Origin of the sequence: Paenibacillus sp. FSL W8-0186 (assembly GCF_037969765.1) — a bacterium.
GTDB lineage: Bacteria > Bacillota > Bacilli > Paenibacillales > Paenibacillaceae > Fontibacillus > Fontibacillus woosongensis.
The window spans coordinates 2,769,728-2,827,398 of the sequence record NZ_CP150207.1 but is presented as its reverse complement, the minus strand read 5'-3'; the positions used below and the strand labels follow the sequence as shown (position 1 = coordinate 2,827,398).

53 protein-coding genes and 2 pseudogenes (2 of these 55 running past the window's edge) are annotated in these 57,671 nt (G+C 45.3%); 14 read left to right on the top strand and 41 right to left on the bottom strand.

Annotation, left to right across the window (positions count from 1 at the left end; translation table 11 throughout):
* The 4 genes from MKX50_RS12700 to MKX50_RS12685 all read right to left on the bottom strand — a co-directional run.
* Positions 1-223, bottom strand: the 5' portion of a protein-coding gene (locus tag MKX50_RS12700; protein WP_339159938.1) for a type III polyketide synthase. Its footprint begins 932 nt before the window's first position; only the first 223 of its 1,155 coding nucleotides appear in the window; it begins with the start codon at positions 221-223; its stop codon lies beyond the left edge, outside the window.
* A 185-nt stretch (positions 224-408) separates the two neighbouring features.
* Entirely contained in the window at positions 409-1,044 is a 636-nt protein-coding gene (locus MKX50_RS12695; protein WP_339159935.1) for a TVP38/TMEM64 family protein, read from the bottom strand.
* Positions 1,045-1,173: 129 nt separating this feature from the next.
* Positions 1,174-2,361: a phospholipase D family protein gene (locus MKX50_RS12690; protein ID WP_339159934.1), complete on the bottom strand. Its 1,188-nt coding sequence runs from the start codon at positions 2,359-2,361 to the stop codon at positions 1,174-1,176.
* A gap of 28 nt (positions 2,362-2,389) precedes the next feature.
* Entirely contained in the window at positions 2,390-2,533 is a 144-nt protein-coding gene (locus tag MKX50_RS12685; protein WP_339159932.1) for a hypothetical protein, read from the bottom strand.
* 232 nt (positions 2,534-2,765) lie between these two features.
* On the opposite strand from MKX50_RS12685, the gene MKX50_RS12680 reads away from it, so the two are divergent.
* Complete coding sequence (locus tag MKX50_RS12680; protein ID WP_339160111.1) at positions 2,766-3,509, top strand: EcsC family protein; 744 nt, start codon at positions 2,766-2,768, stop codon at positions 3,507-3,509.
* Between the two features lie 41 nt (positions 3,510-3,550).
* Here MKX50_RS12680 and MKX50_RS12675 read toward each other — a convergent pair whose 3' ends face one another.
* From MKX50_RS12675 to MKX50_RS12650, 6 genes are all read right to left on the bottom strand, one after another.
* Complete coding sequence (locus MKX50_RS12675) at positions 3,551-4,969, bottom strand: HAMP domain-containing sensor histidine kinase (protein ID WP_339159929.1); 1,419 nt, start codon at positions 4,967-4,969, stop codon at positions 3,551-3,553.
* Positions 4,966-5,679 carry a response regulator transcription factor gene (locus MKX50_RS12670; protein WP_339159927.1) on the bottom strand — a complete coding sequence of 238 codons (714 nt, stop codon included), beginning with the start codon at positions 5,677-5,679 and terminating at the stop codon, positions 4,966-4,968. The genes MKX50_RS12675 and MKX50_RS12670 overlap by 4 nt, the downstream gene beginning before the upstream one ends.
* Before the next feature lie 143 nt (positions 5,680-5,822).
* A complete protein-coding gene (locus tag MKX50_RS12665) occupies positions 5,823-8,021 on the bottom strand; it encodes a M1 family metallopeptidase (RefSeq protein ID WP_339159925.1) in 2,199 nt (732 codons plus the stop codon).
* Between the two features lie 61 nt (positions 8,022-8,082).
* Positions 8,083-8,451, bottom strand: coding sequence for a YxeA family protein (locus tag MKX50_RS12660; RefSeq protein WP_339159923.1), 369 nt, complete (start codon positions 8,449-8,451; stop codon positions 8,083-8,085).
* A 13-nt stretch (positions 8,452-8,464) separates the two neighbouring features.
* Entirely contained in the window at positions 8,465-10,396 is a 1,932-nt protein-coding gene (locus MKX50_RS12655; RefSeq protein ID WP_339159920.1) for an ABC transporter permease, read from the bottom strand.
* The gene (locus MKX50_RS12650) at positions 10,383-11,150 is read right to left on the bottom strand and encodes an ABC transporter ATP-binding protein (protein WP_339159917.1); all 768 of its coding nucleotides are present in this window, start codon (positions 11,148-11,150) and stop codon (positions 10,383-10,385) included. The genes MKX50_RS12655 and MKX50_RS12650 overlap by 14 nt, the downstream gene beginning before the upstream one ends.
* 411 nt (positions 11,151-11,561) lie before the next feature.
* On the opposite strand from MKX50_RS12650, the gene MKX50_RS12645 reads away from it, so the two are divergent.
* From MKX50_RS12645 to MKX50_RS12635, 3 genes are all read left to right on the top strand, one after another.
* Positions 11,562-12,368: a class I SAM-dependent methyltransferase gene (locus MKX50_RS12645; protein WP_339159915.1), complete on the top strand. Its 807-nt coding sequence runs from the start codon at positions 11,562-11,564 to the stop codon at positions 12,366-12,368.
* 212 nt (positions 12,369-12,580) lie between these two features.
* Complete coding sequence (locus MKX50_RS12640) at positions 12,581-13,114, top strand: CueP family metal-binding protein (protein ID WP_339159912.1); 534 nt, start codon at positions 12,581-12,583, stop codon at positions 13,112-13,114.
* 586 nt (positions 13,115-13,700) lie between these two features.
* Entirely contained in the window at positions 13,701-13,979 is a 279-nt protein-coding gene (locus MKX50_RS12635) for a hypothetical protein (protein ID WP_339159910.1), read from the top strand.
* 109 nt (positions 13,980-14,088) lie between these two features.
* On the opposite strand, the gene MKX50_RS12630 is transcribed toward MKX50_RS12635, so the two are convergent.
* The 4 genes and pseudogenes from MKX50_RS12630 to MKX50_RS12615 form a co-directional block, all read right to left on the bottom strand.
* Entirely contained in the window at positions 14,089-14,439 is a 351-nt protein-coding gene (locus MKX50_RS12630) for a DUF2200 domain-containing protein (RefSeq protein WP_155611266.1), read from the bottom strand.
* A gap of 82 nt (positions 14,440-14,521) precedes the next feature.
* Positions 14,522-15,411: pseudogene (locus tag MKX50_RS12625) on the bottom strand (Virginiamycin B lyase).
* Between the two features lie 26 nt (positions 15,412-15,437).
* Positions 15,438-16,073 carry a streptogramin A O-acetyltransferase Vat(I) gene (gene vat(I), locus MKX50_RS12620; RefSeq protein ID WP_339159908.1) on the bottom strand — a complete coding sequence of 212 codons (636 nt, stop codon included), beginning with the start codon at positions 16,071-16,073 and terminating at the stop codon, positions 15,438-15,440.
* Between the two features lie 26 nt (positions 16,074-16,099).
* Entirely contained in the window at positions 16,100-16,588 is a 489-nt protein-coding gene (locus MKX50_RS12615; RefSeq protein WP_213588350.1) for a DUF6022 family protein, read from the bottom strand.
* 156 nt (positions 16,589-16,744) lie between these two features.
* Here MKX50_RS12615 and MKX50_RS12610 point away from each other — a divergent pair, with 156 nt between their 5' ends.
* The 3 genes from MKX50_RS12610 to MKX50_RS12600 all read left to right on the top strand — a co-directional run bounded on the left by MKX50_RS12610 (position 16,745) and on the right by MKX50_RS12600 (position 20,093).
* Entirely contained in the window at positions 16,745-17,452 is a 708-nt protein-coding gene (locus MKX50_RS12610; RefSeq protein WP_155611262.1) for a MerR family transcriptional regulator, read from the top strand.
* A gap of 980 nt (positions 17,453-18,432) precedes the next feature.
* On the top strand, positions 18,433-19,275 hold the full coding sequence (locus MKX50_RS12605) for an aldo/keto reductase (RefSeq protein WP_213589354.1): 843 nt from the start codon (positions 18,433-18,435) through the stop codon (positions 19,273-19,275).
* A gap of 23 nt (positions 19,276-19,298) precedes the next feature.
* Complete coding sequence (locus MKX50_RS12600; RefSeq protein ID WP_339159906.1) at positions 19,299-20,093, top strand: SDR family oxidoreductase; 795 nt, start codon at positions 19,299-19,301, stop codon at positions 20,091-20,093.
* Between the two features lie 75 nt (positions 20,094-20,168).
* Here MKX50_RS12600 and MKX50_RS12595 read toward each other — a convergent pair whose 3' ends face one another.
* From MKX50_RS12595 to MKX50_RS12550, 10 genes are all read right to left on the bottom strand, one after another.
* Positions 20,169-20,549, bottom strand: a complete 381-nt coding sequence (locus MKX50_RS12595) for a hypothetical protein (RefSeq protein ID WP_339159903.1) — start codon at positions 20,547-20,549, stop codon at positions 20,169-20,171.
* Between the two features lie 115 nt (positions 20,550-20,664).
* Positions 20,665-23,280 carry a phosphoenolpyruvate synthase gene (gene ppsA, locus MKX50_RS12590; RefSeq protein ID WP_339159902.1) on the bottom strand — a complete coding sequence of 872 codons (2,616 nt, stop codon included), beginning with the start codon at positions 23,278-23,280 and terminating at the stop codon, positions 20,665-20,667.
* Between the two features lie 446 nt (positions 23,281-23,726).
* Complete coding sequence (locus tag MKX50_RS12585; protein WP_213588354.1) at positions 23,727-24,425, bottom strand: SAM-dependent methyltransferase; 699 nt, start codon at positions 24,423-24,425, stop codon at positions 23,727-23,729.
* A gap of 309 nt (positions 24,426-24,734) precedes the next feature.
* A complete protein-coding gene (locus MKX50_RS12580) occupies positions 24,735-25,199 on the bottom strand; it encodes a phage tail protein (RefSeq protein WP_213588355.1) in 465 nt (154 codons plus the stop codon).
* A gap of 297 nt (positions 25,200-25,496) precedes the next feature.
* Positions 25,497-26,147: a glycosyltransferase gene (locus MKX50_RS12575; protein ID WP_213588356.1), complete on the bottom strand. Its 651-nt coding sequence runs from the start codon at positions 26,145-26,147 to the stop codon at positions 25,497-25,499.
* Between the two features lie 338 nt (positions 26,148-26,485).
* Positions 26,486-26,884 (bottom strand): SRPBCC domain-containing protein, encoded by a 399-nt coding sequence (locus MKX50_RS12570; RefSeq protein ID WP_213588357.1) that lies wholly within the window; start codon positions 26,882-26,884, stop codon positions 26,486-26,488.
* Positions 26,881-27,210 carry a metalloregulator ArsR/SmtB family transcription factor gene (locus MKX50_RS12565; RefSeq protein WP_213588358.1) on the bottom strand — a complete coding sequence of 110 codons (330 nt, stop codon included), beginning with the start codon at positions 27,208-27,210 and terminating at the stop codon, positions 26,881-26,883. Before MKX50_RS12565 ends, MKX50_RS12570 begins: the two co-directional genes overlap by 4 nt.
* Before the next feature lie 185 nt (positions 27,211-27,395).
* Positions 27,396-28,598, bottom strand: a complete 1,203-nt coding sequence (locus MKX50_RS12560) for a macrolide family glycosyltransferase (RefSeq protein WP_339159899.1) — start codon at positions 28,596-28,598, stop codon at positions 27,396-27,398.
* Between the two features lie 95 nt (positions 28,599-28,693).
* The gene (locus MKX50_RS12555; protein WP_230873791.1) at positions 28,694-28,798 is read right to left on the bottom strand and encodes a DUF6254 family protein; all 105 of its coding nucleotides are present in this window, start codon (positions 28,796-28,798) and stop codon (positions 28,694-28,696) included.
* A 116-nt stretch (positions 28,799-28,914) separates the two neighbouring features.
* A complete protein-coding gene (locus tag MKX50_RS12550; RefSeq protein ID WP_339160110.1) occupies positions 28,915-32,031 on the bottom strand; it encodes an ATP-binding protein in 3,117 nt (1,038 codons plus the stop codon).
* A 210-nt stretch (positions 32,032-32,241) separates the two neighbouring features.
* On the opposite strand from MKX50_RS12550, the gene MKX50_RS12545 reads away from it, so the two are divergent.
* Positions 32,242-33,723 carry an amidase gene (locus tag MKX50_RS12545; protein ID WP_213588360.1) on the top strand — a complete coding sequence of 494 codons (1,482 nt, stop codon included), beginning with the start codon at positions 32,242-32,244 and terminating at the stop codon, positions 33,721-33,723.
* A gap of 541 nt (positions 33,724-34,264) precedes the next feature.
* Here the strand turns inward: MKX50_RS12545 and MKX50_RS12540 are convergent.
* On the bottom strand, positions 34,265-34,780 hold the full coding sequence (locus tag MKX50_RS12540; protein WP_339159897.1) for a transcriptional regulator: 516 nt from the start codon (positions 34,778-34,780) through the stop codon (positions 34,265-34,267).
* A gap of 211 nt (positions 34,781-34,991) precedes the next feature.
* On the opposite strand from MKX50_RS12540, the gene MKX50_RS12535 reads away from it, so the two are divergent.
* Positions 34,992-35,114, top strand: coding sequence for a hypothetical protein (locus MKX50_RS12535; protein WP_339159895.1), 123 nt, complete (start codon positions 34,992-34,994; stop codon positions 35,112-35,114).
* Positions 35,115-35,601: 487 nt separating this feature from the next.
* Here MKX50_RS12535 and MKX50_RS12530 read toward each other — a convergent pair whose 3' ends face one another.
* Together MKX50_RS12530 and MKX50_RS12525 are read right to left on the bottom strand one after the other, a co-directional pair.
* Positions 35,602-37,917 carry a glycoside hydrolase family 16 protein gene (locus tag MKX50_RS12530; protein WP_244996336.1) on the bottom strand — a complete coding sequence of 772 codons (2,316 nt, stop codon included), beginning with the start codon at positions 37,915-37,917 and terminating at the stop codon, positions 35,602-35,604.
* A 273-nt stretch (positions 37,918-38,190) separates the two neighbouring features.
* Positions 38,191-39,471 carry an MFS transporter gene (locus MKX50_RS12525; RefSeq protein WP_213588362.1) on the bottom strand — a complete coding sequence of 427 codons (1,281 nt, stop codon included), beginning with the start codon at positions 39,469-39,471 and terminating at the stop codon, positions 38,191-38,193.
* Positions 39,472-39,915: 444 nt separating this feature from the next.
* On the opposite strand from MKX50_RS12525, the gene erm reads away from it, so the two are divergent.
* The gene (gene erm, locus MKX50_RS12520; RefSeq protein WP_213588363.1) at positions 39,916-40,779 is read left to right on the top strand and encodes a 23S ribosomal RNA methyltransferase Erm; all 864 of its coding nucleotides are present in this window, start codon (positions 39,916-39,918) and stop codon (positions 40,777-40,779) included.
* A 38-nt stretch (positions 40,780-40,817) separates the two neighbouring features.
* Here the strand turns inward: erm and MKX50_RS12515 are convergent, their stop codons facing one another.
* Positions 40,818-41,339, bottom strand: a complete 522-nt coding sequence (locus tag MKX50_RS12515; RefSeq protein ID WP_213588364.1) for a GNAT family N-acetyltransferase — start codon at positions 41,337-41,339, stop codon at positions 40,818-40,820.
* A gap of 150 nt (positions 41,340-41,489) precedes the next feature.
* Here MKX50_RS12515 and MKX50_RS12510 point away from each other — a divergent pair, with 150 nt between their 5' ends.
* Complete coding sequence (locus MKX50_RS12510; protein ID WP_213588365.1) at positions 41,490-42,164, top strand: SOS response-associated peptidase; 675 nt, start codon at positions 41,490-41,492, stop codon at positions 42,162-42,164.
* Between the two features lie 28 nt (positions 42,165-42,192).
* Here MKX50_RS12510 and MKX50_RS12505 read toward each other — a convergent pair.
* The 5 genes and pseudogenes from MKX50_RS12505 to MKX50_RS12485 all read right to left on the bottom strand — a co-directional run bounded on the left by MKX50_RS12505 (position 42,193) and on the right by MKX50_RS12485 (position 47,478).
* Positions 42,193-43,090: pseudogene (locus MKX50_RS12505) on the bottom strand (hypothetical protein).
* Between the two features lie 51 nt (positions 43,091-43,141).
* The gene (locus tag MKX50_RS12500) at positions 43,142-43,936 is read right to left on the bottom strand and encodes an SDR family NAD(P)-dependent oxidoreductase (protein ID WP_213588366.1); all 795 of its coding nucleotides are present in this window, start codon (positions 43,934-43,936) and stop codon (positions 43,142-43,144) included.
* A gap of 112 nt (positions 43,937-44,048) precedes the next feature.
* Positions 44,049-45,059: an AraC family transcriptional regulator gene (locus tag MKX50_RS12495; protein ID WP_213588367.1), complete on the bottom strand. Its 1,011-nt coding sequence runs from the start codon at positions 45,057-45,059 to the stop codon at positions 44,049-44,051.
* Between the two features lie 131 nt (positions 45,060-45,190).
* Positions 45,191-46,390 (bottom strand): MFS transporter, encoded by a 1,200-nt coding sequence (locus tag MKX50_RS12490; RefSeq protein WP_339160106.1) that lies wholly within the window; start codon positions 46,388-46,390, stop codon positions 45,191-45,193.
* A gap of 59 nt (positions 46,391-46,449) precedes the next feature.
* A complete protein-coding gene (locus MKX50_RS12485; protein ID WP_339159893.1) occupies positions 46,450-47,478 on the bottom strand; it encodes an ROK family protein in 1,029 nt (342 codons plus the stop codon).
* 486 nt (positions 47,479-47,964) lie between these two features.
* Here MKX50_RS12485 and MKX50_RS12480 point away from each other — a divergent pair, with 486 nt between their 5' ends.
* On the top strand, positions 47,965-49,614 hold the full coding sequence (locus tag MKX50_RS12480; RefSeq protein WP_213588369.1) for a catalase: 1,650 nt from the start codon (positions 47,965-47,967) through the stop codon (positions 49,612-49,614).
* 141 nt (positions 49,615-49,755) lie between these two features.
* Here MKX50_RS12480 and MKX50_RS12475 read toward each other — a convergent pair whose 3' ends face one another.
* From MKX50_RS12475 to MKX50_RS12460, 4 genes are all read right to left on the bottom strand, one after another.
* Positions 49,756-49,980 carry a hypothetical protein gene (locus tag MKX50_RS12475; RefSeq protein ID WP_339159890.1) on the bottom strand — a complete coding sequence of 75 codons (225 nt, stop codon included), beginning with the start codon at positions 49,978-49,980 and terminating at the stop codon, positions 49,756-49,758.
* Complete coding sequence (locus tag MKX50_RS12470; RefSeq protein WP_213588371.1) at positions 49,973-50,383, bottom strand: MerR family transcriptional regulator; 411 nt, start codon at positions 50,381-50,383, stop codon at positions 49,973-49,975. Before MKX50_RS12470 ends, MKX50_RS12475 begins: the two co-directional genes overlap by 8 nt.
* 119 nt (positions 50,384-50,502) lie before the next feature.
* The gene (locus MKX50_RS12465) at positions 50,503-51,318 is read right to left on the bottom strand and encodes an undecaprenyl-diphosphate phosphatase (protein WP_339159886.1); all 816 of its coding nucleotides are present in this window, start codon (positions 51,316-51,318) and stop codon (positions 50,503-50,505) included.
* 180 nt (positions 51,319-51,498) lie between these two features.
* Positions 51,499-53,028, bottom strand: a complete 1,530-nt coding sequence (locus MKX50_RS12460) for a hypothetical protein (RefSeq protein ID WP_339159883.1) — start codon at positions 53,026-53,028, stop codon at positions 51,499-51,501.
* Between the two features lie 189 nt (positions 53,029-53,217).
* Between MKX50_RS12460 and MKX50_RS12455 the strand changes: the two genes are divergently transcribed.
* Positions 53,218-53,388, top strand: coding sequence for a hypothetical protein (locus tag MKX50_RS12455; protein ID WP_339159880.1), 171 nt, complete (start codon positions 53,218-53,220; stop codon positions 53,386-53,388).
* 24 nt (positions 53,389-53,412) lie between these two features.
* Complete coding sequence (locus tag MKX50_RS12450; protein ID WP_339159878.1) at positions 53,413-54,804, top strand: aldehyde dehydrogenase; 1,392 nt, start codon at positions 53,413-53,415, stop codon at positions 54,802-54,804.
* A gap of 24 nt (positions 54,805-54,828) precedes the next feature.
* Here MKX50_RS12450 and MKX50_RS12445 read toward each other — a convergent pair whose 3' ends face one another.
* The 4 genes from MKX50_RS12445 to MKX50_RS12430 all read right to left on the bottom strand — a co-directional run.
* A complete protein-coding gene (locus tag MKX50_RS12445; protein ID WP_339159876.1) occupies positions 54,829-55,719 on the bottom strand; it encodes a hypothetical protein in 891 nt (296 codons plus the stop codon).
* 152 nt (positions 55,720-55,871) lie between these two features.
* The gene (locus MKX50_RS12440; RefSeq protein ID WP_213588376.1) at positions 55,872-56,372 is read right to left on the bottom strand and encodes a GNAT family N-acetyltransferase; all 501 of its coding nucleotides are present in this window, start codon (positions 56,370-56,372) and stop codon (positions 55,872-55,874) included.
* A gap of 63 nt (positions 56,373-56,435) precedes the next feature.
* Complete coding sequence (locus tag MKX50_RS12435; protein WP_213588377.1) at positions 56,436-56,738, bottom strand: Dabb family protein; 303 nt, start codon at positions 56,736-56,738, stop codon at positions 56,436-56,438.
* Between the two features lie 98 nt (positions 56,739-56,836).
* A protein-coding gene (locus MKX50_RS12430) for an NADH:flavin oxidoreductase/NADH oxidase (RefSeq protein WP_339159873.1) crosses the window boundary here: on the bottom strand, positions 56,837-57,671 show its 3' portion. The gene runs 188 nt beyond the window's last position; the window shows 835 of its 1,023 coding nt (coding positions 189-1,023); its start codon lies beyond the right edge, outside the window; it ends in the stop codon at positions 56,837-56,839.

Below are 57,671 nucleotides of genomic sequence, written 5' to 3'. Positions count from 1 at the left end.
GCATGTAACGGCATGCCGAAGCTTCTTGCAGCAGTTCCGGCTCGCATGTATACCGGCTCTCGACACCGCATTGCTTAAATATTCTTCTGGCCCAACGGGCTGAGTCCGGGTTACTGCTCAGCGCGTCAACAATCCGTCGTGCCGTGTCAGCCTGGTCCATGCGATAAGGCGGCAACGCGGTACCGATACCTGTGATAGCAATCATTGGTCTTACAGCTGCCATTGCATCATTGCCTCCTTAATATATGTTTACGGCTCCAACTCTACAGTGCTTGAAGTTCTTTCCAAAGCCGTTCTCATCAGCTTACCCATCTTATGAACGTGACAAAACCCAGCCCGGTTCGGACTGGGTTTTGTCTAAAGTAGATGCTAGGGGTTTCCCAGGTGGATTAGACTTCTCTCCCCGCCTTATTTCATATTGTCCGCGGACTCTGGTGCCACAGCCGCCAAAGACGTGAAATAAGCCTGAAACTTCCGGTTCAACCATAGGGAAGCTGCAATAAACAACGCCACGCCAATAAACTCGACAGGCTGGTGGATAAAATCGGACAGATGCGTTCCGATATAGGAAATGCAGAATACCATAACTCCTTTGCCTAGAATGATGGCTGCCGCAAAAGGAACCGTCCGCATTCGCGTTAATCCCGCTGCCATGTTAATGACGACGAACGGTCCTATCGGGAGCAGGCTTAAGAGAAAAACGAAGCTAAATCCGTTCCTCTGCGCCCACAGCATTGCCTTCTGTACTTTCGGTTTGGCCGCCCAGCGCCGAATAAAGGGGGTATCCGACGCTTTGCGAATCAGCCAAAACGTAAGCAAGCTGCCTGTTACGAGGCCGATCCACGAGTATAAAAAACCCAGCCACAACCCATAGATGGCTGCATTAGCGCCAACGATCACGATGGTAGGCAGTGGCGGAACGAAAGATTTCAGAAAAGTTAACAGTATACCGGGCAGGGGTCCCAGCGAGCGGAAGCGTTCCAAAAAGAGTTCGATGTTTTGCTCCGTAAAATATTCCATTATGCTGATATCCGCGCCAAACATTAAATGTGATCCCTCCTATAACTCCACGTGATTTACATTATACTATAGGATCACTTTTTTTCCGGGCGTATATATTCGTTAATTCAAAAGGACAGGTTTGAGAATGCTTATATCTTAGTATCAGTCCTTTTATTCGCTGAATACTCCATCGTCACAGTGTTTTTTGAATACCTTTTCTAGGTTGCTCAAAATGATGTCTTTCCCCCTCTCCGATAATCTCAGGTGAGATTGTCTTTGGTGAGTCGAATATGCAGCCTTAAATGACTTTTTAGGTGTCGGATATAAGTCAGCATAATAATTGCGACAAAGCTCCTTTAAGGAAACACCGTGTTTGATTGGAGCCATTACGAAGCAGGTTTCTTGGAGCTTTATGTAGTATGGGTACTTTCCTTTGGTTCGAATGTAAAAAGGGTCATCCGGGCCAATAGTATGAATTTTTCCTTCTGCTCTTCCATATCCCACGATAATCGGTGTTTCTTCTTTTCCGTTATCGCTGTGAACGGCAATAAAAACAAGGTCGCCTTTCTTTATACCCTTCGGTTTATTTCCGAAAAAGGTAACGTCTTTGTCTGGGTATAGCTTGTTTTTTCTTACTAAGTAGACATCGCTAGATGAAACTCTTTCATTCCCATTACCTTCAAACTTGATCCAAATACCGGTCTGATTCATGTTAGAACCGTTTTCATTAAACCACTCTTCCACGAAATCTATTTTTTCTTGGCCAAATGGTGGTTTGGCGGGAGCTTCCTGGTCTATTTCTGCCCCCCACTTATAGTCGTTAAACGTTTCTTTCTTTTGTACTGTCTTTTTGGATTGTTTTATGGCCTGAATTTCATTCTCCAGCTGAGTTAAAGTGATTAACCAATCGCCACTTCCTGAATTTTTCATACTGGATAACAAACCATCAAAGTAACTCTTACATTCTTGTGTGAAGTCTGGTTCGTCCTCCATGAAAATACCAAATTCGTGATTCTTGTAAAAACCATTAAAGGTAAAGTTAAAAGATCCTGTAATCACAGAATGAGTATCAAAAACGTACAATTTAGAGTGCAAATCCTGGAGTGCATATATCTCTGCGCCTGCAGTAATTAATCTTTTTAGGCCTGAAATGCTGCTAGCTCCCCTTATAAAGTCCTCGCGATAAAATCGTGTGATAACAGTGCATTTAAGTCCTTTAGTGGTTTCAATATGCTGAGCAAGAGCTATTGCAACCTTATTTCCAATGTACGGGGAAACAATAAGGAGTTGCTCAGATGATCGTTTGAGAAGAGTACGAAATTTATTTCCGAAGCCATTGTCTGCTATTTTTACGCTCATATATGATCTTACTCCCAAATAATTATATTTAAAATAAATTATACCATGGGGTAAAATCCATCAGTTTTTCCTCACGATCCACGAACGTAACCGCCCCTTGTACGAACTCGATTAGCGCTTGAAGCCCGGCATGGCTACCTCCGATGACGATACATCTCAAGTCGTTCATCATTCATCAGCTCCTTTACATTTTGCACATAAAACAATGTAAAGGCTTGATTTGTCACATCGGAATCCTTCATAATAGTTTTTTTGTATCCTCTGGTATCCTCATCGTATCAAATCCTTTCAACACCCATGAGATACTGGACTTTAGTCGAGGTCAACTACCTCCCAGGGTCTATTCCGAATCACTGATATTTTCATTAAAATATAGTCAAGTTTTCTTAGAGGAGCGATGGATGATGAATTACGAACATAAAATAAGGAGGGAACTGGCCGACTGGGAACAAAAAATGTTCAAAGCGCCGGGATGGCTGGAAAAAACATCAAAAACTATCGGAAATCGAATAAATCACTTCATTCCACCGAAAGTGCATGACATCATTACGACGACCATCCGGTCGATTGTACGCACAGCCCTATTCGGCGCGGAATATACGCCTAGCCGTTCGGTAAAATACTCTCCTGACCTCGAGTCTGCCGATCAAGAAGCAAAGGAGTTGTTTGCGCTGTACCAAAAAATCGCAGTTGCCGAAGGTGCCGGCACTGGAGCAGGCGGCATTGTGCTTAGTATGGTAGACTTTCCGGCATTAATAGCGATCAAGATGAAATTTTTATTCGAGCTAGCGCATGTTTATGGCTATGACACCAAACACTTTTCCGAGCGGGTGTTCATTCTTAAGGTATTTCAAATGACGTTTTCAGGGCCTGAAAATCGTGCCAGGCTGCTCTCTTCCATCAAGAATTGGCATGTTGAAAAAGAACAATGGCTCTCCGACGCCGATTACTCCCGCAATATGGACTGGGAGACATTTCAGATTGAATATCGCGACGCGATGGACTTCCGGAAAATGCTGCAGATGCTGCCCGGGATCGGCGCTTTCGCGGGAGCATGGGCAAATTACACCATTCTCGAGGAGCTGCGCGAATTCGCCATGAACGCGTACCGGCTTCGCAGGTTGCATGATGATTTCGCGGTTTTGTGATGATAAGCTCCCTCCTCTCTACCGCGAAGGATTTCCGGTTCTTAAGTATGAAGCAAAATTTCGATTCTTGTTCCGCTACGCAGCTCGCTTTCTACATGGATTTCCCCTCCATGCGCTTTCACGATATCGTGCGCGATGGCCATGCCGAGGCCGGATCCTTTATGCAGCTCTCCCGTGTTCGTTCCACGATAATAACGGTCGAAAATCCGTTCCAGCTCTTCTTTCTTGATTCCTTTGCCGTGGTCCTCGACAATGATGCGAACGAAATCCCTTTCCTTCTCGACACTGACTTCAACGGCCACATTCTCATCGTTATGAACGACTGCATTGTAGATCAAATTGGCGACCACACGGCGAATCAGAATTTCATCGGCCTCGACGAGGATCACTTCGTCGCTGTACTGGAAATTGATATTCCGGTTGCCATACCGGGCATCGTTTAACGTATCGATGACGGCATTCCGGACGAGGCTGACAATGTTTACGCTTTTCGAATTGAGCGTCAGTTCCTTGTTTCTCAGACGGGTGGAAAGGTTCAGATCCTCGATCACATCTTTCAAATAAAGCGACTTCCGTTCAATGATTTCTGCGTAATCCCGCATTTCCTCGACCGTAAAATCATAATCCTTGTCCCGCATCATTTCGGCGTACCCCTGAATCGAAGCAAGCGGCGTTTTGATATCATGCGAAATGTTCGCGATCCACTCCTCTTTCATCCGGTCCAGCTTTTTCCGTTCCAATTCGCTTGCCCGCAGTTCCTCGGTCAGCACGTTGACATTGTAAAACACGTCCTTGTAGACACCTTTCGTTTCGTAGTGCACTCGGTAGTTTTTATGGGCCAGCTGTTTAATCCCGTCAATGAGTGAGGAAAGCGGCTTGGTTAACCTTTTACTGAACAGATAAGCGATGCAGAGCGCGATGAAGCCGTCGACGCAAAGCAGAGTGAGGATTCCAATTTGAAGCAAGCGTCCGACCTTCCGGATATCATAGGTGAGAATATTCCGCTCCAGATAAGGGTCCTGAAAGCCGATCAAATAGCTGTAGCGTACCCCGCGTTCCTGCTTTTCCCCGATAAAAACGGTCGACATCAGTTCTTTCTCCATATACTTATAGGTCTGGACGATATCCAGCGGCGTATATTTGGTTTTGGCTTCAGTCGGCACACGATATCCATAGACTTGATTGCCATTTCCGTCCAGAATTTGAACCCAGGCGTGATTGCGCTCCAGCGTTTCTTGCCCTTGCACGGTAATGGCCATCCCCGATTCTGACATAACGATTTCTTTACTGAATGAACGGGTGATTGATTCGGCTGAGGCCTCATCTTGATAAAACGGGTGCTGGGGAGATACTTGCTGGTATATAAAAAGCCCGGTTACCACTATAATGTTAATGAAAATGACGACGACAACAATCAGGACGACGGATGCCAGATATCTGCCGGTCAGCCGCCATTTCATTGCGCCGATTCCTTCAATGCAAGCTTATATCCCAGTCCCTTTATGGTCACCAAATATTGCGGGTTTGAAGGATCCTCCTCGATCTTTTCCCTCAGCCGCCGAATATGAACCATGACGGTATTGTCATAACCGAAGGATTCCTCTCCCCACACCTGATCGTACAGGCTTTCCTTGCTTATAATCCGGTTCGGGTGCTTCAGCAAATAGCTAATGAGACCAAGCTCTTTCGGTTTGAGCTCGATGACTTCGCCGTTTTTCTTCAGTTCGAATTTGTGTTCGTCAAGCTCAAATGGTCCGGCTTTCAAGGTGTGCTCGTTCAATCCCTCTTCCGGGATGCTCTCGGCTCTTCGGAAACGTGCTTTGATTCGAAAAGCCACTTCCTTCGGACTAAACGGTTTGGTGATATAATCGTCGCCACCGATAGCAAATCCGAGTATTCTATCGATTTCCTCGTTTTTGGCCGACAAAAAGAAAATTGGCACGTTCGAAACGCTGCGGATTTGTTTGCATACGTCATACCCCTCGCCATCCGGAAGCATAATGTCCAATATGACGAGGTCAGGCTGCTTGTCCTGAAACTGAAGCCAGCCTTCGTTCGCCGTAGCGGCGGTATATACGTGCTCGAACCCTTCCTTGATCAGCACCGTTTTAAGGAGCTTCAAAATATCTTCTTCATCGTCCACGATCAATATTTTCTGACTTAGCGGCAATTGGTTCGAACTCCTTTCTACAAGCAGGGAAAAAGACCGGCAGCTAAAACCTGCCGAGTCTTCAGTAATCATCTTCCCCGCCCTGCCATTACTATAACCATATATTGAAATGGGTGTTTTGACCAGCGGCTTTCTTTTTATTATTATTCGCCGAAAAATTTCGCTATCGGGTTAGCGATCTTTTTATCTGTTGCGACTTGGCCTGTTTTGTTCAAAACGTAATATTGATAAAAGTCGCCGCTAAAACCGAGCGATTCTAGCATCTGCTCCGCAAACGGCTCAACCGCGTTGTCGCTCAAGGCGTCACCGTTCCAGAATAAATGCAGCAGCAGGCGGTTTTGATTGTAAGGATGCTTAATGATATATGCGCCCGAAGATGCTTTCTGGTTCATCTTGGTTTTCCAGTCGAAGCCGATGGCCTTCGATTTCTGTATGATTCCGGGTTTAAGCGCCTGGATGAGTCCGTTCGTTTTCGCGCTGCCGATGGCAATAATATTGCTGTTTGGCAGCTCCTTTTTCAGCTTATTTTTGAGTGTTTGCCGATCGGAAATCACCTCATGCGGAATGCCCAACACCTCCAGAAATCCTTCGAGCTGTTCCAAGATTGTCTGCTGCTGCTTTTTCGCTATGCCGCTGGCCTGATCACTCACCACGATCGTCAACGGTTCGCCTTGTAGCGCCTTATCCACGATGCGGCTCATCGTTTCCGCCGGAAGATTCGGAATTTGGGACAGGGTCAAATGGTACGCGTCTTTAAACTGTTCACGCAAATAAGTGGCTTTTTCTGTCTCAGACAATTGGTATTCGGGCTTTAGAGCAAACTGCGGATCATGCAGCGCCTTGTCCATTTCCTTTCGCGCTTCTTCTCCTAGCGTATCCTGGATGGTTTGCAGCAACCCGCTGATCGTCGCGTTTTTGTACTGGTACCGCTTGAAATATTCCTGCATGAACGCATCGAATTTGTCCTCGCCCACCATGCGGTACAGCTGGTAGATGGCCTGGCGTCCTTTTTTATAAAAGACCGGGTTGGCCTCGCCCCCCGCTTCCGTATTGTTTGAGGCGATCGGCTTGTCTATAAAAGACACATCATCGATTTGGATCGATTTGAACCCGTTCAGCTCATCGCCTTGTTTTTCCGCAAAATACACCATCGAAAAATCGGCAAACCCTTCGTCCAAAAACGACTCTTTCTCCGAATTGTTGCCGATTAAAGCATGAAACCATTGATGGGCAATCTCGTGCACGAATGTGGTATCATGTGCCGGATCGCTATTCGGCCGGATTTGCCCCATTTGGATGACCCGGGCAAACTCGACCGCCACACCCTCTACGTACGACTCTGCGATCCGGAACTCAGAGTATGGATATTTCCCGTATTTTTCACTGAAAAATTGAAAAGCCTTAAAAGCGGTGTCGATGTATTCATCGACGATTTTTTTCTTGTTTGGCATATTGTCGAAATAAAAATATTCAATCGTCAAGCCGTCACGCGTTACGCTCTCCACCTTATAATTCGGGCTGGCAAAAAAGACATGCTCCCGGGTGTTATCGGCAACAGCGGTAACAACTTTCCGGCCGGGCTCTTTCGGGTCCGCCTGCGTGGTGATCGTCCCTGGCATCAGCACTTGATAGGCTTCCGGCACGTTAATATGAACTTCGAAATCCGATGAATCGTAATAATCGGTTTCGAAGGTCTTGCTGTACGGCTTGTTGTCCCACTCCTGTTTGTTCTCGTCGTAGACCGACATGACCGGGAACCAATGTGCGCCATTGATAATGTCTTTGTAGTAGGACAGGCGCTGCATGCCGAAAGGAATTTTCACCTCAAAACCGATTTCAACCGTCACCGCTTCCCCAGGCTTTAGCTCCTGCTTCAATTCAACGGTCAGAGCCTGATTGCTGTTTGAAAAAGCCAAAGATTGTCCGTCAGCCGCCGCGCTGCGAATGTAGATGCCGCCAAGAAAATCTTCCGGCTTCTTCTGCGGATTTTCCTTCTGGATCTCCTCGTTGTTTTGCTCAAACATCGAAGTTTGGGTCGTTTTGGACCGGTTGGCATCGGCATACGTATGGAAGACGATCTTCCGCAGCGTATGGTTGGACGTGTTCCGGTAAGTGACGGTCTCGTTTCCATGGATGCGCATATTCTTCTCGTCTAGCCTTGCGTTGATCCGGTATTGGACCTGGGCATGCGCTTGCGTCATTTCTATGGATTCAGTGGATGCGACGGCGGCTGGTTTTGCAAGCGCTTGGCCAGCGCCGACGACCGGACAGGCCGCAAGCGTAAAAGCCAGCGAGTAAGTCAGCGTTTTTTGTGATACAGATTTAAAGTTTTTTCGATACATCGGATTCTCTCCCTCGTACACATTTTTAGTAGACTATATCCAGATTCCCCGTATAAAGAGCTTATTTCCCGGCACCAACCAGCTTTTGCTTCACTTGTTCGGGTAGCTCGGTTGCCTGCACTTCCTGGTAGGAGCTTACATCATTCCCCTTCACATAGACTCTCAGGTACGCATCTTGACGCAGTTCTTTACCTGCTGTAAAGGTCAGCACCTTTTCCTTTCCGTTAGAATCAAAGCCCTCCAGGGTGTATTCGTAAGAAACATACTTCTGTCCGCTGTCCGACTTATCTTCGATTTTCTTTCCGTCTTGGTTAATCTGCACGTAATATTGCTCCGCACCGATTCGGTTTAAATTCACGTTTTGAATGAATACGACGAATCCGACCAGAACGATCACAACAACCGCTATAGCGATAAATCCCTTTTTCATTTACGTTCACTCCTTATTTTGTATTGGTAACGATTTTGCAGTACGCATGTACAGTCAAGAAATAATAGATCAGGTAAATACAAACATAGACACCCATACAACTTACGACAGGAACGACCAGATTCGTCATCATCAGCTTCGACAATGCCGACAGGGCGACAGCACAGTGGGCGATGCCGAAAGCCAGCGGCAGGGCAAAAATGAATAGCACCTGTTTGGCGACGGTTTTGCGGATTTCCCGTTTTTTGACGCCGATTTTATGCAAAATCACATAACGGGCTTTGTCGCTGCCGGCTTCCGTCAGCTGCTTGAAGTAAATGATGCTGCCAGTCGCCGCCAGGAACACGAGTCCGAGGAATCCGCCCATAAACATCAAAAGGCCGGTAGATTCCATTCCCCGTGAATAATCACTGTAAAAGCTTGAAAGCTCCGCTTTCTCCGGTAAAATCTCTTCCAACTGCATTGTCAGCTCTTTAGCCTTGTCCTGATGCGTGATGCTATAGGCTTCGACAGCCAAAGCCTTGGCATTCGGCTTAAGCTCCGCAAAAAGTTCATCGCTGACGACAATGGTGGAGTAGACCGTTCCAAAATTCAGCACATTGTATTTTTTTAATGTTTTGAATTGGATGGTTTCATTGATCCCTTCACCCTTCAGCTTGATCGACGAACCGACATACTCCGGCGAAATGCCTTCCAGATAGGCGGGTTCGAGCACTGCGGCTTCGCTGCCTTCAAGGCTTATGGCATCATCCCGCCCCTGCAGCTTGGCCAACCGGTTAAAATCGCGGCTGGATATGACGGTAAACGACTGCTCTTCTGATCCTTGAGCATGATTCAGGCCGGAGGTGTCCGCATCTAACTCAAGGAGAGGCATGGACTCATGGTAAAGCACTTTATGCTCCGCAGCCTGCTCAATCGCCTTATCGGCTTTTCCTGTGACCGTACTGTCCACCCCGATAAACATATAGCTGTTCGGATTCGCAAGCACCGCGTTCGTCCGGGTGTTGTAATACGTGCTGTACGCTGTTCCAACCGCCGTCAGCGTCGTTGCGCTTAACACAGCGATGATCGTGAGTGTCCGCGCGTTGCCTTTCATCCGGTACAGCAGCTGGGAAGTCCCGATCAGGTTCAGTCCACGCCAGTAGCTTTTTTTGTGTTTGCGGGCCAGCTTCAGCAGCGTAACCGTCAACGTGTTAAACAGCAGGTATGTGCCCAGGATGACGGATATCAAAATAACGAGCGGAGTCAGCATGAAGCCGATCGTCGCCCATGCCTTGGATGTAAGCATATTTTGCAGCGCAAGCCAGTAGCCGAACCCGATGAGCGCTACGGACAATAACGCAATGATCAGGGAAGACTTTGGCTCTTTCTCACGCTCTTGATCTGCCTTGAACAGCTCGATCAGCTTGAATCGATAAATCAAGCGATAGCCTTGGAGCGAAGTGATCAGCGTGATGATCATGAACACCAGAAACGTATTCAGTATCGCAGCCGGAGAAATGGAGAAATCCGCTATGGCGGCGTAACCCATCACCTTCATCAGAATCATCACAAAAAACCGGCTAAGCACCGCTCCAAGCGCGATTCCTACGATCAGGGCCAGAATGCCCATCAGGAAATTTTCATAAAACAGCATCCGTCCGATCTGTTTTTTACGGACGCCAAGCAGCGAGTACAACCCTACCTCTTTTTTGCGCTTGCGCGTGAAAAACGAATTCGAATACCAGATGAACACCGCCACGAAAACGATCAGCACGACCGCCGCCCCGCTGAAAGCCGAGCTGATCTTTTGCGATCCTTCCGATGCGGAAGCGATAGTGCTGTCGTATTTCAAGGACACGAACGTAAAATAGATGACGATGCTGAATATCATCGAAGCGAAGTAAAGAAAATAATTCGTGAAGTTCTTTCGGATGTTCTTCCCGGCGATCTTAAATAGCGTCATGATGACCACCTCCGAGCGTCGCCAAAACTTCAATAATCTGTCCGAAAAATGCTTGTCTCGTTAAGCCTTCCTTATGGAGCTCTTTGAACAGCCGGCCGTCATTGATAAAAATGACCCTCTTGCAGAAGCTCGCCGCATAGGCGTCGTGGGTAACCATCAGGATGGTCGCTTGATTGTGCTGGTTTAGCTTGCTCAAGCTTTCCAGCAGACTGGTCGCTGATTTCGAATCGAGCGCGCCGGTCGGCTCGTCCGCCAAAATCAAGCTCGGATTCGACACGATCGCCCGAGATGCCGCCGCACGCTGCTTTTGTCCCCCCGATATGTGGTATGGGTACTTATCGAGAATCTCGCGAATGCCAAACGTATCGGCGATTGCCTCAACCCGCTTTTCGATTTCGGCTGCCGGGACTTTGGATAAGGCCAGCGGGAGCAGGATGTTTTCCTTGACCGTCAATGTATCAAGTAGATTGTAGTCCTGAAAAATAAACCCGAGCTTATTCCGACGGAAATCGGACAGCTTCTCCTCGTTCATAGCGACGATGTTTTGCCCGACGATCGTAATTTCACCGGAGGTCGGCGTATCGATCGTCGAAAAGATGTTCAGCAGCGTCGACTTCCCCGCACCGGATGGGCCCATAATGCCGACATACTCCCCTTCTTCAATGCTCAGATTGATGTTTTGCAGCGCCGTATATAGGTTTCCTTTTGTGCCAAAGGTTTTGTTTACGTTGTTTGCTTGCAGTATGGTTTTCATGGTTACACTCCTTAAGCGTTGAATTTCTCGAATGTAAATCCAATCTTAATGGTCGAAGCTTACACCATGTTAATCGCAACCTTACAGCAACCTTAAAATTATGCAAAAACCCTCAAGGCGCGCCTTTACAGCGTTCCTGAGGGTTATTTATTCGTAACCATCCAAATTATAATGAACTCTAATAGTTCTTATACAGTATTTAATAAGTCCACTGTCAAGTGAAGTGATTATTTCTTTGGACAGCTACAGCTAATCACTACTGAGCACCAACGCTTCTTTAACACTGAGTGGATAATTTTAGTGGATTTGTTCATGGGAAAATGGTACATTAATGTGGATTAATCAGCACAGGTGTTCGCTTTTGCAAATCGGAATATACGTTTAGGCATTATATTTGGGGAGGACGTCGGCATGGACAAGAATTCTGTGAACAGAACAAACATTATAGGCGCTGGCGAGGTTGGCAGCGCCATCTCGGTCGACATGAATAAGGCTTCTATACATAAGACAAACAGCATCTTTTGGGACACAAAGGGAAATGACATCTTAGGAGCAACCTCGCTTCCTCTATATGGAGCATTTGTCTCAGAAGAAAAGTGCCAGCTTTTTGGCGATGTCTCAGGGAAAAAGATGCTGGAGATCGGCTGTGGCAGCGGTCAATCCTTGCAATATCATGGGGAACGCAAAGCATCTGAACTATGGGGATTGGATATGTCAGAAAACCAAATCGAAAAGACAAGGCAGCATTTGGCGGCGTGCGGCCTTACAGCCCAATTGATCTGTTCTCCCATGGAAGAAGAATGCGGCATACCCGAGGATTATTTTGACTTTGTTTATTCGATTTATGCCATCGGCTGGACCACCGACCTTGAAGGTACTTTCGGCCGAATTGCTTCTTACCTAAAAAAAGACGGCGTATTTATTTTCAGTTGGTCCCACCCTATACACAAATGTGTAGCTTCAGAAAATAGTATGCTTATTTTTAAAAAAAGTTATTTCGATGAATCTTGGTATTCGGTTTCTCTTGAAGAAAGTACGCTAACCTTATCGGATCGTAAACTATCAACTTATGTGAATGCGCTCTCAAAAGCGGGGTTTGTCATTGAGCAACTAATTGAGGAGTCGGATAATGAAATTATGCAATTACGGGACAGCGATTTTGCCCAGAAAGCAAAGATGCTTCCTGTAACCTTTGTAATCAAAGCAAGAAAACTATAGTATCCGATAGTTTAATCATGACTAGCAAATTTCTAATACATCGCCATTCAAATTCAATCCTTGAATCACATTTCAGCAATGGAACCGCATGTTGGTAGAGCTCGGTGCTTGTCAGTGCAGTAAATCACTTACTAAATGCTATTTATGGTGTATATACAATTTATGGTACTTATACAGTTTATGAATAATATGAAAAGGGGGCGAATAATTCAATGAGAAAACTATTGTTCTTTATTAGTATTGTCTCAATTATTGTATTAAGTGGATGTGTAAGCCAACAGTCAGAAAATAACAATGGGATCATAAAAAGTGACGTAGATATTAAACAGTTAGTAAGTGATTATAGCAGTGGTAATATAGAGGACCAGTCTGCCTCAATTAATTCCATGCAATTAATAGTTACAAACCAGGATAACAGCCAGTTAACCTATGCATTGCCGGAAGACGAGTTCTTTGTTTCTATTGCACCATACGTTGAACAAACACATCCTTGTGCAACCCATAGCCTGACTGGTTGCCGAGGAGAATTGGTAAATAAAGAGTTTGAGGTATATATTGAAGATAGCGAAGGAAACGTTATACGAGATGAAAAATTAACGTCAAATTCCCATGGATTTATTGATTTATGGCTGCCGAGAGACAAAGAATATCGTATCTCAATTACCCAAAACGAGAAAAAAGTGGAATCTACATTTTCAACGTTTGAAAGTGACGATACATGCATTACAACCATGCAATTGACATAAAAGACTGATCATCCTCTTCAACATATAAAGGAGCAGCTGCCATCGGCAGTTCTGCTCCTTTCTTCCGAATACGAAAGCTTAAAGCCGCGCACAAGGGAATTATAAATGTCTATCAGTGAGTAATCCGTCGACCGCAGCATGATTTTAAGGCCTGAATAAAAGGTCGCGGATCCTTGATCCCCTGCGTCATAGAACATGGTATTGAATTTAAATTGCCATTTGCGGATAACGGTCCATTGTTTAAAGCTATCGCAATAAGGAGGCTCTCCGACGGCCGTTAATCGCCTTTTGATGGTTTTTCTCCCTCGCCCTTTTCAGCAGCCATTTGTAGCTCAGCTTGTCGTTGTCAACCCAGTTCGTAATTTGCGAGAAACCGGTATATGTATCGTATTTATCAGGGTAAGTTGCCGCAAGCGACAGTCCAATATCAGTGTGGAGCCCCTCTTCTTTTCAAGAGATTCACTTATGGATTGGCAACTGAACTTTTTATAGGGGAGGACTTGATTTGGGGGAATGTATATGTGGGGACACAAACACAAATAATAACCCTGATTAAGTACCATTTTTGAAAAGGAGAACCTTCATCATGCACTCAGGTTTCGAAAGTCCATTTTCACGCATTCACCTGTTGTATCATGCAAATATAAATGCAATTACACCGGAAGAGATCCAACCTGAAATCAACAGCCACGGCTATCATTTAAGTCCGCAGCAAGTTAAGCAAGAGCTGGATCATCTGACGAGCGAAGGTTATTTAATTAACAAAGGCTCCCAATACGATATTACATTAAGAGGAAAAGATGAACTGCGAAGTGTCCAGCAACATCTTGAGGAATTATATCAAGAAATCGTAAAGAATAAATAATAATCAGCTGCCTATGCCACAAAAATCAACCTCCTGTACGGTTTATAAAACGCATAGGAGGCTGATTTTGAATCCATTATTTCTGAGTTAATTGATCTCAAGAACAATATTATTTTCGCAAAATTTTCTCCATTGCTTTTCCCTTTGCAAGCTCATCAATCAGCTTATCCAAATAGCGAATTTCCTGCATCGTGGGCTCTTCGATGTCTTCCACTCGAACACCGCAGACCACGCCTTTGATTAAAGTACGGGAAGGATTTATTTGAGTAGCCTCCGCAAAAAATGTCTCAAAGTCTGTTTTTTTCTCCAGATGCGCTTCTAACTCTTCCTGGCTATACCCTGTCAACCAACGGATGATTTCATCGACTTCTGTTTTCGTACGGCCTTTTTTCTCCGCCTTTGTAACATAATGGGGATAGACGCTTGCGACACTTGTTGTATAAATCCGATGTTTGGTCATGATCGCCCTCGCTTATATGGTTTTGTTTATTTTTATTATAGTAAAAATAAAGTCGGGTTTAAACTTTAATGTAATTATAGTTTCAGGTGGAGATGATAAGCCGTCCAATTCGATTACACTCTTCGGCAAACCAAATTTCCCCCTTTTCACCCATCGCTAAACCGTGGGGCTCTGCGTGTTTCGTAGGGATTGGATACTCTGTAACCATTCCCTGAACCGTAATTCGTCCGATCTTGTTACCGCCCCATTCCGTAAACCAGAGATCTTCATTTTCCCCGGAAATGATAGCATGGGGCCTGGCATTCGATGTCGGTATCATAAACTCCTCTACTTCGCCGGAAGTTGTCATTCTTCCGATTTTATTGCCCATAATTTGAACAAACCATAATGCCCCGTCAGGACCGCCCGTAATGCCTACAGGTCCGGAGTTCGGCGTTGGAATGGGAAGTTCTGTGACATCACCTTCGGTGGTGATTCTACCGATCGAATTCCCTTGATTCTGTGTAAACCATAATGCTCCGTCTGATCCGGGAACAATAAATGAAGGAAATGTATCTGAGCTGGGCAATTCGAATTCGGTGATCTCTCCCGATGCGGTTAACCTCCCTATATTTCCGCCATTCATTTCCGTAAACCAAATCGCACCTTCCCTATCTTCCGTGATGCCGAAAGGGGCTGAATTTGCGGAAGGAAGTTCATATTCTGTAAAATATCCACTTAACGACATCCTCCCGATCTTATTGGCTTGATACTCCGTAAACCACAAGTCTCCGGTTCGATCCGATATAATCGACATCACGCCGGCATTCTCTGTAGGTAGGGAGAACGAAATGATCTCGCCTGCGGCATTGATTCGCCCGATTCGATTGCCCGTTGTTCCGTAAACCACATGGCTCCGTCTTTACCCCTCGTTATTCCGTATGGCCCTGAGTCTTGCGTTCTGATTATATATTCATGGATCATGACCGTCATACACACTACCTCCCAAAAGAAATCATTTAAGGACGCTGCTTCATTTTTTTGAGCGTGTCTATATCTCCGCTTACAATGGCGTCAATATAGGGATGAATGAGCTCGATATCGAAGTCCCACCATTTTATCTCCAAAAATGCTTGAATAACTTCTTGCGAAAACCGTTGTTTTATTTCCCTAGCAGGATTCCCACCGACAACGGTATAGGGTGCAACATCCTTGACGACCACAGCTTCCGCACTAATAATAGACCCGTCGCCAATTCGCACCCCCGGCATAATCGTGGCGCGTCTGCCGATCCAGACGTCGTTACCGACAACCGTGTCTCCTTTGATCGACAATTGATTTAGAGATGGGGTGTGTCTTTCCCATCCATGCCCGAAAATATTAAACGGATAGGTAGACCCATCCATCCTGTGGTTGCCGCCATCCATAAGAAATCGGACTTCGGGGGCGATCGAACAGAACTTCCCGATGATCAGCTTTGTCCCGATGACCTCATAATGGTACAATACTTGATCTTCAAACGGTTCTCCGTCCAATGCATCGTAATAAGAATAGTCCCCTACTATAATGTTAGGCTTGGTAATGGTGTTCTTTATAAACTGTAAATTACGATTCCCCGGTATCGGATACTTTTCCTTAGGATTTGGACCTAACATAAGCATGCACTCCTTCACGATTATTGTTATTCCTTGATCCGCCGAATTCCTTGCGCGATGCGCTCCCTCTCGTACTCTTTCAGCGAATATAATACAGGTGCCATAGGAATGTCGAACTTCAGATGCGAATGAGGGATTTCCGTCAATAAAGTTCCTAGGGGATGTTGACTATTCTTACTGCGTAACACATTCCAAAAAATTCGGGACCTACGATCCTCGGTTCCCCATTTTTCAAGCGAGTTGCGAAATAGCAGACAGCTCCCGATCACGAAATCATTCTCTTTGAGCGCCTCATTTGCTTCGAACCCGGCGTCTACAAGGCTTTCAAATAGTGCGGGCATCAACCGGTCCAAATAGCGGCCATAGGCAGCATCCCCGATTTCATGAAAAGCGATCGTTAGCTCACCTAGCATCGAATCGTATAATATCTTCCATACCGATTGGATATACTGATTACCTGCCTCGCAAATCTCCTCAATGTTCATGTCGTAACGGAATAATGGTTTTAGTGTCATGCTTACTCCTCCTTAATGTGGATTATCTCCATCATACGACATGTAAGCCAATTGGAAGGTTTAGAAAATATTTATGAAGGAATTCAATAAAAAAACCAGAATAACATTACAATGATTTTAATGTTGGCGCATATTTTCTTACTAAGGTGGGTTCGCATGGACTTTGGACCAAAAAAACTGGCAGAAAAATACGGTTTAAGCGCCAGTACCTTACGGAACTACGAAGCAAAGGGGTTAATGCCTCCTGCGGTCCGATCCGCAAATGGGTACCGTATGTATACGGAACGGCATGAGGCTTATCTGGCATGTATTCAAGCCATGGCTTCCGCATTCGGAATGGAAGTAACAAGCGAGGTGATGCATTGTCTTGGGCGACATGACTTGGACGACGCATTGTGGATCGTCAGGGATAAGGAGGTTATGCTCCATCGGGAAAAAGCAAGTCTAGATCAACTGGTACAGGAGTTGAAATCGTATTCTGAAGGCAGTCAAACCTACGACTTTAGCCGACACTTCAGCATCCACGAGGTTTCCAGATTGACGGGGGCTCCTAAATCCGCAATCCGTTACTGGGAGAAAAGCGGCCTATTCACTGCTGAGCGAGATCCTGATAACAAATATCGTCTTTATAATGAAGCACATCTCTTTAAAATTAGGATGATTCAAGTACTCCAGAGCTCCGTTTATTCTGAGGAAACCGTGAACTTAAAAAAATCCATAGCTATCTTGGAACTAGAGAATATCGAGCATGCGATGAGAATTTCTGAAAGTATCCGTGCTCACTTGCATCAAACGATCAAGCTTCAGATGCGAGCACTCTATTTTCTTTACCGCTTAATTCAAACATTAGAATTCAAACAATAGGAATTGCGGAAACTACCGAGGCTCGTTCGGACAGTCTTACCGTAAAGCTAAAGTTGTGAATGGCACGAAGTTCGCAGCACCCAGATTACTGTGACACTGCACCCTTTCACTGGAGAATGCGCTTTTTTGCAATAGCTCCGGTATATTTTCACAACCGGCGAAGCTATTCCAAAATTCTAACGGTTGCCACGGCCGTTAATCCGTTGAAATTAGCTACCTCGATGTTCTAACGGTTGTTATCCACGTTATGTGAACCGAATCGATCGCAAAATAGTTTAAAACGTTAGAGTAGCAACATATACAACCGTTAGATTCTCAGAAATTTACAAACCTGCGGATTAGCGGTAATGGCAACCGTGAGCACTAAGGGGGCCTTGTCCGCGTTGCTATTTTCCGCGCAATTCTCCCTCGAAGGTCATCGTCATAAACGAACTGCGGCCGCAGCAATGAGCATGTAGAAGAAGTAGATTTTCCTGAGGCAGATATAAAATCACATCCATACTACGTTAATTCAATCGAGCTTCCGTATAATATAATCGAAAAATCATCTACAATTCCCCTTCAAACGTTTGATGCTATGATTTCTATCTGAAAAACCATGCACAATTACTCATATATAGAAAATAACAACGATTCTGTATGAATTTTTGAACATAAGCGTTATGACTCAAAATTTGTATTGATGGTGTTCGTAGAGCAATGACTATTATCATTACCTATACTATTACGGCTTACCATACAGAGGATGGTGTGCAGGAACTAAAAAGTGCCTATGGAACTTTGAAGTATCTATATCACTTAAAAGTGCGTACTTTTCTTTAACGCCTTAAGTATCACATAATATGATTTGCAGGTGACATCTAGGGTATGATTGCTTTTATGGTGGTAATACTACTGTAAGCGCAAATGCGTCCTTGTCCCGTCTGAGATGCCCAAAACATCTTATTACAAATTTATCACTATCAGGAGGTCAATTTATGATAGCTAAAAGCTTGCAGGATAAAACGACGTTGCATAATGGGGTCAAAATGCCCTGGTTTGGTATCGGGGTGTTTAAAGTAGAAGAAGGTCCTGAGTTAGTCCATGCTGTAAAAACAGCCATTAAATACGGTTATCGCAGTGTAGATACAGCAGCGATTTATGAAAATGAAGAAGGGGTCGGACAAGGTATCCGCGAAGGGATGAGAGAGGCCGGCATTTCCAGAGAAGATCTATTTGTAACTTCAAAGGTCTGGAATACCGATTTAGGGTATGAGTCTGCAATAGCTGCTTATGAAACGAGCTTAAAAAAACTTGGATTAGAGTATCTGGATTTATACCTGATTCATTGGCCTGTAGAAGGTAAATATAAAGATGCATGGAGAGCATTAGAGACTCTTTACAAAGAAGGACGCGTAAAAGCTATCGGGGTAAGCAATTTTCAAATCCATCATCTCGAAGACTTGATGAAAGAGGCAGAAATTAAACCGATGGTGAACCAAGTGGAATACCACCCGCGTTTGACCCAAAAAGAACTGCAGTCGTTTTGTCAGGAACATGGAATTCAGCTGGAAGCTTGGTCCCCATTAATGCAGGGTCAATTGCTAGATCATCAGGTTCTGAAAGAAATTGCAGACAAGTATGGTAAGTCCATCGCGCAAGTCATTTTACGTTGGGACCTGCAAAACGGTGTTGTAACCATTCCGAAATCTACAAAAGAACATCGAATTATTGAAAATGCAACGGTATTTGATTTTGAGTTGACGGACGAAGATATGAAGCGCATTAATGAACTGAATCAGAACTACCGAGTTGGTCCAGACCCGGACAATTTTGACTTCTAAAAAAAATTTTCGGAGGCACAAATATGCAATTGAATTTGCAAGGAAAAACGGCGCTGGTGACGGGTTCTACATCAGGAATTGGAAAGGCAATCGCCTTGTCGTTAGTCTCGGAAGGCGCCACAGTACTTATTAATGGACGCCGCGAAGAAAAAGTGAATCAGACGATACAAGAAATTCAAGCAAAGTATCCTGAAGCTATCCTTAAGTCCGTTGTCGCTGATCTAGGAACAGAGCAAGGATGCCAAAAGGTTATTAGGCAGTACGCTGAAATAGACATTCTTATTAACAACCTTGGCATTTTTGAGCCTGTAGAATATTTTGATATCTCTGATGAAGATTGGTTCAAACTGTTTGAAGTCAACATCATGAGTGGTGTCCGGCTGACTCGCCATTATCTGAAACAAATGATTCGCAAAAAAGAAGGCAGAGTCATCTTTATCGCTAGCGAAGCAGCGATTATGCCATCTCAAGAAATGGCTCATTATAGCGCGACCAAAACGATGCAGCTCTCGCTCTCCCGCAGTTTGGCCGAGCTGACTACAGGAACAAATGTGACGGTCAATACGGTTATGCCTGGTTCCACTTTAACAGAAGGAGTGGAAACGATGTTAAATACCCTTTATCCTAATGAGAAATTGACCATAGCCGAAGCTGAACAACGATTTATGAAAGAGAACCGGCCAACCTCCATTATCCAAAGGCTTATTCGTCCGGAAGAAATTGCACATTTTGTTACCTTCTTAAGTAGTCCGCTCTCTTCCGCTATTAATGGCTCAGCGTTACGAATAGACGGAGGATTAGTACGTAGTGTGTTTTAATAAACAGTTTTAGCAGTGTACAGAACAGATCCCCGCTAGACATATAGGGGGACCTGTTCACCATTACATATACTATTAGAAGCAGGTATACCATAAAATAACGGACGAAGGAAAGCTCCCGAACGAATACGTCGGAAAGATGAACCCCTGTGTAAAACCAAATGGATTGGTAAATGTGACGAACATAAGAAATACGTTAAAGGTACGAGTGACAATTAGCGTCCATCGGTTCTGACAGCCTGCAGCAAATGACACGGCGCCTTGGGTCGGCTGCTGGAATACAAAGTTCTGCGCTAGAGCCGGAGACTGCGATAGCTGCTGAAACGTACCCAGTAATTGAGGCGGTGGCGGTGTAACACCTGGAGGCAATCCCGCTCCAGGGCCTATCGCTCCAGGCCCTCCCCCTGGTGACGGAAAGAAAGGCGAAAATGGACCGAATGCTCTATTGGTGCTCATGAATCTCATCCTCCCTGTTCAGGATCGACATACATCGTTAGGCTACAGTATGCATAGGCGTTAGCACATGTTCTTCGAACTGAACGGGAATTACTCTATTTTTGCTCCTCAGCCATTACAATATTTCGATATACCCTTCTGTTCCATGCACGCGAATACGTTGCCCGTCCTTGATCAGCTTGGTGGCATGTTCTACACCGACAACAGCTGGTAAGCCATACTCACGTGCAATAACTGCTCCATGCGTCATCAATCCACCTACTTCGGTGACTAGGCCTTTAATGGATAAGAACAATGGTGTCCAGCTAGGGTCTGTAAAGGCGGTGACTAATATATCTCCTTCTTCTAAATCTGCATCCTCCATATTTAAGATGACACGTGCCCGTCCCTCGATCATTCCGGAGGAAACAGGCAGACCTGCAATAGCTTCGGCTGGAAGATTTTCTCGCTTGTACTCCCCTGCAATGATTTCACCATCCGATGTGATCACCCGCGGCGGAGATAGTTTTTCATAGAATCGGTATTCGTCTTTTCGTTTACTAATGATTTGGCCATCCAGTTTGCTGGTGCGTACAGCTTCGTGAAGTTCCTCAAAACTGAGGTAGTATATATCTTCCTTGTCATGAATAACGCCAGCTTGCACAAGTCGATCGGCCTCTTTAAGTAAAGCCTGTTTATAAACGAAGTAGCGATTCACCATGCTGTATTTGGGATATTCCCTATACCCGCTAAAAATCCGGATGTGGTCGATTCTTTGTTTGGTTTCGCGGGCTTTTTGTTCGCCATCCGGCAGCTGTTTCAAGCGATGTAATAACTCTTGTTCCTTTTCCAGAGCTTCCTGCCGCCCCTGCTCAAATTTCCGCCGGCTTTCATGAGGCTCAAAGTTTTTGATGTTAGCAACAATCAGCGGGACAAGCGTAATTGGTTTTTCGCTCCAACGGGTTCTGGTAATATCGATTTCCCCGGCACATCGCATACCGTATTTGTCCAGAAAAGCATCGATCGCCTCTTTGGTTTCCTGCCCGCCTTCCAACTGAAGCAGTTCATCCCTAAAGTCATCTTCTTTGACCTGTTGCAAATATTCAATGACTTCCGGATAAGGACGGATGGCATCTGCGACATCCAGTAACGCCAGGCCCATTTCAGATGTAATATTGCCTGGTACGGATTGAGAAAGTGTGTCGGCTGCGTTTTTTTCACCCAACCACTTGTGCATATTTTCATTGATCCATGCTGAAGCATTCATAGCAGCCATAATTACAGCCGAGCTTTGCGGATCAAATAAAATTCTCTTTAATTCCTGGATGTCCTTGAGGATAAAATCGAACAAATCCACTCCGGATTTCGTTTGGATGTGCTGTTTCAATACTTCGATCGAGGTTTGACTCTGCTTAATCAAATCAGAAACCATGGACGGATCGGGTTCGCTTGGTGCTTGAACACCCGCTGATGATGTAGCGTTATGGCTTGGGCTGGGAATTGGTTCTTTTTTAACTTCTGGTATCAGTTTGGTAAAATCCCCCCGCTCTATGATAGTCACAAGCGCGTCTTTAATGAGCGGATCGGACTGGCCCAGGGTATTTAATATCGTTTCTCTGCCAGCAGGCGAAGCCAGCATAGGTGTCACATCGACAAACAACCTCCCGCCAGCTTTACGCATGGGTGCAGGAGTCGTTAGCAGATAAAAAGCCAACCCTAATGGCTTTATGGGGTCAGTCATCATTTGTTGATGCCCGACAGATACATAGACGTGATTCCCTTGGTCATTCGCTTCAGGGATCGGGAATAACGTCGTGATGGGCCGGCTTTGAACAATGTGGAATGTATCGTTAACCAGACACCATTCGATATCTTGCGCCTCTCCGAAATAGGCTTCGATTTGTTTTCCGATGCGTGCTAGTTCTAAAATTTGCTCATCAGTAAGTGTTTGCGTCTTTTGCTGATTAGGATCGATCTGACGGGTCTCGGTTCCTCCATCTATTCGGCCATAGATTGCCACTGTTTTGGTTGCTATCCTCTTATCGAGGATTTTGCCTTCCCGTACTTTATAACCATCGGCGGACACCAAGCCCGAGACCAGCGCTTCTCCCAATCCGAAACTGGCGTCGATGGATAGCACCTTTCGGTTTGAAGTCATTGGATCAGCGGTAAATAAAATCCCCGAAGCCTGTGGATACACCATCCTTTGAACGATGACGGACAAGTATACCTGACGGTGGTCAAATCCATTTTGTATGCGATAGATGACTGCGCGATCCGTAAACAGGGAAGCCCAGCATTTGCGGATATGCCGCAGAATGGCTTCTATGCCGATAATATTTAAGTACGTGTCTTGTTGACCCGCAAAAGAGGCATGCGGCAAATCTTCAGCAGTCGCGCTAGAACGTACGGCATAAGCATGCTCCTCGCCAAGCCGGGAGAGAGATTCCGTCACTGCTTCCACAACATCGGAAGGAATTTCTTCCTCCATAACGGTTTGCCTGATCTTCCTGCTGATTTCAGCAATTTGGCCTCGATCTTCTGCATTTAGCAAGGTTAGTTGATCTAGTAAAGCATGATACGTAACGTTTTGTGCGATCGCTTTTTGATACCCCACGGTGGTGACACAAAATCCTTCGGGTACATGTATTCCACCCACTTTTGATAATATGCCTAAATTTAACCCTTTCCCGCCAACTAGCATAAGCTGGTTTTTGTAGATTTCCTGGAAGCCGAGTACCAAAGAACCCATTCAGCATCTCCCCTAACCATTGGATTGAGAAAAAAACATTTGACAACATTCCGTCGACATGTTACACTTAAAATGTAAGATAGATTAACTATGCCTATTTATAACTGGACAGTGATGGTCTGATTATATCATCGTGTCTGTTCATATGCAATACTAAAGAACCTGGCGAAATGTTCAGGTTCTTTTTTGTCACTAGGAATGACATCCCTAACCATGTTTGAGCCGAGTTACGGTATGTAACGATTGATTCTGCAATTGTGTATGAAACATCGCATAGATTTCAGGTGTAATGACGAGAATTGATCAATCTATATGAAAAATCTTATACAATTCACCATTTAGCGCTTATTTTGACGATTCTATACGAAAAAACAAACAGATTAAAATAAGAGCCGGGTTCCCATCCACGTTAATGTCAGGATACCCGGCTCTTTGTGCTTATTACATTAATCTTTATAGACTCTTAACATTGATTTCCCATTTTGTTGAAATTCATACGATACGATTCTTTCTTCAGCTTTCCAGCCTAAGTCATGTATAAACATGATGATCTCTTGTAGATTCTCATATCTGCTGCCAGATAGGTCTGCTAACGGAAATATTCTGATTTCCTTTCTGGCGACTCGAGTCATCTCTTTAAGCGTCTTTTTATGGAAATTAAAATCCAGCCTGTCTGAATACATAAATAGGAAATGTGCGGATAATATCATATCAAATTGGCCATTATTAAACGGTAATTCAGGTAGGTTGGCAGGTGAGTATAACTCAGGAAATTGTTTCATATGCCTGACACAATTATGTAATGCGGAGTTACGCTGTTTCTCTAATTCATCTATAGAATTGAAATAATCCCATTTATAATTTTCTTTCACCTTGGAGATGCCTTCAATTGCATGCTCTATGTCATCCAGCCCTTTTTGATACAATTGTTCCACGGAATGAAAGTACGCTATGTCTGCTGCAGTAACACGGTATCCTAATTGACTTGCAATAGCAGTAAAAGAACACGCCCCAGCTGGTGTATCTAGAATTGTATAATTCTTTAATTCTTCATCTGTTAAATCAAACATTTTAACATACTCATCATAAGTCCTTCCGACGAAAATTACCCTGGACAGTTCAAGTCCACTATTTTCTCTTCTCATCTCTGCTCAACCTCTTCTCTTCTCTTCTCATCTTAATAATGCTTTGAACGGTTTCTCCTAACGTCATCTTCGCTTTCTTCCATAATAATACATCTAGCAATCAAGGAAGGATAGCCCCTGCTTGAATACAGTGTTACTTATAATTCAGCATTAATTAACTCTCATTCGATGGTTCGCAATGTAATGTTCTTTAGTTAATCAACGTTTCCAGAAAATAAGCAAAGGCAACTGGTCATAGCCGGTTACCTCCATCTATTATCATACCATTGTTCCCAATTAGTTCAATGCACTAACACAGGGCTATAGGGTTTAATACTCTCCTTTAATTACAAAAAACGAGCCCCGGATTGTCCCAGCTAGTTTAGACTTCTGCCTAGCAAACTTAAATTTCCCCTCTAGCTCCTTGGGGATTTCCATCCCCTCAGATAGCTTAAAACCAACGGCCCTCTTCTTAGGGTCATCGATCGTATAAAGGACGTTAACCCCTAGACCATCCTCATAAAACACGAAGGTCCAATTGATATTTTCTACTTGAAAACGCGACGTCTCTAATGGTTTGCTTGAAAACTCAATACCCCGTTCCTCTTTCAATATCCGGTTCACATAATCCAGGGTCTCTTGGCTTTCGCTAGCTGGCACTACCGTAAATTCATGCTTGTATTTGTTCATAAAATAGCGGGCTTCATTCGCGCGTAAACCAGCAAGGGCTTCTGCTACGGGTGATGTGTCTAAACCAACCGTGGATACATTTTTGAAATCAACAATATAGGACATTTCTATCTCTCCTCGCATCACTTTTTTTAAACAACAGGATAATTTGAATTACTTGTTTCCTCTTCATCATAATCCAAATTTCTAAATTGATTCACAATAACAGACACCATTTGGTGTCTAATTTGATTATATGACACCATTCGGTGTCGTGTCAACAGAAAATTGATATGCCAACAGGATAACGCCAGTAATGTTAAGAGGAAGCACCCGCAGCTAAGCCTAAGGCTTACAAAAAGATGCTTCCTCGTTTTCCCTATTAAAATTACAGGATCTGCATACTCTTTTATCTCATCCTTTTTAAAATTGTTGAGGAAACTGTTTGACAATCCCTTCTGTCAGGATATCCGCGAGATGAATCATATGGATCTCGTTTTTATCGGTTGATGCAATGTCCGCTTTCCAATCTCCCTTGAGACAGCTAACGACGATTTCCGTTATCAACTGAAGGTGTGTATACAGCATATCTTGCAGCGTTTTAAACTGCCAGTTCGGATTCGCCGCGCTTAAAAATTTAGCGATATCGTCCGCGTTTCTATGCCAGTCCTTCTCTAACTTATTCACATCCGTCTGATTGCCGGCTTTGGCAGCCGCTACAATTTTCGCCGCAATCAGAATATGCTCCCTCAGCAGATCGGCCAGCTTGTTGCCGGCAGCCTCTCCATAGTATGGCTTGATCACATTGCCTATGTCCTGCTGATTTCGCAACAGCCGGTCCAATACGTCCTTCTGATCTGCACGATTAGATATGGCGCTGACAATATAGCTTCTGGTCCAAATGGTATGATCGATCCATACTTTCTGCATATCGACTTTCAGCTTCACCATTTTGGAACTTAAGCAAGACATATCTTTTCCCTCGCCCGCCTTCGCTTGCACAGATACTGCTGGGGTCATACTAAAAACCAGCGCCAAGGTTAACAACGATGCGAGCAACCTTTTGTTTTTCACATTCAACTGCTCCTCTGTATGTGTGGGATGAACCAAGCTGTTTCACTGTTATATTATGGTTGAAACAGCTGGTTCTATACAGAATCATGTGAGCTTAGCACAATGGAATGGATGCATCACATCAAATATTTTCCCGTGATACCGGTTGCTCCGCATGGATGATCTGCAATAGTGTGCCCTCAAACACCACTGGGCCGCCCTTACTTCCGCCATCACACTCTATCATGTTCATTTCTATATCAATTAGCCCAGTTGATATTGTCAGGGCTTCCCAAGCACACATAAGCCGACTGCACGCCTTGCAGCCGGCTTATGTGAATTCTGTTCAAGCGGTTCCCTTATTGTCCCAATACCTTTTCAAGCTTATCGACCCAGCTGCCCCAGCCATACTTAGCGCCTTCGAGCCCTTGCGTATTCGAAAATCCGGTCTGTTCGAGGTGAAGATTCACCTTCCCGTCCCCAAGATCCTGCAGTGTCAAAGTGACCGTTTGTTTCTCTTGTCCAGTAACCCATTCATAGGACAATCGGTTTGGTTCGTCCACGATCAGCACTACGCCATCCACGATGCCATCCCACCATTCGGAGGGCTGATGACGAAACTGAAAGCGGTATCCTACCTCGGCCTTAAAATCATTGTCCGCGATCCATTTCGCAAGCTTGTTTGAATCGGTAATGGCGGACCAAAGCTTCTCGATCGTTGTCGTAAACTGGAAATCCATAGCTAATGATAAACTCATTCATCTTCCTCCTCTAACATCTGCTTCAAACGAAGCATATTTGTACTCCAGTACTTACTGTAGAAAGCTACCCAATCTTGAACCTCTTTGAGTGGAAAAGCATTCAGCCGAAATCTTGTTTCTCTACCAACTTTTCGGTCAATTACCAGCCCGGCTTCCTTAAGGATCGCCAAATGTTTCGATACCGCTGTTCGGCCCATTTGAAAATGTGCCGTTAATTCATGGAGCGGTACTTCGTCGGCCTCAGCCAACAACTGAATCAATTTGCGCCTTGTTGGATCTGCAATTGCAGCAAATACATCCCGCAACTGGTTATTCTCGTTCACGACACCCTCTCCTAATCAGTATTATCAAGGGACAGCCGCTAATTTCACAAACTGCTTATAAAACAAGCTGCTAATTGGACACCGTTTAGTGGCAATTCCATCATACGACACCATTTGGTGTCGTGTCAATCCCCAAGTGTATTGCGGCAACTCCTCCGTCAATCATTGCATAGCTCGAGAAATAGTCACTGATGAAGCTGATGGGTATATTTAAAAATTTCATCCACAGCTTGACGGTATCCGCCTTGTTTTCGGAAGGATTCCCTTATATGTGCAACAGCCTCCAAAATAGTTGGGCTAAGTACAACATCTACCGCTTCACGCAGTTGATTTACCGTCAAGCTCTGCATCTGCAATTGAATGCCTGCTCCAACTTTGGCAACCTGGTTCGCTATAATTGGCTGATCCGCGCTTTGCGGAATCACAATTAGCGGTACACCATAATAAAGGCCTTCATGCGTACTATTCATTCCCCCATGTGTCATAAATAGCTTGGCGTGCTGCAGCACCTCGGTTTGTGGAACATAATTTCTGACGATAAAGTTCTCGGGAATTTCCCCTAAATCAGATACAGAGGTTTTACTCCCAATCGACATGACAACCGTGTGCTCCGTGTTCCCTAACGCCTCCAAACAAAGTTTATAGAATGGTGCGGCCTGGTTAAAGACCGTACCCAAAGAAATATAAATGGGATTTTTCCCTTGGACTACAGTAAAGTCGAAGTTTTCTACTTGCGTGAATCGTGAAGAGATGGATGGGCCGACAAATTTATAAGTTTGATCGAATGCGTCTCCGCCGGGTTGAAACTCCTTGGTTGTATAAACAATTGTTAGCGGTGCAGGATTACAAAACACCTCGTAAGGAGAAGAGATCCCTACCTCATATTTTTCCTGGATCATTTCCGTTAGGCTTTGAAATTTATCGTTTATAGGCTGCACTATTTCTGGAGAGACATTTTTGAAAAATGGCTCCAGCATATGATCGAAAGATTCTTTAGTCTGTGCAAAAGAAGTGCAAGAATTGATGGCAGGAAGTTCAAGTATTTGGGCCAGCATACGTCCGCAGCCAAACATGGAATCATGGATAATGTAATCATAGTGCTCTCCCTTGATCTGCTTCAGAACGCTTGGTATGACGATGTCTGCCGTAAGTAAAAGACCGTTGATTCTTTCGAGCAAATAATTTCTTCCACCCGAGATAAAGGCTTTAATAAATTTCTGCTCGTCGAATGTTCGTACCGAAGCGCCGGTCTTCTCCACACGTTCCCGGAAAGCTTCAATACAAAAATACACTACCTCCTCGCCGCGCGAAACAAGTTCCTCTACAACGCCAATCGTTGGATTGATATGTCCCTCTGACCCGCCGTTAATAAACAAAACACGCGCCATGCTCGACCTCCTTAGGTATTCAGTGCTCTAAATGAATGATAAAAGACTGCCGGTTGCTATGGCAGTCTTTCCCTTACATGAAGCATACTCTCGTACTAATCGTTGGACAACTCCTTGAACGATTTGATTTTACCATGAGGACGGCGATCCTGCTTTCGCGACTTCCAGGCAGCTTCTTTCCTTCTCTTCTGGTGAGCCATAATCCATATCCTCCTCTGGAAAATGAGATGTATACTACTTCCTTATGTTGTCATACCAGGGACCTGCTCATGCATGAAGCAGCTTTTTTTGCATAGAAGCCTCTTCTACATGCAGCTCATCGGCCCCTACCGGAACTGGTGTGTACATGAAAAGTAACCTTCGTCCCTGCACCTAACGTACTTTGAATATGCAGCCCTGTTCCGAAGTGGCGTCTTAAACGCTGATCCGTATTGATCAATCCAACTCCTGATTTGCGGTCCGCATTTCTTTCTAGTATTTGTTGCAATTGGACTTCGTCCATTCCGATTCCATCATCCTCCACAGTGATCTCTGCATGCTCATGATAGACGAAAATCCGAATTAAGATCTTTCCGCCGCGAGCACGCTTCATAATTCCATGGATGATCGCATTTTCAACTAGAGGCTGGATCGATAGAAACGGAACCATCAACTCCTCATAGTCATTGGTCTCCCAAACCACCTCTAGCCTGTCTTCAAACCGTACCTTTTCAATATACAGGTAGGAACGCACTAGACTGAGCTCCTCTTCGATCGGAACGAGCCCATTCATATTTTGAAAACTGAATTTATGCCTCAAAAAATGGCTGAACTCTTCAAGCAAAGTACGCATCTTGTCCAAATTAACATCACTTAAAGCGGCTATTGCATTTAACGCATTAAATAGAAAATGAGGCTGAATTTGCGCTTGCAGCCAGGAAGCCTCTAACCGCAATTGCTCCTTAACGACTTGCTTTATCGTAGCCAGCGCCTCTATACGTGATTTGAGCTCCATGGGTTCTACCGGCTTTGCCACATAATCATTAGCTCCTGCTAAAAAACCGCTTTGAATGTCTTTTGGCTGGCTTCTTGCCGTTAGCAGCAGCACAGGAAGTTCTGTAAGTGTGAAGCGCTCGCGGATTATTCGCGTTAGCTCATAACCCGACATCTGGGGCATCATAATATCAGAGATGACCAGGTCCCACTCCCTAGTATCCAGCATAACCAGTGCTTCTTTACCGCTGGTTACCATCACTGATTCATATTCATCCTGGGGCAGTATCGCTTCAAGCACTTGAAGGTTGACCGGATCATCATCCACAATAAGTATGATTGGCCGATTATGATTGATTTCTAGAAAAGCTGATTGCTGCGCAGCAGGCGGCAAATCCGTTTCGTCCAGAGCGGCCGAAACTTCCTGTACCGGGGTATATGGTAATGCCGGCTCCTCGAAGGATTGAGGTGTTGTGTCCTTTTCCTCTAAATGCAAACTTGCCAGTTCTAATGAAAATGTAAATATTGAGCCTTCTCCTAGAACGGAAGACACATCCAGCGCGCCACCATGCAGCTCCACCAGCTGTTTGCTTATACTTAAGCCTAATCCAAAGCCGCCTTCGATCAACGTCTCGTTCGTTCCCGCCTGCTCATACGGACGGAATAGGCGCTTCATCATCTCCTCATCCATTCCGATCCCGGTATCGGTAATAGCAATATAAGCTCTCCCGTCCCTGGCATAAGCTTGAATTGTAATTGCTCCTTCATTCGTATATTTCACAGCATTATGAAGTAAATTGAAGACGACTTGAATGATCCGGTTCTCATCGGCAATGACGGGCGGAAAATCATCAGGAATTTGATTTGCGATTTTTACGGATTTTACTTCCACGTTAAATTGCAGCATATCCAGAACTCCGGTCACGATCGGCTGAATGCGTATCGTTTTTTTCTGAAGACGCGGATGGCCCTCCCGCAAACTCATCACGTCAATCAAATCGTTTAATATCAAGGTCAGCCGGCGCCCTACAGATAAAATCGTTTCAAGCTCTTTAATACTCCTTTCCTGCATGAGATGCCGTTCCCTTTTTAGGACCGATTGCGACATGTTAAGCATGCTATGTAACGGATTTTTAAATTCATGTGAAGTATTGGCGAGAAATTGATCCTTATGGTCATTCATTCTTTGCAAGGTTGCGGCGAGCTCCTTTGTGTTCGCATGCATGATAAAATAATCCTTAAACCATACAGAGGCCAAGCAACCCATCGACAGTATCAGGTCAAACGGATAGTAGACAAGGCTCAAGCCGCTTTCCCGCCAAATCAACAACCAAACAAAATGATGCACCAGTACAATAATGGATAAAAGCAGCAGCACACTGCCCTTCTTATCTTTGATGGCTTTATTAAAGATGGCAATCATCGTGATCCCGGCAGCAATGCCGCCTAATAGATAATATACCGGGAAGAGCATAATCACCTGATGCGGGTTTAAAAACAGCGTGATTCCAGCAGTTCCGATACTTATAACCTTGTATCCAGGGTACATCCTTCTCCAGTAAGGGAGTTCGCGATGACCCGTACACTCCAGCAAAGCATAGGTTCCAATAACTAGAGCAACATTAGATAACCGGAAATCCCAATCACTGCCTATGTAAAATAATTGGTGGAACAGCTTCTCATCATTGCTTAATACACTAGTAAGTGTTATGGATAACGTCACCAAAGAAAAATAAAGCAGCCTCTTCTCCTTATTTCCCAGCACAAACAAAATCAGCGCATAGACAGAATGCATTAGAAATATAACAGCCGCCAGAAGCTGCATAGAAATGGAGACTTTCAGCTCCTTTATGATTGTTTCTTCTGAACCAAATTTGATGGATCGGACAATGCCGCTGCCCCGGCTGTCTACATAATTGGCCGCCTGAATTACCAAATCGATTACGCCGTTTTCGTCTGCCGTAAAAGTTGTGGAATAAGGCAGGTTTTTGGCAATATAGCCATCCTTCGTCTCCGACACCTGCCCGGATTGAGCAATCAAACGGCCATTGATGTATAATTCTGATGACGTACGCACGCTAGGCACGCGAATGCTATAATTCATATCCTCTTCCGGATTTACATAAAGACGCAATCGATATGATGCATATCCATATGCGGTTGGCTTGACAGCATCCAGAGCTTCATTCCAGCCTCCCGGAACCTGAATAAACCCGGGGTTGATTTCACTTATTTCTTGCAGCGGCCTGCCATCCATCAACCACTGATAGGGATAAAACTCCCATTCTCCATCCAGTAAAAGAACGTCACCCTCTTTTGCATCCCAATCACGCAAATCCAATTGCCCCTGCTGAATGGACACCTGTTTTTGATCAGAGAAAAAATCCATCCAGAAAAATCGCAGGCCGGACAAAATAACGAGCAATAATCCTAGGAATATCATAATATGGCTTTTTTTCATTGGCGACTTAGCCGAAACATTGATCAAGAAACATTCCTCTCCTTTGCTGCTCATGCGAGTGCTGCGAAATAGCCATTTAACACGAAGACATTGAAGCAGGAGCCACCCCATAATATACTATAACAAACATGGCCGATCAGCGGTCGATAAGTATTTGCTGTGATACCTAAGGCTGCTCCCCGTAGGAGTCACGGAAAGGAGATTTTTAGAATGACAGTCTTCCCTTATACATCCTATGATGCTGTAGGGCTCGCCCAGTTGGTTCGAAATAAAGAAATTTCTCCGATCGAGCTCGTACATGCTGCTATGGAACAAATCAATCAGCACAATCCCGAACTGAACGCGGTCGTGCATACTCGTTATGAGGCGACGATCCATGAAGCTGGACAAGTTAGTATCAGCGATCAGCCGTTTGCGGGCGTACCTATTCTGCTCAAAGATATTTCCCAAGCCATCGGCGGTGAACCTCTGACCTCGGGCTCCAGATTGTTCCGGCATTATAAAGCCCATTCGGATTCCCATTTTGTCGCCAAACTGCGCAAAGCCGGGTTTATTCCCCTTGGGCATACCAATACCCCCGAGTTCGGACTGAAAAACATTACAGAGCCCCAATTGAACGGCCCTACACGCAACCCATGGAATCCTCTCCATTCACCTGGAGGTTCCAGCGGAGGCTCCGCAGCTGCTGTCGCTTCCGGTATGGTCCCGATCGCAGGTGCAAGCGACGGTGGCGGATCCATTCGTATACCGGCTTCATTTAGCGGCCTATTTGGACTGAAGCCGACACGCGGCCGGACTCCGGTAGGTCCCGGGTTCGGCAGACAATGGCAAGGCGCCTCGATTGATTTTGCATTATCGAAGACAGTTCGAGACAGCGCAGCGCTGCTTGATGTGCTGCAGGTGCTGCAGAACGAAGCTGCATTTCAGGTTCCCTTGTATCCGGGGAAATATCTCGAGGATATGTACCGGAATGAAGACGGAACATATCGTATTGCCTACACTACCGATTCTCCTGTAGGCACTGAGGTCAGTGTCGAGGCGAAACAAGCCGTGCTGCGATTAGTGAACTTTCTGGAAGCTGAGGGGCATTTTATCGAAGAGAAATTAAGCCCGGTCAACGGTGTGCAGCTGATGGAAAATTACTGTATCATGAACTGCGGCGAAATGGCTGCCATGGCGCTGAATATCGAGCGCTCACTCGGAAGAGCAATTACATCGGAAGATATCGAAATTGAAGGCTGGGTGCTGCTGGAAGCCGGACGCAAGCTGTCGGCCGCTGAATATGCGCTTAGTCTTGCGGATTGGGATGCAGCTGCTGCTCAAATGAGTACGATTTGGGATCGGTATGATTTCTATATTACACCGGCGACAGCCTTCCCTGCTCCTCGTGTCGGCGAGTTAACGCCAGGTCCGGAACAGATCCAGCATCTGCTTACTGTGAGCGGGCTTTCAAAAGAAAAACAGCAGGAACTCATTTATGACATGTTCGAACCAAGTCTGACATATACACCGTTCACACAGCTGGCTAACCTGACGGGGACACCGGCCATGAGCGTTCCGGTATTTCTGACCGAGACAGGATTGCCTTTAGGTGTGCAGATCATGTCTTCCAAGGGGCGGGAACATGACTTGTTCTCTCTTGCCCATCTTCTAGAAAACTCTTCTTTATGGGTTCGCACATCAGCATTTTAACCATTACGCTTGACGATTGATGTTACCGATCGGCTGCCGCTGGCAGTTGATCATTGATGTTACCTAACTTTTGCCGCATGACTGTTGATCATTGATGTTACCTAGCGATTGACGCCAAATAGTTGGTAGTTGATGCTACCTACGACTGCGACCTGACTGTTGATGCTACCTACGACTGCGACCTGACTGTTGATGTTACCTACGACTGCCGCCTGAGGGTTCACTATCTAACGGTTGCTATCGCTGTTATTTCGCGGATGAATCACTATTTGAGAATCTAACGGTTGTTTATGCGGCTATTCTTGCAAGTTATTTAATGTTGCGATGATTTCGGCCCGAATAACGTGGATGACAACCGTTAGAATTCCTAAGAGCTCAATTTCGGCGAATTAACGACTGTGTCAACCGTTAGAAATTTTTGTTTAAACGATAAGTGCGATATCTCATATTTCCGCTAGCCACAGTGAGCAAGTTCTTGGCCACAAGTGAACGTAGAATAACTCTAGTGCGATTTTCAGACAGAGCCAGATGGGCAGCTAGCTCACGAGCTTCGAATACGCGCATTAATCTGCGTGCAAACCGAAGCGTTGCCTTTTTCTGCCCAGTTCAGACCTGACGTAACATCTATCGACAAAAACTTCCCGACGAAAGATAGCACCAATTGCTTGCACATCCCGGGATCGTCACGAATGGACAAGTAGGCTATCGGCAAAAAGGACCAGTCATCAAGCACCAGCATCGATTGCTTCATGCATAAATCTTTGAAACGCTCAACCTCAACGTCCCTGGCGTGACTGCGATAATCGTGAATCTCGATGCACCCTTTTGCACCGCCGGGCATATAGGCTAGATCAAGATAACGGTACCGATTAGTAAAATCGCGGACCTCATACTCAGGATGCAGATCGTTCAAGTTGCCAAACACAGGAAACCATATCGAACGCAGAAATGTAACGGTTCCGTGGCTCAAACCTTTTTTCAAAAGTCCACGTCTTCTCGGATTATCCTCTTCGGCTATATGCCTCGCCAGCCAGCTCTCATAAACTTCATCAAACAACCTACTCCCCCCCTTTCCTCGCATGAAGTCAAAACGAAAAAACCGCTCTAATACGACTATGCATCTTCTGCATCGTATTAAAGCGGTATGTGCTTCACACCGTGATTTCGCACTCATTGTACTATACCTGGCAACGTCAAGCAATTCCTTTTCACCAAGTCTGGTATGTATACCGTTTAAGCAGTTGGCTGACCTGACAGGATCACCGGCCATGAGCGCTGCGGTATTTCTCATTGAGACAGGATTGCCTTTAAATGTGCAAATCATGTCTTCCAAGGGACGGGAACATGATTTGTTCTCCCTGGCCGATCTTCTAGAAAACGCTTCTTTATAAGTCCGTACATCAGCATACTAACCATAACGCTTGACGGCCGATATTACCAATCGGTTATTGTTACCTATCTGTTGCCGCTGACAGTTGATAGTTGATGTTACCTAACTTTATCCACCTAACTGTTGATCATTGATGCTGCCAACGACCGCCGCATAACTGTTGATCATTGATATTACCCTTACCATTACCTCTAGTTAGTTGGTAGTTGATGCTACCTAACGATTGCCGTATGACGATTCACACTATCTAACGGTTAATATCGCTGTTATTTCATGGATAATTCACTATTTGAGAATCTAACGGTTGTATATGCGGCTATTCTCGCTAGTTATTTAATGTTGCGGCGAATTGGACCCTAATAACGTGGATGGCAACCGTTAGAAATAACCGTGTTTATTTGCGGATCACTCATATCACAGATCAAATAAAAACTAGCCGATATTTCACGGCTAGCTTTCTTACAATATTCACATGCGTGAATTTACCCTCAATAACCAGTTTCACCATGAATATAGGTAAGCCAAGGAGTATCCAGAGCCCCTTGCCCCGGGTTATAGGTGAAGAAGTAGTCCACGGTATCCCCATGCTGCAGATGATTTAGAGGATAAGTATAATTACCGTTTCCCGTCGAGGTCATAGCTACGTTCATTTGTGGGCCGTTATTGACCTTATAGTGCAGATCTGCAAAGGTTGCGCCATTCACATAGAACAGCAAGTCATCCCCTGTTTTCTTCAGGCCCCGCACTTCGTCGCCGATAATGATGGGGGTGGATGGATCCGGCACATTTCCATTTCCACTTCCAGGGTTCCCGGAGCCGTTTTCCTTATATACCCGCACATAATCGATTTGCATCGTAGCAGGAATATCGGACGGATCCGGCGTAATGCCGCCATCAAAGCTGCCGCCGATCGCCAGATTCATAATGAGATAGAAAGGCTGGTCGAATGGCGCGTTCGGATTGTTCGGTGCAGCTAGCGAATACCACTGTTCATTAGTCACTTTAAAGAAGAACTTGCCATCCACATACCATTTGATGTTGTCCTCTTCCCAAACGACGGAATAGACATGAAAATCATTGTCGATAGTTTGTCCTTCTGGGAAGTTATATTCGCCTGAAATATGCCGGTTCGCCGGCCATGTTCCGCCAAAGTGTACGGCGCCTGTCGACATGCCAGGCAAACGCCCTCTCGCTTCCATGACATCGATTTCGCCAGATGCTGCCCATGTCCCGTACGGGCTGTCTTGCGGGAGCATCCACAATGCCGGCCATACACCATTTCCTGTAGGCAGTTTGGCGCGGAAGTCAACTCGGCCATATTGAAGGTTAAAATGATCCTTCGTGTTAACTTTGCCGGATGAGTATTGCGCAAACCGGTTTGGATCTTGCGGGAAAGATTTGGAATCATGCAGAGCCCGGAGGTTCAGCTTACCGTCCTGTACGAATACGTTTTGCGGACTATCGGTATAGTGCTGCAGCTCCGCATTGCCCCACCCCCATGTACCAGGGTCATCATTGAGATAATAGCCCAATTCGTAGTTCCATTTGCTAGGATCCAGCGCAGTTCCATTAAACTCATCCTGCCAGATTAGATCCATGCCCGCTATCACTGGATCGCTTGGCGTTCCGATGGCAATATCCTCATGATCGCTTACATCCGGACGAGGAGCATTCGGATTGCCGATAAATGTGTACTGCACATAATTATTGCCGATGCTGCCGCCCTTTTGTCCGTTTAATGGATAACCGATACGGATTTGCATATCTTCCTGGATAGGCTGAAACCATAATCCATAAATGTAATCAGACCAGTAGCCCCATTGATTCTTGTCGGACATATTGTTGTAGCCGTTGGCGGAATATGAAAATCCACTTTGGCCCGAATCTCCCAAGTTAACCCATTGCCCGTTGATGTTAATTTCGTATACAAAATTATCAAGCTCCGTGCCAATTGGCGCGCCTCCGTCAATCTTAGGCAACGGGATGCCAATCGCACCGCTCGTGTCTGCCGTAAATGTCGTTCCCTCATAAGGGGTAATGACATATGAATTTCTTACGGCTTCGTTAAAGTTGATGGTATATACAACGTTAACTAAAGAAGACTTCGATTCCAATTTGACGTTGATTGACTCCGTCACGTTAAACCAGTAGCCGCCGCCACCTTCGGTAAATTGACCGAAGTTTCGATCATAGATCCAGCCGCTCGCGGCATTATTGTCGATATCGATCCATGTGCTGCTGTTTACAGGCTTCACATACACCTTTAGATCATCCGCTACAGCTTCATACGTTACGGCCGGATCGTTATTGAATGTAGGATAGGTGAAGCCGGCTCCACCCGTAAAGCTTGCTGTAATCTCCGGACCTTGGGTAGGCGTCATCGCTGTAATCGTGGTTTTGTTAATGTTCTGAAACACAAGCGTGTATTCCAGTGTAACTCCATTGGCTTTGGAGTACAGCTGAACCTCGGTTGTTGAAGAAAGAGTGAACCAGTAGCCGGTGAAACCGCCATCACTCCAATGTCCCCAGTTCTGGTTGTAGACAAAACTGCTGACACTATCAATATCTACCCAGTTGCCGCCTACCTTCACATTGACGCCTACGTCATGGGCTACATCATTCCAAGTGGCAGAGCCTCCGTTGAATATAGGCATGACAAAACCGTAGCTAGCTTGTCCCACTCCTGATTTGGAGATGACGGGTCCGTCTGCTGGTGAAAAGTAATCCATAGAGGTAACCGCAGTTTCCGCGGCCTGTGCTTTCGAAGCTGGCCATAGGGCACCACTAGCCAGCATGAGTACCACTAAGAACAAACTCCATCCCCTCAGCAAAAACCGCCTTTCTGTAGCATGAGATTCCTTCATAAATACACTCCCTTATTCGTAGTAGATGCACCCGGCCTAAGCCCTGTTAGAAAACGCTTACAGCAGAGAGCGTCTTAATTCTATCGAATTCCTAGCCTGATGAATAGATACCATATTTGGGATTGTGTCCCAATATTTCGGATTATCGATCTAATTTTTGCGCCATCCAAAACAATAAAAAAAGGAGTTCCTAAGCGGTTCTCCTCTGTATCCCTATACAGTATCTTTATTCAGATTCGCCTCATTGGGAATAGAACTTTCCCCCGACGGCAAGCCTGCTTCCACCAATCGTTTATTGCGGGAAAAGAAAACAGTCAGCACGAGCATAAGCAGTCCAGTTCCAATTAATAGCCATTCTATATTCACTACATCGGCAAGCGGCCCGAAGATCAGCATCCCGATGGGCATCATAGAAGTCGAGATCATCCCAAAGACGCCGAATATCCGGCCTAAATAATTTTCATCCACCTTCTCCTGCAGCATAACGGTCGTTGGTGTATTAAAAATTGGCATCGTTACTCCGAATACCGCCATAATGGCTAAGTATATCCAGAAGACAGGCACAATGCCGAGTGCCAATGTGGACAATGCCATTACGAAGCTGGCAATAGCCATGGTGTACACTTTATTTTTGAAGCCGCCCCATGATGCAATAATTCCCCCTCCGGCCATCATACCAACGGAGAACGCGATTTCGATGGCAGTCAAGCGCCATACATCGTCTCCGAAGCTGCGCGTAACCTGCAGCGGAGTCAAAAAGGCAGCGGGGGCCATGAGTACGAAGAAAAAGGCGAAAAAAATAAAAAATGATTTCAAAAAGGGGTGCTGTTCAATATATAGCAAGCCCTGTTTGAAATCGTCCAGGTAGCCTGTCATTTGTCCTTCAGATGCCTTCTTATGCATCGGAATTTTAAGGAAAACCAGCAATGTGAAGATAGCCGCTGCCGCTGTAATGACGTCGATGAAAAAAATCGCTTCAATCGATGCCATCGTGAGCAAAGCCGCGCTGACAATAGGCGCGATGAACATGGTGAGCGCTTGAAGGCTTCCGTTGATGCCGTTTACTTTCGTTAGCTTGTCTTGCGGCACAATTTGCGGCAATATCGCTCCCACCGCGGGGGTCTGAATGCCAGCCCCGAGCGCGCGCACCGCTGCGATGATAAACAACAGCCATGTTGCTTGATAGCCAAGCAAGAACATGATGGCCAGAAACAGCGTAACGGCAGCGATCATAGCATCCGCTAGCATGATAAGTGATTTTCGATGGAAGCGGTCCGCCCACACGCCAGCAAACGGCGATAGCAGGAACGTCGGAAGAAATCCGCAAAGAATATAGAGCGTCATCATGATCCCTGATTGTGTGGTCAGCGTAATGTACCACATAATGGCATATTGTACTAAGGACGAACCGAATAACGAGATGGTCTGGCTGCTTAAAAAGAGGATGATATTCCTCCTCCAATGATCTTTCCTGTTATCTTCGATTTGCAGCATGATTCCACCCCTTTCCTATCGACTTGATGATTTGACTTTATCACCAATTCATTCTATAATCACCACTGTATTTTAAATTTTCATTTTAAGGAGGATTATTAAAAAGTGACGCATTCTATAAGACTTCGTTTCCCAACTTTGAATCGGTAATTTCATACGTTCAAAGGCTCTGCTTGTGTTTGCAGAGTAAACGGGATCAGTCTGTCCTTTTTTAATAATCTTCATTTACGCATAGATATTTATGTGAAAATGCAGCAAGGCAGATCATTCTGCCTTGTTTTTTATTTGGATTTTCCCCTTTCCCAAATGGCAAGGGGAAGATTTATTTGATGACGGCTACCTCCGGCTAACCCTCTAATTCAATATGGATGGGTCTTCTTCCCTTTACTCTGAATCACAAGCGGACCGCTTGTGATTTTTTAATTTTCGAAAGGCGGAGAAAACATGACGAAAAAAATCCATAAACACAGCCAAATAAAATTAAGCCGCGGAGAGCCTCCCAATTTCTCCGGGCAGCATTTAATGCATAATAAGAAGCTGCTGCGGGACATGGTGAATTTAGCGAAGATAAGCAGTGAAGATACCGTTTTAGAGTTAGGAGCTGGAAAAGGAGCATTGACAACCGTGCTTAATCAAAAAGCTAAGAAGGTGTTGGCTGTAGAGTATGATGCCAAATTTGTCGAGGTCCTCAAACGGAAGACAGCGAAACAATCGAATACCATGATTATACATCAGGACGTTATGAAAATCCGTCTGCCAAAAGAAAAATTTGTTGTTGTCTCCAATATTCCGTACGCGATAACAACGCCAATTATGAAGATGCTTCTCAGCAATCCTTCCAGCGGCTTTCAAAGAGGCGTGATCATCATGGAAAAAGGGGCTGCCAAACGATTCACATCTGAATTTATTAGAAATTCCTATGTATTAGTTTGGAGAATGTGGTTTGACATTCGCTTGGTTAGAGGCGTATCTAGAGAACACTTCTCCCCTCCTCCAAGCGTAGATTCAGCGATGGTCATGATTACTCGAAAAAAAGAAGTCGCAATACCGCATAAAGATTACATTGCATTTCTAGGGCTTGTTGAATATGCGCTCCATAAGCCCAATGCCCCATTTGATCTTGCTTTAAGAGGAATCTTTACTCCGCCTCAAATGAAGCATTTAGCAAGAAATCTAAACATAAACAAAGAACAGCCGATCGGATCGCTTGACGAAAATCAATGGAAGATGATCTATAAAACAATGGCTCAATATGTGCCGCGCCATGCTTGGCCTAGAGTAAACAAGAGGAACCTTGGCAGATTATAAATGAAGCCAGACCAATAGACGCAAAGGCTGCCGAATCATCATTGACTCGGCAGCTCAGTAACCTTATACACGTTTGTATACAAGATTTCTTTTCGATGGGTAAACTCCTCTTCCGTGAGAATTCGAGGGTAGCTCATAATCTTCAGCGGTAAATAGGTCTCCCCTTCCTGAAGAGGCGGCTGCACATAGTCAAAAGGATTGAGCCGGAACCCCAAGCGCTCATAAAAGCTTATCCTCCGTTGTGCCATGTCAGTGTCAGGATATTCTACCTCCAACAGGATGGGCTTGGATGACTCTTCCATATAGGACGCCATGATTTTACCGCCTATACCGCTCCCACGCGTGTTTGGATTAACAGCAATATGTTCGATGAACCGGAACGAAGGAAATTCCCATACGGCCATAAACGCGATTACTTGGTTATCGCTATTTGTTTCCGTAATGAGACGGTAATGCGGATCAGTCAGCAATTCCTTCTGCCCGGCGTAACTTCTTCGTTCACTTGTTGGGAACGAGGCTTTCATCAACGCGAAAATATGTTCAAACTGTTTGTCGTTCATAATCAAATTCTCCCTTATCTAGCTGTTCTTATATCCATATTATACTCCCTTCTTTCCAATTACCATTTCACACTTCATTCAGGTATCGCTGAGAGCATGAATAAATTTCCTCATTTAACCAAACACTACGGTTATGAGGAGGCTGATTCCATGTGTCAACGTTTTTCAATGGCAGCCGAGCTGCCGGAGGTTCAAGAGCATTTTCAGATAGAAAGAGTGATGTATTACTATAGGAACCGCTATAATATCAGCCCAACGCAAAATATACCGGTCGTCCTGCAACAAAACGGGGAGCGAATTCTGGATGAATTTCGTTGGGGCTTCATTCCTTACTGGGGCAAAGATGCGATTAATGCGGATCTTAGGAACGTGCATCGTAATCCGGCCTATCGCAAAATGGTGGATAAACAGCGGTGCATCATTCCGTGCAACGGATTGTATTATTGGAAGCAGGAGGGAAAAAGATCGTACGCAGTGCGGGTAGTCATGAAAAACCGCAGTATGTTTGGAGTCGCCGGGCTATACGAAATTTGGCGGGATGCACGCGGGGAACCGCTCCGCACCTGCACTCTGGTCATGACGGAAGCCAACCCGCTGATTGGGGAATTTGAGAGCCGCATGCCGGCAATTCTGTCTCCGGAGAACATGGCCCGGTGGCTCGATGAGCAGACGAATGACCTCGATGCCCTCGATCCGATACTAATGCCCCATTCGGCGGCAGAAATGCATGCTTATGCGGTAACGCCATTGATCGAGAACAACAGGCATGACACCGATGAATGCATTCGGGAAATGGATTTAAACCGGGCGTGGATCAAGCGCTGATTTCCCGCGCCCGGATCATTGATTCATGCTATGCTTCGGCAACATTTCCTTTCGCTTGTTTGCTCAAAATAAGGTTTACCTTCTCCGCACTCAGTAACATGAAAATAAGTAAAGCAAGCACAGTTTTGCTGAATATTCTCTCCCAAACCGAGACGGTGTTTCATGCAGAAGCCCAGGATAGATGGGAGCGAGACCGAGTCCAATCAGAACAAACCCCGTCAGAGAAAACGAAATCGGCAGTGGAAGCAACAGAATAATTCCCCCTGCAATACTGATTAGCTGACCATAACGGATCAGCAAGCGATTGCTGACTTTCAGCGTAATAAAGCCGTAATCAGCCTGCCCACCGTTATACCGCCATAGTATAAAGAAATCCACCCCGCAATAGAATAAAAAGGCGATAAGGGTTGGTTTGACGCCTTTACTATACAGAACGTTGACTTTGGCAATCGTATCAGCCTGCACTTTGCCGAGTTTGACTGGTTCATCGTTTTGAGGATACTCAAGTTTTCGAGCTGCAGCGACCCGCTTCCATAAGGGGGAGCGTAACAAGTAAAATCTCTGACGCTCAAATGCAGCCATCATATCATCTTCTTTTGACACGATACGATCTTCCAAATTTACAACCGATGTTGATACCAGCTCCTGCCCTTGTTCCTCTTTCAAGTAAAGAACGAGCGCAAGGCTGAAATCATAGTTGTAACGATAGGTTTGGGCAGGTCTCCCCCCGTTCGAGGGAACGGTATCATCCTCAAGCAGTTCCCCCAGCTCATGAAGTTCCTTGACTAGGGAGTTTATTGTAACTACGCTCAGCTTGGTAAGTGAGGCCAGTTGGGGTTTGGTTGCGCCGTTTCAATCCGTTTCATGACATGGCGTACATTGTTCAGATTGATTTCTTTCATCAAGTTGGCGTTAGCTATTCTCATTGGCCCCCTCCCTTACTCATACTTTGAATCAGTGAAAACAGTTGGTTTTCACTAGATAATAGTCGGCACCATCCCCCCATCCATACGGATCGGAGAACCTTTAAATGCGGATGCATGAGGACTGCATATAAATGCAACTAGTCTGCCTATTTCGATAGGCCTGATAAATCGCTGTATTTCCGATTGAGGCAGGTTTGCAGCCATAAATTGTTTCTCTTTTTCGGAAAAAGACATTTTCTCATCAGGGTATATCCCTTCAATGATTTGTTGCACATTTTCAGAAAGTGTTGGTCCTGGCATGACCGTATTAACCGTAACTTCTGTTCCTACCGTTAACTTAGATAAACTTTTTGACAGTGATAACAGCATGGATTTGGTTACTGCATATTGAGGCATTTTACCCGAAGGCATAATGGCTTCTTCACTCGCCATAAAGATAACGCGGCCAAAATCATTTTTCAACATTTGGGGCAAATAAAATTTAGTTAGGCCATTTGCAGCAAGAACATTAGTATGGATATATTTGTCCCATACTTCATCGTCGGCATCCTCGTATTGCATGATTTCATATATTCCCATGTTGTTCACTAAAATATCAATATTGGGGAATTTCTCAAGCAAAGCTTCCCTTTGTTCGATATCCACAAGATCGGCTGCAGCGTTTTGAGGTGAGGTAGCCGGGAATTCTGACTTGATTTCATTTACAGTGCTTTGTACTTCGTCGTAATCTCGTCCGTTAATGAGTACATGAACGCCCTCTTTAGCAAGTTCCATGGCAATGGCTTTACCTATGCCTTTCGTCGATCCCGTAACTAGAGCGGTTTTATTTCTTAATTCCATATCCATAATATAATCCATTTCTCCTTTGTGCTTCGGATAGTGATTATATTACCTTGTTTAAATTGTTCGGTAACTAGCATGCTACGTCAAAATTCTTGTTTTACACGCCAAATGAAAATCAGTTTGTATCTAGATGTTGAGCACGCCAATTTGATGGGGTCATCCCTTCCCAAATGCGGAAGGCGCGGTAGAACGAGTTCTGATCCTCATAACCTATCAAATATGCCACTTCTTTTATATCCAACGAGGGGTCTGCCAAGTATTCTTGTGCTTGCTCACGTCTAGCTTGTATCAACAGTTCCTTGAAACTCGTGTTTTCGTCATTCAGCCGGCGCTGCAAGGTCCGATCGCTCATACTGAGCTCCTTCGCGACTGCCTGAATGTTTAAGCGTCCTCCAGTTAGGCTGCGTTTCATGATCCATTTGACCATCTCAGTCATGGAAAGGCTGCGCTGTTGTTCATCAAGCGACTGATCCAGGAATGGAGTCAGAATCTCCAGCAGCTCTTCATTGTAAGAGATAAAAGGGCGACTCAAATCTCTTCGATGCAGCGTCAACCGGTTATGCTTTGCATTGATCTGAATACGGCAGCCGAAGTAAGCTTCAAGGGTCTGTAAATCGCCCATAGAGTGCGAGAATTCGACGAGCTTCGCTGTCAATGGGTGACCTGTGCCCCGTCGTCCGAGCTCCAGAAGGAATGCCAGCGTGATGCCAACCAGCATCGGCGGACCAGGCCGCTCGGTATCCTGCCATTCCAGCTCAATAGTACAGTCCTCGTCTTCCTCGGTGATCCGTAAGCTCTCGGGCGGGCACATCTGCTTGTACCGCGCCATTCGGTTCAGAGCGTCGCGGTAGTCACGAGCGTGATAAGTCGCTAAGACGGTTGGAGGGTACTTCGCTGTGTCAAAGGCCGCCGCAAGCTTGATGATTCCTTTGGCAGTATCGCCAATGAGATCCGAATAGGCCTGCCAAATCGCGAAATATTGGGCGCCCGTGACTTCCGGTTCAGTAATCATAGTGAGTGGAAGTTGTGCTTTACGAGCTACGTCATGGTCGGCAATCCCTAGTTGACGCAACCCTGCCCAAAATCCTAACGGCATTTTAATACGGTCAGAGGAATGTAATTTCATATATGTGGTCCTCCTTTTCTGCAACAACCATTCACTTTAACCTTATCAAAACTTTTCTTGAAAATAGACAAGCAGATTTTTCCTTCCATAAAAAAAGACAGCCGGATCTTCGGCTGCCCGTTCAATCTTAATTATATGACTTCTTTCCGCTTGAATAAATAAGTATATAATATGATTCCCGCAACCGAACTTAGCGCTGCGCATAAGCCTATAACGCCATAGCCGGCCTGAAGGCCCCGGAACAGGCCAATATGCGTATCTGCTCCGAAAATGCCTTTCGTGACTTCGATCACTCCCCCGATCAGATAGTTGCCGATGACGCTGCCTACTCCCATCAGTGTAACGGTGAATGTAATTGCAGTATCACTGCCCTTCGGGTATCTTCTAGCGATAAAAGCCATGACTGTTGGATAGATCATCGCAATGCCTATACCAGCGGCTGCAAACAAAAAGGCTACGTTTTCTCCGCCAAAGATAGCTGCAAAAGTACATGCGGCGGATAACCCCGAAAATACAATCAATGATAAGGTAAAGCCAATTTTGTCGGTTAACGGTCCAAGCAATAGCCGGGCAAGCGCAAAGCATAGGAAAAAGGCAGATAACATCCCAGAAGCGGATACCGTGCTCCAGCCATAAGCTTTTTCCAGGAAGTTCACGAGCCAGCCTCCGACAGCCAGTTCGGATACGACCCCAAAAGTTAATACAAGCACCATTAGCCATAGGACGGGATCCTTAAGCATTGTTTTTAGAGGCACACGATCCTCATGTTCAATATCATCCCCGGGAAAAGTGCTAAACAACGCAAATACGATTGGTATGACGGATAAGAGCAGCATGATTAGATACATGCCTCGCCAGTCCAGCGTATAACCGTTGATCGTAACCTCCATTAGACCCGTCGCAATGAGCGGTGCAACCGTCGAGCTAAGGCCGTAGAAGCCATGGCTTAAATTCATCATCGTTCCCGTATTTTTCACAAAGATGCGGGCGCCCAGAATAGCCAGTCCGATCTCCAGCATCCCGTTTCCAATATACATTAAGAAGTAAGAAGCCGAGAACAAGGAATAGTGCTGCGAGAAAAAAATGAATATACCTGAGACAGCCATTGCCGCAAAAGCAATAATCGTTACCCGCTTTATTCCCCATATCTTTGTCAGATAGGCAGTGAAAGAGCAAGCGATTAAATAGCCAAGCGCATTCAGGGACAACAAGGTCCCAAGCTGTGCTTCGTTTAGCATAAAGTCCAGTTGAATTCGCGGAATGGCAGGTCCTTTGATATTTTCAGAAAATCCGAAAATGATGAATCCTATAAATATTGTTGCGAGCTGCATGGCATATACTTTGTTGAAATTTCCTGATCGTTTCCTCACTCTTAGCTGCTCCTTATCCGTTATCTTTTTTCAATCACCCGCAGGCGATAGGTTAGACTCTCCAGCGTCTCCGTCAGCATGCCTTTCATGTATTCCTCGTTCGTATCGTTTTTAACAAAAAGCGTTGGCATATGCTCTTTCGGGATGTACCTCAAACAACCCTTATAGATTTTATCCAGCTGTGTCTCACGGGGCAGATCCCCTGTTATCGCTATGGATACCGGGTTAATCAATGCAATGATGGAGGTGAGTGTTTGGACTGCCAGCCGGATAAAGCCTTCATCGGTGTGTAATTGCAGCAGCTGCTCCTCCCTGGAGATACCAAAAGGTAAAAAAGAAACCTCTCCAGCGAACTTCGTGTTACCGGATAGAATTTGGCCGTTTACGATAAAACCGGCACCGGGAAAATGATTTTTGGGAAATGTAACAACGGCGAATGTTTTTTCCTCCTCAAAGTTTTGTACATGGTAAAATCCGTAGACCGTCATATTCATATCGTTTTCAATCATAACCGGGATTGAATATTTTTCTTCCAGATATGGACCCAATGATTTGCCTGCAAGTTCAGGGACATCACAAACGCCGATTACACCGCAATGGGCCACCCCGGGCACTCCAATACCAATAGCCTGTGCATGGCCATGGCTTTTGAGCAATTTGCCGATAAGGTTGTCGACCACATCGACATCGATATGCTTTAGTTCTAATATGGCGTCTTCGACAGTGTCCCCCACCAGATTCACGATCCTGTATCTCATCGAGTGTATGCCGCCTTCGGTCTTGATTAGCAAACAAACGACGCAGCCAAAGTCAGCGTTATACTCGTACTGCATCGCTGGCCGGCCGCCGCTTGATTCATCCGGTTTTTCCTCGATCACTTCGCCGGTCGCCACAAGTTCGTTTAAAATGGTACCGCATGTGGCCACGCTTAAGCCGGTTAAGCTTGCAATGGATGATTTCGTTGCTGTCCCCTGCGCTTTTAGTGCATTTTTCACTAGCTCAACGTTCATTTTTTTTACTTGACTCGTATTATACGAGACAGGCTGCACAGTGCATAACCCCATTTCAAAATACTTTTTAAAAGTGTTTTAATAATCGGATTGTAACTTCCTTTTCTTGATCCGTCAATTGTGAAATAAAGAGCGATTAGCAATTGATCATATTTCGTAATTATCGGAATAATATGAATGATTAGATAGGGATGGCAGCGCAAGAAACGGATTCAACTACTAATCTAAATGGATTTATAGTAGTTAGTTTCTTTGGCTAAGAAGGGAAGTAGATTTAAGTGGATTTCATGTCGTTAGAATAAGTGGAGTTGCCATTCGTACGCTGGATTCTTGATTTTAGGGGCATAAATTCCATCTAATCCCCTAAAATATTCGTTTAGAACATAATTAGATACATGAATTCCATTTAGCGTACCACACAGCGTTTAATTACGGCACACAGTCGATACCGATCTAAATTTGAATATGCATTTCCAATATTGGTTAAGATTAGATTTAGATTAACTACTTAAGGGAGGGTTTCATTTGGGAGAGAATAATGACTCGAAGATACCTCACGAGCACGATGTGAAGCGTGAGACGTTGACAACACGCCAAGGCCATCCGGTAAAAGATAACCAAAATATCCGCACGATTGGTGACCGCGGTCCAGCTACGCTTGAGAATTACCACTTTATCGAGAAGATTTCCCATTTTGACCGTGAAGAGGTGCCAGAGCGTGTAGTACATGCTCGTGGAACCGGAGCATTCGGGTATTTTGAAACCTACGGCAAAGTCGGAGATGAACCGGTAGAGAAGTACACTCGAGCAAAGGTCTTCTCTGGCGCCGGAAAAAGAACACCGCTGATGGTTCGTTTCTCCACGGTGGCAGGGGCAAAAGATTCGCCGGAAACCGCAAGAGACCCGCGCGGCTTCGCGGTGAAAATGTATACCGAAGACGGCAACTGGGATCTCGTTGGCAACAATCTCAAAATATTTTTCATACGTGACGCGATGAAATTCCCTGATATGATTCACGCTTTTAAAGCAGATCCCGCTTCGAACGTATCGCATCCCCAACGGATGTTTGACTTCGTCTCCCGTTCGCCTGAAGCAACACATATGATTACCTTCCTGTTCTCGCCATGGGGCATACCAGCGACATACCGCCATATGCAGGGTTCTGGCGTCAATACCTACAAATGGGTCAATGACAAAGGCGAGGCTGTGCTGGTGAAGTATCACTGGGAGCCGAAGCAAGGGATCCGCAACTTGACGCAAGAAGAAGCAAATGCGATCCAAGCAAAAAACGTCGGCCATGCGACGCAGGATCTATATGAAGCGATTGAACGCGGAGATTATCCGGAATGGGAGCTCTTCGTCCAGATCATGGAGGACGGGTATCATCCGGAGCTGGATTTTGATCCGCTCGATGATACGAAGCTGTGGCCGGAGGATAAGTTCCCATGGCTGCCGCTTGGCCGAATGGTTCTGGATCGCAATCCGGTGGATTTTCACGCAGAAATTGAGCAAGCTGCCTTTGGTACTGGGGTGCTGGTCGATGGGATGGATTTCTCCGACGACAAAATGCTGCAGGGCCGTACCTTCTCCTACTCCGATACGCAGCGCTACCGCGTAGGCGCCAACTATTTGAAATTGCCAGTGAACGCGCCGAAGGTACCGGTGCGGACGAATCAGCATCGCGGCCAAATGGATACCCGTGACCCCAACGAGTCCGGAGAAAATCCGCATATTAATTACGAACCTTCCATGATCGGCGGCTATCAGGAAGCTGGACAGGAGGATCGTCCGCAGCATCGTCCGACGTATAATGCGGCGGCCATGAGCGCACCGATCGATCGTCCCAATAACTATGGGCAAGCGGGCGATACGTACCGCTCATTTGAGGAATGGGAGCGCGACGAGCTGATCAAGAACCTGTCCGAGGCGCTTGCGGTATGCGACAAACGTATTCAGGAAGCGATGATCCACCACTTCACACAGGCGGATGAAGACTATGGCCGCCGCGTTAAGGAAGGGATCGACAGGGTCATGAAAGAAATACAGGGTATGAAAAAGGACGAACAGCTCCCTGGCCGTGAAGCTGGCCAATCGAAATATGGCCAAGGCTCATTAGCCGCAAACGAAGCCACCAAAGAGGCTGTGGAGAAAAGCCACGAAGCCGATCCATACTGATGTGATTAAAGGCTGCAGCGTCCGTAAACACCGGCCGCTGCAGCCTTTTATACTTCTTTTCCGCCCAATCACTGCTCTAGAACCAGCTCTCTTCCCCTTGGCTATCCACTTCTATCCCCCAATACACAAGCGGACCAGAAATCAGTCCTTAAAAGGAATCGAGTGATTATGATTTATGCCGCCCGCCAGCTTGTCGATATCAACTTCTTTGCCGTCCATCCACACAGACGGGACGGATCGCCCTTTCTTCTCAGCTTCGTTATGCACAACGATCTCGCATTTAGGACAAGCCAGCTTTTTCACCAAATCGATGATCGACTGGCTGCGGTTGCTCCCATCCGAGTATACCTCAATTTTTTTACTCATTGGATGCCCTCCCTTGCTTTATAGTTTGGAGGAGCGGGCAAGTCGCAAATGACTCGCTCGAGTGACTTACTGCACGCTCCAGAAGGCTCTTCATCTCCTGAAGCTGCTCTATCTTCTTCTCGATTTCAGCGATTTTCTCCTGAGCATGGCAGCGCAACTCCGCTTCCGAGCTTGCAGCGCCGTCACGCATCGCCTTCAAATAAAGAATTTCCTGCAGCGTGAAGCCGATTGCCTGAGCCTGGCGAATCCAACGAATATCGTCCACGGCAGATTCGTCATACATGCGGTAGCCCGCTTTCGTCCGCGGCGGCTCAACAATTAATCCGCGTCTTTCATAATATCGTACCGTTTCCAGATTCACGCTGGCACGCTTCGCCAATTCCCCAATCGTTAAATATGCCATACCCGCTCCTCCTTCAAGGTCATCTTACTTCCTGTACCTAGCTACGGAGTCAATAGGTTGCTGTTGATATACATGAATAACCCAGTCCGTATACTGGACTGGGTTTAGCCTAATTTAGCCTAAAAGAAAATAAGCAGCAAAATGGCAACTGTAAAGCAATAATACGTGAAATAAATAAGCTTGCCTCTTTTCATAATTCCCATAAACCATTTCATGGCAAAATAAGTCATGAACAGTGTCGCCATAAACGCCGCCATGTATGGAATCGCAAGCTCGCCCTTATTAGGTTCATTGATAAAATCGGAAAATCCAAGTACAACGCCGCCAAGGCTGACAGGGATATAAAGCATAAAGGCAAAGCGCAGTGCTGTATCCTGTTTGATGCCGCAAGCAATGGCGGAAATAATTGTAGCACCTGAACGGCTAATGCCAGGTGTAAGTGCGACAGCCTGCCCCAAGCCGACTAAAATGGCATCCTTCAGCGTCATATCCGCCTCGGCTTTCGTACCCTTCATATTACGAATTAGAAATAAGGCAATACCTGTAATAAATAGCATGATTGCAATAGTTGTCATACTTACACTGTCTGCAATAAAATCCTTAAGAACGACCCCAAGAACACCTGCTGGAATCGTACCGATGATGATATACAGCACAAACCGGAAATCGCTTTTGTAGCGTACATCCTTGGTTTGCAGATAGCGCAATGAATTTTGGATTAATCGTAGAATATCCTCGCGATAAATCCATAATACGGCGAGCAATGAAGCGGTGTTCGTTAAAATCGCAAACGTGAACCCCTGTTCACCTAGCCCCAAAATCTCACTCGCAATCATCACATGTCCGCTAGACGATACAGGAATGGGTTCAGTAAAGCCTTGAACAAGCCCAATCACGATCATTTTTAAAATAAATAAAATATCAGTTTCTCCCATAAGCCCTCCATATTTATTACTGTATGTATCTTGCTACTCGTACTAATTCATTTATTGTACACCGAAAATCATAAACATGCGTTCTAATAATATAACAAAATCACATGGCAAGTGACAATTTCGTCACCTGCCATATGTTAGAACATACCCATATAGAGTTAGTATGAGGCTAAATATTCATTACCACAACCGTTCTGAATAAGTGGTTAATGCTTTCTTAAACCACGCTTCATTGTCCTCCATTACGTCCTGCTTTCCTGCAAATATAAGAAAGGTATATTGGCGCGAAGAAAGGGTAATGGCTCCAATAATAGTGGCTTTAGTGCCTTCGCTCGTTCCGGTTCCTTTAAAGTAGATTGCATCATAGGCTTGAATCTTTATCGGCTCAGGCTTCGTCCATCTAGGATTTTCTAATCCAGAATCACTGCTATAAAATTCAAATAGATCTTCTACAGTCAGGCCGTCGTCTTCGGAAACTTTCTCACCATAAGCATAAAACCACGTATTGTCTCCCGGATGTATTGCCTGTAACTGCGCATCTTGATCGATGTCTATTTTCTTCCATCCTTCTGTAAGCTCGATCTTCATCGAAGCCAGTTTATTATCAAATACTTTAGGCTGTTCATTTTCCATTCCATGAGATTTATTTTGCTCTTCCACCTTTTTCAATACATGGAAGGACTCTAAAACCCGTTTATACTCTCTTTCGTATACAAGAAAATCCTCAATAGGGCTGGAAATCATCATAACATAATAGGCATCATCTTTTTGCAGTGCCGTGATTAGTAAACCATGCTTCTCCCCCTTATATTCACATCTGCCTTCCAGTTGATAAGCAGGTCGTCCATCTATTAGAAGCTCCCTGCTGCCAATGATTTCGCCCTGGTAGAATTGTTTATAACTCTCGAATCTCCCATCTACGACTTCTTGAACCGTTATCTCCTCTGTTTTTCCTGAGGCGAACTCCCGCATAAGTAAAAATTCCGCTTTCCGGTCATTTTTTAAGATGAATTCACCAATTTCGTTAATATCAGTTCTAGCCTCCCTCCAATTTAAGGGTACTGTGATTTGTAATGATTGATCATCATTAAACATCGTTTGACTGTTGCTGGAGTCAAATACTTCCTTCTCTGCTGGCTTAAGCACTTTAAAAGTCTCTGTCATCTTCTGTAGTTCCTCTTTATTCGAGGAATATGATGATTCAGAAATAGCTGTTGAGATCAGATAGAATGCACCATCCTTTTCTAGAAATGTATGCATCCAAAATTGATTCGTATTGTTCTGTACAAACTTAATAAATTTCTCTCTAGCCGCTACGCCATCGATCTGCGGCACACGCTCTTCCAAGATAGTAACTTGTCCTATTTCCGCATAGAATTCCTCTGCCCATTTATCCAAATCCATATCTTCATTTACATCTTCATGATGCTCCTGAATAATATTTATTATCATTGAAGCTTGATCATTATGTACGACAAGGCGATTGTTCCAGTTCAGCGGGACTTCTCTCGTTATCCAATTTTCAGGAACAGTAATTTGCACCGTTTCATCTTCGCTCATGACAATTTTCGTTTGCTTGTCAAAGAGCGTAAACTCAGGTCTAGCCGCCGCTGCCTCCCCTGATTTCTCTTTTTCAACTGACGTACAAGCCGTTAGCAATATTATCATTGCCATGACAGCTATCCACGTCTTTAGTTTTATTGATTCCATAATTTCTCTCTTCCTCCCCATGCATTAACTGAACTCATCTATTATCGGTTAAATAAAGGAATTATGTTAATATCTAGGATGCGGCTATCGTTGTTCCTTGCTTCCCACCAGTTGATGTAGTAACATCAATTGTAATAATACGTTGAAATGTTTAAACATTTCATCATATTAAGTGAGGTCACACATGACATGGGAAAAGAAGCTCTGAATATCTTTCAGGAATGCCTTCCTGTTCTTTTAAGCGATGCGCATCATCAAGATATCCTGCAGGGCACACAGCAGTATTATTCCCTGTCTCTGGAGGAATCCGTGCCGCTGTTAAGAGAATTATTGGTCACATTAGAAAGAGATTGTTTATAAATTTGCCTTATGGGGAGGAAGAAAATGGACTATTTAACATCAAATCAGGCCGATCAATTTCTGCAAGAACATCGCCGATTTTTCAACCACGGTCAAACGCGAAGTGTTCAATTCCGTCTGGAGCAGCTAAAGAAGTTGTCCGATGCGATCCGGCGCCATGAGCAGAATTTGCTTTCGGCCTTATATAGGGACCTGCGAAAAAACGAATTCGAAGCCTACACGACGGAGATTGGCTATACCCTGAACAGCATCCGTTATACTATGAAACACTTGCGCCAATGGGCAAAGCCGCAGAAAGTCAAAACGCCCTTCTATCATATAGGCTCCCGCGGCTACCTGTATAAGGAACCCTACGGAACCGTCTTGATTATCGGGCCCTTCAATTATCCGTTTCAATTGCTGATCGAACCGCTGATCGGAGCGATTGCCGCAGGAAATTGCGCCGTCTTAAAGCCCTCCGAGAATACCCCTGCCGTGGCTGCCGCCGTCAAGACGTTGATACAGGAAACTTTCGATGAAGACTATATTCGCGTAATTGAGGGTGAACGAGAAACAACCTCGGTCCTAATACACGCTCCATTTGACTATATCTTTTTTACCGGAAGCGTACCTGTGGGCAGAATCGTCATGGAGGCCGCTGCTAAAAATCTCGTCCCCGTCACGCTCGAGCTTGGCGGCAAAAGCCCTGTCCTTGTAGATCGTACAGCGGATATCGATTCAGCAGCCAAGAGAATCATGTGGGGCAAGTTGATCAACACAGGCCAGACCTGCATTGCTCCGGATTATGTACTCGCCCACACGGATATTAAAGCAGAATTAATCGAAAAGATGAAAATGGCCATCACATCCTTTTACGGCACGGATGCACGGCAAAGCAGCGATTACGGCCGCATCGTCAACGAACGGCAGTTCGATCGATTAGCCGCGATATTGGAAAAGGATCAAGCGAATGTGCTGTTCGGCGGCCAAACATGCCGAGAAGACCTTTATATCGAGCCTACCCTGCTTGATGCCGTTTCCTGGTCCGATGCGGCGATGCAAGATGAAATCTTTGGCCCGATACTCCCCATAATGGGCTATGAACAATTAGACGAAGCGATCCAGATGGTTATTTCCCGTCCCAAGCCGCTTGGCCTCTATTTATTTACGAAAGATCAAAGTGTCGAAAATGAAGTGCTTACCCGCATCTCCTTTGGGGGCGGCTGTATCAATGACACCATCACGCATGTGGCTAATCCAAACCTCCCGTTTGGAGGAGTCGGGGAGGCAGGCATTGGCGCTTATCATGGTAAATACAGCTTTGACCTGTTCTCCCATACGAAAAGCATCATGAAAAAGAACACAAAGTTTGACATGAAGATCTTATTTCCGCCTTACCGGGATAACCTGAAGTGGATCAGAAAAGTTTTACGTTGATGAGAAACATGTCTCACTGCGCTATCAACCCAATCTCTGTTGAAGAAATGCTGCCAGCTCTTCGGCCGTATCCCAAACGATGGGGCGGATCTCATTGAATCTCACAGGCAGCATTTCGGCTTCGCTGCTTTTCACGGTCCAGATCACGGGGATGTTCAAACCTAGCGCATATCCCGCCGCAAAATACACCCCAGGGGATTGTCCGGTTAAATCCGCAATAACTAGCTTACTGTCCGTAATTTGCTCTAAAGAATACACTTTAGCGTTCTCTGTTGCCGCAGGCGCAAGCAAGCGCGGCAGATAACCGTACTGTTCTATTGTAGGCAGCAGCATTTGCAGCCATTCCGTTCGGAAGTCCTCTCCATCCGCGATAAGCACGGAGCATGGCTTTAATTTTTTTCCACCAGCGGTTGCCGCAGCCTCGCTCCATCCTTTTTCCGTTAGTTGGAAAGCCATTCCCTCCCGGATAAGCAGCTGCTCGCCCCTCAGCTTATCAATAATATATACCAGCTCCTGCAGATTGGGAGAATACGTCAGGTTATAACTGCTGGAGAGCGGTTGAATAACAACCGGTTCTCCTGGGCCTTCGGAATGTCTGTATAAATATTGCAGCAGACGGTTGCCTTTATCTTCAATGGTCACAGGAAGGTTCGGAGAATGGACGATCGCTTCTAAATCGCCTTCTGATAGAGTGACCTTCTCCTCGCGATCCGTGTGCTCCCGGATATAAGCGGAGACGAGATGAAACATGTCGCGCTTCTTATGGTATGGCAGCGAATGAATCGTTTCGTAGCTGTCTCTCAGCAAGCTGTAGAACCCGCCGGGCGAACAGGAACAGCCTAAATATACATCGTAGTCCCCTTCCGCTTTCGTAGGGACTATCTCATCGCAGAACAAACAGTGTTTCTTATTCATACAACTCATCACCTCATATCAATGGCTATCCTCTACCTTACCAAGATTTAATGGAAAAATAGACAAGAAGATTCTTCCTGTACAGCATTGACATTAAAAAAAGCGGCTGTTCACCGGGATCCATCCCGTGACAACCGCTTGCCTCTTCATGCTCAATTCAGCTCTTTTTCCATGACGTAATCGTCCATCACAAAGCCGTTTCCGATATCCGCCACTTGCGTGCGGATTGTTTTAAAGCCTTTTTTCTCATATACCGAGATCGTAGAAGCATTGTGACGGTTGACCGTAAGCCAGATGGCGCCTAAATTCCGGCTTCGGCAAATATCCGTCAGCAGCTCCATTGCCTGGCTGCCGTATCCTTTGCCACGATGCTCTTGCTGCAAATAAAACTTGCTGAGAAACAGCTTGCTCTCTTCCTGTTTGATGCCCACATAGCCAATGGGCTGGCCATGGACGGTCATAAAATAATACTCATATCCCTGGTTAGCGATTTGATCGGTCAACGCCGGATAGGATTGAAATTTCTCCACCATATAATCGATTTGTTCATTGGAAATCATCCCAACAAAATATTCGTGCCAAATGTCTGAGGCCAGTTCCGCCAAGGAGGCTATTTCCTGCTTAGTCTCGATTTTGGCTAAAGTTAGCTGCATATAGGAATCCTCCAATATGAAAGTCTAAAAGGCAGCTGTTTTAGCTGCCTTCTGAATATATATTTATTGATGGACAACCAAATCAATCTCCTGAAAACGGCTCACTTTGGTATTCCAACGCTCCTCAACATATTTAATATGTACCGGATGGTTATTGTAAGCGTCGTAAGCACTCTGATCTGCAAATACCATGGAGAATCCGTAATCAAATTCGTTCTTGGCGCTCACCTGACGAAACACCTCGAATTGTTCAACGCCAGGGATTGCTGCTAGTTCTTCTCTGCTTATCTGCAAAAAAGCCTCTGTCTCCGGATTATTTTTACCAGAATGCAATGAGAATGTAACCATGTGTTTAATCGAACTCATCCTATTTCCTCCTCAAATTCCGTTCAATACGTTGCGTTTGATTGACTACCATGGTATCAAAAATTTTCTCATTTATAAATAAGCATTACTGGAAACGATTAAAATCCTGTAGTGTACTGTTTAGGAACAGTAATTTCCTGCTTTAGAGCTGCTGCTGCTTCAAGCGTCCAATAGGGGTTCCGTAACATTCCTCTTCCGATCGCAACAAGATCCGCGTCCTCATTGCCTATAACGGCATTGGCCAGGATGGGATCTTCCAGTCTGCCGACAGCGATTACCGGGATATCCAATGAAGCCTTAATTTCTCTAGCCAAGGGGACCTGGTAAGCCGCATGTGTGCCTGGTTTACCGGAATCGCCAATCGGGCCTTCTCCGCCAGAGGAAATATGAAACATATCTACTCCAGCCTCTTGAAATTGCTTAGCAAATTGAATACTTTCGTTGATACCGTAGCCGCCATCAACATACTCTTTAGCTGAAATACGCATAATTAAAGGCATGTTATCGGGCATCTCAGCTTTAGCCGCTTCTATAATCTCCCGGCCAAACTTCGTAAGATCCTTTCCATATTCATCATCTCGCTGATTGGTTAACGGGGAATGGAATTGATGAATTAAATACCCATGGGCACCATGAATCTCAATCGCATCAAATCCAGCTTTAACTGCACGTTGTACAGCTTGACGGAATTTCTCTACCATATCTTTAACTTCTGATGTAGTCAGTGCTCGCGGAGTCTTCCAGTCCTTGTCAAACGGAATCGCTGAAGGTGCCACCGGCTCTGCCGCATCCTCCGCTTTTCTCCCAGCATGTGCAATTTGGATGCCAACTTTGGCGCCGTATTTATGGCATGCCTCTACGATTCTCGCCAGCGCTGGAATTTGCTCATCAGACCATAATCCTAAATCATAATCGCTAATACGGCCATCGGGT

What these genes read in the sequence shown, in the direction of transcription:
- MKX50_RS12695 (WP_339159935.1), bottom strand. Translation starts at nt 1,044, where the DNA reads ATGTTTGGCGCGGATATCAGCATAATGGAATATTTTACGGAGCAAAAC.
- MKX50_RS12690 (WP_339159934.1), bottom strand. Translation starts at nt 2,361, where the DNA reads ATGAGCGTAAAAATAGCAGACAATGGCTTCGGAAATAAATTTCGTACT.
- MKX50_RS12685 (WP_339159932.1), bottom strand. Translation starts at nt 2,533, where the DNA reads ATGATGAACGACTTGAGATGTATCGTCATCGGAGGTAGCCATGCCGGG.
- MKX50_RS12680 (WP_339160111.1), top strand. Translation starts at nt 2,766, where the DNA reads ATGAATTACGAACATAAAATAAGGAGGGAACTGGCCGACTGGGAACAA.
- MKX50_RS12675 (WP_339159929.1), bottom strand. Translation starts at nt 4,969, where the DNA reads ATGAAATGGCGGCTGACCGGCAGATATCTGGCATCCGTCGTCCTGATT.
- MKX50_RS12665 (WP_339159925.1), bottom strand. Translation starts at nt 8,021, where the DNA reads ATGTATCGAAAAAACTTTAAATCTGTATCACAAAAAACGCTGACTTAC.
- MKX50_RS12660 (WP_339159923.1), bottom strand. Translation starts at nt 8,451, where the DNA reads ATGAAAAAGGGATTTATCGCTATAGCGGTTGTTGTGATCGTTCTGGTC.
- MKX50_RS12655 (WP_339159920.1), bottom strand. Translation starts at nt 10,396, where the DNA reads ATGACGCTATTTAAGATCGCCGGGAAGAACATCCGAAAGAACTTCACG.
- MKX50_RS12650 (WP_339159917.1), bottom strand. Translation starts at nt 11,150, where the DNA reads ATGAAAACCATACTGCAAGCAAACAACGTAAACAAAACCTTTGGCACA.
- MKX50_RS12645 (WP_339159915.1), top strand. Translation starts at nt 11,562, where the DNA reads ATGGACAAGAATTCTGTGAACAGAACAAACATTATAGGCGCTGGCGAG.
- MKX50_RS12640 (WP_339159912.1), top strand. Translation starts at nt 12,581, where the DNA reads ATGAGAAAACTATTGTTCTTTATTAGTATTGTCTCAATTATTGTATTA.
- MKX50_RS12635 (WP_339159910.1), top strand. Translation starts at nt 13,701, where the DNA reads ATGCACTCAGGTTTCGAAAGTCCATTTTCACGCATTCACCTGTTGTAT.
- MKX50_RS12630 (WP_155611266.1), bottom strand. Translation starts at nt 14,439, where the DNA reads ATGACCAAACATCGGATTTATACAACAAGTGTCGCAAGCGTCTATCCC.
- MKX50_RS12615 (WP_213588350.1), bottom strand. Translation starts at nt 16,588, where the DNA reads ATGACACTAAAACCATTATTCCGTTACGACATGAACATTGAGGAGATT.
- MKX50_RS12610 (WP_155611262.1), top strand. Translation starts at nt 16,745, where the DNA reads ATGGACTTTGGACCAAAAAAACTGGCAGAAAAATACGGTTTAAGCGCC.
- MKX50_RS12600 (WP_339159906.1), top strand. Translation starts at nt 19,299, where the DNA reads ATGCAATTGAATTTGCAAGGAAAAACGGCGCTGGTGACGGGTTCTACA.
- MKX50_RS12595 (WP_339159903.1), bottom strand. Translation starts at nt 20,549, where the DNA reads ATGAGCACCAATAGAGCATTCGGTCCATTTTCGCCTTTCTTTCCGTCA.
- ppsA (WP_339159902.1), bottom strand. Translation starts at nt 23,280, where the DNA reads ATGGGTTCTTTGGTACTCGGCTTCCAGGAAATCTACAAAAACCAGCTT.
- MKX50_RS12585 (WP_213588354.1), bottom strand. Translation starts at nt 24,425, where the DNA reads ATGAGAAGAGAAAATAGTGGACTTGAACTGTCCAGGGTAATTTTCGTC.
- MKX50_RS12580 (WP_213588355.1), bottom strand. Translation starts at nt 25,199, where the DNA reads ATGTCCTATATTGTTGATTTCAAAAATGTATCCACGGTTGGTTTAGAC.
- MKX50_RS12570 (WP_213588357.1), bottom strand. Translation starts at nt 26,884, where the DNA reads ATGAGTTTATCATTAGCTATGGATTTCCAGTTTACGACAACGATCGAG.
- MKX50_RS12560 (WP_339159899.1), bottom strand. Translation starts at nt 28,598, where the DNA reads ATGGCGCGTGTTTTGTTTATTAACGGCGGGTCAGAGGGACATATCAAT.
- MKX50_RS12555 (WP_230873791.1), bottom strand. Translation starts at nt 28,798, where the DNA reads ATGGCTCACCAGAAGAGAAGGAAAGAAGCTGCCTGGAAGTCGCGAAAG.
- MKX50_RS12550 (WP_339160110.1), bottom strand. Translation starts at nt 32,031, where the DNA reads ATGAAAAAAAGCCATATTATGATATTCCTAGGATTATTGCTCGTTATT.
- MKX50_RS12545 (WP_213588360.1), top strand. Translation starts at nt 32,242, where the DNA reads ATGACAGTCTTCCCTTATACATCCTATGATGCTGTAGGGCTCGCCCAG.
- MKX50_RS12535 (WP_339159895.1), top strand. Translation starts at nt 34,992, where the DNA reads ATGAGCGCTGCGGTATTTCTCATTGAGACAGGATTGCCTTTAAATGTG.
- MKX50_RS12525 (WP_213588362.1), bottom strand. Translation starts at nt 39,471, where the DNA reads ATGCTGCAAATCGAAGATAACAGGAAAGATCATTGGAGGAGGAATATC.
- erm (WP_213588363.1), top strand. Translation starts at nt 39,916, where the DNA reads ATGACGAAAAAAATCCATAAACACAGCCAAATAAAATTAAGCCGCGGA.
- MKX50_RS12515 (WP_213588364.1), bottom strand. Translation starts at nt 41,339, where the DNA reads ATGAACGACAAACAGTTTGAACATATTTTCGCGTTGATGAAAGCCTCG.
- MKX50_RS12510 (WP_213588365.1), top strand. Translation starts at nt 41,490, where the DNA reads ATGTGTCAACGTTTTTCAATGGCAGCCGAGCTGCCGGAGGTTCAAGAG.
- MKX50_RS12500 (WP_213588366.1), bottom strand. Translation starts at nt 43,936, where the DNA reads ATGGATATGGAATTAAGAAATAAAACCGCTCTAGTTACGGGATCGACG.
- MKX50_RS12495 (WP_213588367.1), bottom strand. Translation starts at nt 45,059, where the DNA reads ATGAAATTACATTCCTCTGACCGTATTAAAATGCCGTTAGGATTTTGG.
- MKX50_RS12490 (WP_339160106.1), bottom strand. Translation starts at nt 46,390, where the DNA reads ATGCAGCTCGCAACAATATTTATAGGATTCATCATTTTCGGATTTTCT.
- MKX50_RS12475 (WP_339159890.1), bottom strand. Translation starts at nt 49,980, where the DNA reads ATGAGTAAAAAAATTGAGGTATACTCGGATGGGAGCAACCGCAGCCAG.
- MKX50_RS12470 (WP_213588371.1), bottom strand. Translation starts at nt 50,383, where the DNA reads ATGGCATATTTAACGATTGGGGAATTGGCGAAGCGTGCCAGCGTGAAT.
- MKX50_RS12465 (WP_339159886.1), bottom strand. Translation starts at nt 51,318, where the DNA reads ATGGGAGAAACTGATATTTTATTTATTTTAAAAATGATCGTGATTGGG.
- MKX50_RS12460 (WP_339159883.1), bottom strand. Translation starts at nt 53,028, where the DNA reads ATGGAATCAATAAAACTAAAGACGTGGATAGCTGTCATGGCAATGATA.
- MKX50_RS12455 (WP_339159880.1), top strand. Translation starts at nt 53,218, where the DNA reads ATGGGAAAAGAAGCTCTGAATATCTTTCAGGAATGCCTTCCTGTTCTT.
- MKX50_RS12450 (WP_339159878.1), top strand. Translation starts at nt 53,413, where the DNA reads ATGGACTATTTAACATCAAATCAGGCCGATCAATTTCTGCAAGAACAT.
- MKX50_RS12445 (WP_339159876.1), bottom strand. Translation starts at nt 55,719, where the DNA reads ATGAATAAGAAACACTGTTTGTTCTGCGATGAGATAGTCCCTACGAAA.
- MKX50_RS12440 (WP_213588376.1), bottom strand. Translation starts at nt 56,372, where the DNA reads ATGCAGCTAACTTTAGCCAAAATCGAGACTAAGCAGGAAATAGCCTCC.
- MKX50_RS12435 (WP_213588377.1), bottom strand. Translation starts at nt 56,738, where the DNA reads ATGAGTTCGATTAAACACATGGTTACATTCTCATTGCATTCTGGTAAA.